This is a genomic window from Anaeromyxobacter sp. K, from assembly GCF_000020805.1.
GTDB lineage: Bacteria > Myxococcota > Myxococcia > Myxococcales > Anaeromyxobacteraceae > Anaeromyxobacter > Anaeromyxobacter dehalogenans.
In genome coordinates this window covers 223558-279555 of sequence record NC_011145.1, presented here as the reverse complement: position 1 = coordinate 279555, position 55998 = coordinate 223558, and the positions used below count along the sequence as shown (strand labels likewise).

At 76.0% G+C, this 55998-nt stretch carries 49 protein-coding genes (2 of these 49 cut by a window edge); 20 read left to right on the top strand and 29 right to left on the bottom strand.

All coding sequences use genetic code 11. From position 1 onward, the window contains the following. The 9 genes from ANAEK_RS01230 to ANAEK_RS01190 all read right to left on the bottom strand — a co-directional run. A protein-coding gene (locus ANAEK_RS01230; protein ID WP_012524327.1) for a DUF3857 domain-containing protein crosses the window boundary here: on the bottom strand, window positions 1–2030 show its 5' portion. The gene continues 1687 nt to the left of window position 1, outside the view; 2030 of the gene's 3717 nt are visible here — the first part of the coding sequence; the start codon lies at window positions 2028–2030; its stop codon lies off the left edge, out of view. Then, entirely contained in the window at window positions 2027–5797 is a 3771-nt protein-coding gene (locus ANAEK_RS01225) for a DUF3857 domain-containing protein (RefSeq protein WP_012524326.1), read from the bottom strand. Before ANAEK_RS01225 ends, ANAEK_RS01230 begins: the two co-directional genes overlap by 4 nt. Window positions 5798–5857: 60 nt before the next feature. Beyond that, complete coding sequence (locus ANAEK_RS01220; RefSeq protein ID WP_012524325.1) at window positions 5858–6544, bottom strand: ComF family protein; 687 nt, start codon at window positions 6542–6544, stop codon at window positions 5858–5860. Between the two features lie 73 nt (window positions 6545–6617). After that, the gene (gene gpmI, locus ANAEK_RS01215) at window positions 6618–8168 is read right to left on the bottom strand and encodes a 2,3-bisphosphoglycerate-independent phosphoglycerate mutase (RefSeq protein WP_012524324.1); all 1551 of its coding nucleotides are present in this window, start codon (window positions 8166–8168) and stop codon (window positions 6618–6620) included. 55 nt (window positions 8169–8223) lie between these two features. Then, window positions 8224–10872 (bottom strand): S8 family serine peptidase, encoded by a 2649-nt coding sequence (locus tag ANAEK_RS01210; RefSeq protein WP_012524323.1) that lies wholly within the window; start codon window positions 10870–10872, stop codon window positions 8224–8226. A 112-nt stretch (window positions 10873–10984) separates the two neighbouring features. Beyond that, complete coding sequence (gene rlmH, locus ANAEK_RS01205) at window positions 10985–11446, bottom strand: 23S rRNA (pseudouridine(1915)-N(3))-methyltransferase RlmH (protein WP_012524322.1); 462 nt, start codon at window positions 11444–11446, stop codon at window positions 10985–10987. After that, window positions 11443–12546: a glycosyltransferase family protein gene (locus ANAEK_RS01200; protein ID WP_012524321.1), complete on the bottom strand. Its 1104-nt coding sequence runs from the start codon at window positions 12544–12546 to the stop codon at window positions 11443–11445. Before ANAEK_RS01200 ends, rlmH begins: the two co-directional genes overlap by 4 nt. Before the next feature lie 225 nt (window positions 12547–12771). Further along, the gene (locus tag ANAEK_RS01195) at window positions 12772–14169 is read right to left on the bottom strand and encodes an anti-sigma factor (RefSeq protein ID WP_012524320.1); all 1398 of its coding nucleotides are present in this window, start codon (window positions 14167–14169) and stop codon (window positions 12772–12774) included. Next, a complete protein-coding gene (locus ANAEK_RS01190) occupies window positions 14166–14774 on the bottom strand; it encodes an RNA polymerase sigma factor (protein ID WP_012524319.1) in 609 nt (202 codons plus the stop codon). The genes ANAEK_RS01195 and ANAEK_RS01190 overlap by 4 nt, the downstream gene beginning before the upstream one ends. A gap of 167 nt (window positions 14775–14941) precedes the next feature. Between ANAEK_RS01190 and ANAEK_RS01185 the strand changes: the two genes are divergently transcribed. After that, on the top strand, window positions 14942–16366 hold the full coding sequence (locus tag ANAEK_RS01185) for an NAD(P)/FAD-dependent oxidoreductase (protein ID WP_012524318.1): 1425 nt from the start codon (window positions 14942–14944) through the stop codon (window positions 16364–16366). A gap of 204 nt (window positions 16367–16570) precedes the next feature. Here the strand turns inward: ANAEK_RS01185 and ANAEK_RS01180 are convergent, their stop codons facing one another. Then, window positions 16571–17176 carry a TetR/AcrR family transcriptional regulator gene (locus tag ANAEK_RS01180; protein ID WP_012524317.1) on the bottom strand — a complete coding sequence of 202 codons (606 nt, stop codon included), beginning with the start codon at window positions 17174–17176 and terminating at the stop codon, window positions 16571–16573. Window positions 17177–17367: 191 nt separating this feature from the next. Between ANAEK_RS01180 and ANAEK_RS01175 the strand changes: the two genes are divergently transcribed. After that, entirely contained in the window at window positions 17368–17883 is a 516-nt protein-coding gene (locus ANAEK_RS01175) for a DsrE family protein (RefSeq protein ID WP_012524316.1), read from the top strand. 24 nt (window positions 17884–17907) lie between these two features. Here ANAEK_RS01175 and ANAEK_RS01170 read toward each other — a convergent pair whose 3' ends face one another. Together ANAEK_RS01170 and ANAEK_RS01165 are read right to left on the bottom strand one after the other, a co-directional pair. Continuing rightward, entirely contained in the window at window positions 17908–21072 is a 3165-nt protein-coding gene (locus tag ANAEK_RS01170; protein WP_012524315.1) for an efflux RND transporter permease subunit, read from the bottom strand. 18 nt (window positions 21073–21090) lie between these two features. Continuing rightward, window positions 21091–22230: an efflux RND transporter periplasmic adaptor subunit gene (locus ANAEK_RS01165; protein WP_012524314.1), complete on the bottom strand. Its 1140-nt coding sequence runs from the start codon at window positions 22228–22230 to the stop codon at window positions 21091–21093. Between the two features lie 242 nt (window positions 22231–22472). Here ANAEK_RS01165 and ANAEK_RS01160 point away from each other — a divergent pair, with 242 nt between their 5' ends. Beyond that, window positions 22473–23642, top strand: coding sequence for an endonuclease/exonuclease/phosphatase family protein (locus tag ANAEK_RS01160; RefSeq protein WP_012524313.1), 1170 nt, complete (start codon window positions 22473–22475; stop codon window positions 23640–23642). On the opposite strand, the gene ANAEK_RS01155 is transcribed toward ANAEK_RS01160, so the two are convergent. The 3 genes from ANAEK_RS01155 to ANAEK_RS01145 all read right to left on the bottom strand — a co-directional run bounded on the left by ANAEK_RS01155 (window position 23643) and on the right by ANAEK_RS01145 (window position 26666). Beyond that, on the bottom strand, window positions 23643–24551 hold the full coding sequence (locus tag ANAEK_RS01155) for a hypothetical protein (RefSeq protein ID WP_041454006.1): 909 nt from the start codon (window positions 24549–24551) through the stop codon (window positions 23643–23645). It lies immediately after the preceding gene. Window positions 24552–24640: 89 nt separating this feature from the next. Next, a complete protein-coding gene (locus tag ANAEK_RS01150; RefSeq protein WP_012524311.1) occupies window positions 24641–25510 on the bottom strand; it encodes a WecB/TagA/CpsF family glycosyltransferase in 870 nt (289 codons plus the stop codon). Window positions 25511–25691: 181 nt separating this feature from the next. Continuing rightward, window positions 25692–26666, bottom strand: coding sequence for an NAD-dependent epimerase (locus tag ANAEK_RS01145; RefSeq protein WP_012524310.1), 975 nt, complete (start codon window positions 26664–26666; stop codon window positions 25692–25694). A 148-nt stretch (window positions 26667–26814) separates the two neighbouring features. Between ANAEK_RS01145 and ANAEK_RS01140 the strand changes: the two genes are divergently transcribed. Then, a complete protein-coding gene (locus ANAEK_RS01140) occupies window positions 26815–27711 on the top strand; it encodes a transposase (protein ID WP_012524309.1) in 897 nt (298 codons plus the stop codon). 369 nt (window positions 27712–28080) lie between these two features. On the opposite strand, the gene nifJ is transcribed toward ANAEK_RS01140, so the two are convergent. Then, complete coding sequence (nifJ, locus tag ANAEK_RS01135; RefSeq protein WP_012524308.1) at window positions 28081–31683, bottom strand: pyruvate:ferredoxin (flavodoxin) oxidoreductase; 3603 nt, start codon at window positions 31681–31683, stop codon at window positions 28081–28083. 268 nt (window positions 31684–31951) lie between these two features. On the opposite strand from nifJ, the gene ANAEK_RS01130 reads away from it, so the two are divergent. The 3 genes from ANAEK_RS01130 (at window position 31952) to ANAEK_RS01120 (ending at window position 34837) form a co-directional block, all read left to right on the top strand. Next, a complete protein-coding gene (locus ANAEK_RS01130) occupies window positions 31952–33013 on the top strand; it encodes a serine/threonine-protein kinase (RefSeq protein WP_012524307.1) in 1062 nt (353 codons plus the stop codon). A 68-nt stretch (window positions 33014–33081) separates the two neighbouring features. Continuing rightward, window positions 33082–33960 (top strand): DMT family transporter, encoded by an 879-nt coding sequence (locus tag ANAEK_RS01125; RefSeq protein ID WP_232288333.1) that lies wholly within the window; start codon window positions 33082–33084, stop codon window positions 33958–33960. A gap of 109 nt (window positions 33961–34069) precedes the next feature. Then, entirely contained in the window at window positions 34070–34837 is a 768-nt protein-coding gene (locus tag ANAEK_RS01120) for a bifunctional 2-polyprenyl-6-hydroxyphenol methylase/3-demethylubiquinol 3-O-methyltransferase UbiG (protein WP_012524305.1), read from the top strand. Here ANAEK_RS01120 and rsfS read toward each other — a convergent pair. From rsfS to ANAEK_RS01100, 4 genes are all read right to left on the bottom strand, one after another. After that, the gene (gene rsfS / locus ANAEK_RS22955) at window positions 34834–35430 is read right to left on the bottom strand and encodes a ribosome silencing factor (RefSeq protein WP_012524304.1); all 597 of its coding nucleotides are present in this window, start codon (window positions 35428–35430) and stop codon (window positions 34834–34836) included. The two genes, ANAEK_RS01120 and rsfS, sit on opposite strands and share 4 nt — an antisense overlap. Window positions 35431–35443: 13 nt before the next feature. After that, window positions 35444–36727, bottom strand: a complete 1284-nt coding sequence (locus ANAEK_RS01110; protein ID WP_012524303.1) for a glutamate-5-semialdehyde dehydrogenase — start codon at window positions 36725–36727, stop codon at window positions 35444–35446. A 2-nt stretch (window positions 36728–36729) separates the two neighbouring features. Next, window positions 36730–37869 carry a glutamate 5-kinase gene (proB, locus tag ANAEK_RS01105; protein WP_232288332.1) on the bottom strand — a complete coding sequence of 380 codons (1140 nt, stop codon included), beginning with the start codon at window positions 37867–37869 and terminating at the stop codon, window positions 36730–36732. A 77-nt stretch (window positions 37870–37946) separates the two neighbouring features. Then, window positions 37947–38726, bottom strand: a complete 780-nt coding sequence (locus ANAEK_RS01100; RefSeq protein WP_012524301.1) for a hypothetical protein — start codon at window positions 38724–38726, stop codon at window positions 37947–37949. 193 nt (window positions 38727–38919) lie between these two features. Here ANAEK_RS01100 and ANAEK_RS01095 point away from each other — a divergent pair, with 193 nt between their 5' ends. Beyond that, a complete protein-coding gene (locus ANAEK_RS01095) occupies window positions 38920–39789 on the top strand; it encodes a M48 family metallopeptidase (RefSeq protein WP_012524300.1) in 870 nt (289 codons plus the stop codon). Between the two features lie 6 nt (window positions 39790–39795). Here ANAEK_RS01095 and ANAEK_RS01090 read toward each other — a convergent pair whose 3' ends face one another. The 4 genes from ANAEK_RS01090 to ANAEK_RS01075 all read right to left on the bottom strand — a co-directional run bounded on the left by ANAEK_RS01090 (window position 39796) and on the right by ANAEK_RS01075 (window position 42664). Next, on the bottom strand, window positions 39796–40404 hold the full coding sequence (locus ANAEK_RS01090) for a LysE family translocator (RefSeq protein ID WP_012524299.1): 609 nt from the start codon (window positions 40402–40404) through the stop codon (window positions 39796–39798). A gap of 7 nt (window positions 40405–40411) precedes the next feature. Then, the gene (locus ANAEK_RS01085; RefSeq protein ID WP_012524298.1) at window positions 40412–40930 is read right to left on the bottom strand and encodes an exonuclease; all 519 of its coding nucleotides are present in this window, start codon (window positions 40928–40930) and stop codon (window positions 40412–40414) included. Between the two features lie 2 nt (window positions 40931–40932). Then, complete coding sequence (locus ANAEK_RS01080; RefSeq protein WP_012524297.1) at window positions 40933–42180, bottom strand: MFS transporter; 1248 nt, start codon at window positions 42178–42180, stop codon at window positions 40933–40935. Between the two features lie 193 nt (window positions 42181–42373). Then, window positions 42374–42664, bottom strand: a complete 291-nt coding sequence (locus ANAEK_RS01075; protein ID WP_012524296.1) for a hypothetical protein — start codon at window positions 42662–42664, stop codon at window positions 42374–42376. A 305-nt stretch (window positions 42665–42969) separates the two neighbouring features. Here ANAEK_RS01075 and ANAEK_RS01070 point away from each other — a divergent pair, with 305 nt between their 5' ends. From ANAEK_RS01070 to ANAEK_RS23090, 6 genes are all read left to right on the top strand, one after another. Beyond that, window positions 42970–43245: an STAS domain-containing protein gene (locus ANAEK_RS01070; RefSeq protein WP_012524295.1), complete on the top strand. Its 276-nt coding sequence runs from the start codon at window positions 42970–42972 to the stop codon at window positions 43243–43245. 122 nt (window positions 43246–43367) lie between these two features. Continuing rightward, window positions 43368–45191, top strand: coding sequence for a GTPase HflX (gene hflX, locus ANAEK_RS01065; RefSeq protein WP_012524294.1), 1824 nt, complete (start codon window positions 43368–43370; stop codon window positions 45189–45191). 43 nt (window positions 45192–45234) lie between these two features. Beyond that, window positions 45235–46212: a hypothetical protein gene (locus ANAEK_RS01060; RefSeq protein ID WP_012524293.1), complete on the top strand. Its 978-nt coding sequence runs from the start codon at window positions 45235–45237 to the stop codon at window positions 46210–46212. 58 nt (window positions 46213–46270) lie between these two features. Then, entirely contained in the window at window positions 46271–46960 is a 690-nt protein-coding gene (locus tag ANAEK_RS01055) for a hypothetical protein (protein WP_012524292.1), read from the top strand. 60 nt (window positions 46961–47020) lie between these two features. After that, window positions 47021–47977 (top strand): COX15/CtaA family protein, encoded by a 957-nt coding sequence (locus ANAEK_RS01050; RefSeq protein WP_012524291.1) that lies wholly within the window; start codon window positions 47021–47023, stop codon window positions 47975–47977. A gap of 176 nt (window positions 47978–48153) precedes the next feature. Continuing rightward, window positions 48154–48324, top strand: a complete 171-nt coding sequence (locus ANAEK_RS23090; RefSeq protein WP_012524290.1) for a hypothetical protein — start codon at window positions 48154–48156, stop codon at window positions 48322–48324. 24 nt (window positions 48325–48348) lie between these two features. Here ANAEK_RS23090 and ANAEK_RS01045 read toward each other — a convergent pair whose 3' ends face one another. Continuing rightward, window positions 48349–48801 (bottom strand): CoA-binding protein, encoded by a 453-nt coding sequence (locus ANAEK_RS01045; RefSeq protein WP_012524289.1) that lies wholly within the window; start codon window positions 48799–48801, stop codon window positions 48349–48351. A gap of 253 nt (window positions 48802–49054) precedes the next feature. Here ANAEK_RS01045 and ANAEK_RS01040 point away from each other — a divergent pair, with 253 nt between their 5' ends. Then, window positions 49055–49399 carry a hypothetical protein gene (locus ANAEK_RS01040; protein ID WP_041454005.1) on the top strand — a complete coding sequence of 115 codons (345 nt, stop codon included), beginning with the start codon at window positions 49055–49057 and terminating at the stop codon, window positions 49397–49399. On the opposite strand, the gene ANAEK_RS01035 is transcribed toward ANAEK_RS01040, so the two are convergent. Beyond that, window positions 49396–50775 (bottom strand): hypothetical protein, encoded by a 1380-nt coding sequence (locus ANAEK_RS01035; RefSeq protein ID WP_012524287.1) that lies wholly within the window; start codon window positions 50773–50775, stop codon window positions 49396–49398. The two genes, ANAEK_RS01040 and ANAEK_RS01035, sit on opposite strands and share 4 nt — an antisense overlap. 177 nt (window positions 50776–50952) lie before the next feature. Here ANAEK_RS01035 and ANAEK_RS01030 point away from each other — a divergent pair, with 177 nt between their 5' ends. Together ANAEK_RS01030 and ANAEK_RS01025 are read left to right on the top strand one after the other, a co-directional pair. Further along, window positions 50953–51228 (top strand): FmdB family zinc ribbon protein, encoded by a 276-nt coding sequence (locus ANAEK_RS01030; RefSeq protein WP_012524286.1) that lies wholly within the window; start codon window positions 50953–50955, stop codon window positions 51226–51228. A 17-nt stretch (window positions 51229–51245) separates the two neighbouring features. Then, window positions 51246–52154: an RluA family pseudouridine synthase gene (locus ANAEK_RS01025; protein ID WP_012524285.1), complete on the top strand. Its 909-nt coding sequence runs from the start codon at window positions 51246–51248 to the stop codon at window positions 52152–52154. Here ANAEK_RS01025 and ANAEK_RS01020 read toward each other — a convergent pair. Beyond that, entirely contained in the window at window positions 52151–52966 is an 816-nt protein-coding gene (locus ANAEK_RS01020) for a class I SAM-dependent methyltransferase (protein ID WP_012524284.1), read from the bottom strand. The genes ANAEK_RS01025 and ANAEK_RS01020 overlap by 4 nt on opposite strands. 34 nt (window positions 52967–53000) lie before the next feature. Then, window positions 53001–54053 (bottom strand): DUF4303 domain-containing protein, encoded by a 1053-nt coding sequence (locus ANAEK_RS01015; protein ID WP_012524283.1) that lies wholly within the window; start codon window positions 54051–54053, stop codon window positions 53001–53003. Between the two features lie 174 nt (window positions 54054–54227). On the opposite strand from ANAEK_RS01015, the gene ANAEK_RS01010 reads away from it, so the two are divergent. The 3 genes from ANAEK_RS01010 to bfr all read left to right on the top strand — a co-directional run bounded on the left by ANAEK_RS01010 (window position 54228) and on the right by bfr (window position 55276). After that, complete coding sequence (locus ANAEK_RS01010) at window positions 54228–54467, top strand: hypothetical protein (protein ID WP_012524282.1); 240 nt, start codon at window positions 54228–54230, stop codon at window positions 54465–54467. Next, window positions 54464–54676: a bacterioferritin-associated ferredoxin gene (locus ANAEK_RS01005; protein WP_041454003.1), complete on the top strand. Its 213-nt coding sequence runs from the start codon at window positions 54464–54466 to the stop codon at window positions 54674–54676. Before ANAEK_RS01010 ends, ANAEK_RS01005 begins: the two co-directional genes overlap by 4 nt. A 120-nt stretch (window positions 54677–54796) precedes the next feature. Further along, a complete protein-coding gene (bfr, locus tag ANAEK_RS01000) occupies window positions 54797–55276 on the top strand; it encodes a bacterioferritin (protein WP_012524281.1) in 480 nt (159 codons plus the stop codon). Window positions 55277–55441: 165 nt separating this feature from the next. Here bfr and ANAEK_RS00995 read toward each other — a convergent pair whose 3' ends face one another. After that, window positions 55442–55998 carry the 3' portion of a glycosyltransferase gene (locus ANAEK_RS00995; protein WP_012524280.1) on the bottom strand. 448 nt of this gene lie beyond the right edge of the window, so the window shows 557 of its 1005 coding nt (coding positions 449–1005); its start codon lies off the right edge, out of view; it ends in the stop codon at window positions 55442–55444.

Below are 55998 nucleotides of genomic sequence, written 5' to 3'. Positions count from 1 at the left end.
ACGGTGGACGCGCCGTTGCGCCGGCCGGCAGCCTCGTACGCGCGGATGGCCGCGCGCGGGTCCGCCGCCACGTCGGCGAGCACCTCGGTCCCGTCCTCCAGCGCGAGCGCCCGCCGGAGCTGCAGGTCGCCCGGATCGAGCGCCAGCGCCCGCTCGCGCGCGGCGCGGGCGCCGGGCGCGTCCCCGGACAGCTCGCGCGCGTCGGCGAGCCGCCGCTGCACGCGCGCGTCTCGCGGCCAGATCGCCGCGATCGCCTCCAGCGCCGCGACGGCGCGGCGCGTCTCCCCCGAGGCGACGAGCGCGCCGGCGCGGGTCAGCCCCGGCTCGACCGCCCAGGGCCGGGCGCGCACCACCGGGTCGAGCGCGGCCCGCTCCGCCACCGGATCGCCGCGCCGCCTGAGGTGGCCCGCCAGGCGCTCGCGGCCGCCCCGGCAGCGCGAGAGCACCGCCATGGCCTCGTCCTCGCGGGCGGCGGCGCCGCGCCGGACCGCCAGCTCGTAGGCGAGGTCGGCCGCGTCGCAGCTCCCCGCCGAGCGGAGCGCCTCGGCGGCGAGCCCCTCGGCGCGCTCCAGCAGCCCGCGGGCCTGGGCCGCGCGCGCCCGGGCGGCGATCCCAGCCGGCCGGGCGGCCGCCTCGGGGGCCAGGCCGGCCAGCACCGCCTCGGCGTCGTCGTGGCGCTCGGCGCCGCGCAGCAGGGCCGCGAGCTCCACCCGCGCCTCGGCGTCGCCCGGGTCGAGCCGCAGCGCCTCGCGCAGGTCGGCCTCGGCGCGCGCCCGCGCCACCTGCTCGTCGAGGCTCGGGTCGTCGACCGCGGCGTCCGCCCGCGCCGCGCGGAGCGCCGCCGCCTCGGGGCGCAGGGCCAGCGCCTCACCGAGCAGCACCTTGGCCGCCTCGCGGTCGTTCACCATGGCGTCCCGGGCCGCCAGCAGGCGCGCGGTGGCCGCCCCGACGTCCGGCTCGAGCGCGAGCGCCAGCGCCCGCGGGGTCAGCGCCGGCTCGGCGCGGGACCGCGCCGCGGCGGGCGCGGGCGGCGCGCCCGGCGCCGGCGCGGCGAAGCGGGCGTCGGAGGCGGCGCCGTCGGCGCGCGCGAAGGCCAGGTGGATCCCCGTGCTCGGCGCGCCGCGGGTCACCTCCAGCACCACGCGGTGCCGGCCGCGCGCGAGCTCCACCGGCAGGTGCACCAGCCCCGGGAGCCAGGCTGCGAACGCGCGCCGCTCGTGCACCAGCGCGCCGTCCACGACGAGGCGGGCCGAGAGCTGCGTCCCGAGCGTCACGAGGTAGCGGCCGCCGCGGGCCAGGTCCACGTCGGTCGCGAGCGCGAACAGGTCCCCGCCCGACGGCTCGCCGTCGAGCGCGACGGTGCCGTCGGGCGCTGGGAGCGCGCGGGTCGGCACCGCGGGCCCGCCGGCGCGGCCGGGCACCGAGACCGGCAGCTCGCCGCGGTCGGGCGGGATGGGCGCGCCGAAGTCGAGCGCGTGGTGGGCCGCGAACGGCCCGGCGATCGACCAGACCGGGACGGCGCCGTTCTCGCGCCGGGCCTGGGCGGCGGCCTCGTGATCGCCGAGCACCTCCGCCGCGGTCACCCGCGCCACCCGCGCCCGGTAGGCGGCGAGCCCGCGCAGGCGGCCGCCCGCCCCGAGCCGCAGCACGCCCGCGTCCACCTGCGCCGCCAGCGCCGGGCCGCGCTCGGCCAGCTCCGAGAGCCTGCGCAGGGCCACGAGCGCGATGGGCTCGTCCGGCCCGGCCTCCACCGCCGCGAGCAGCCGCTGCACCTCGGCCTCGCCGTCGAGCGCCCGCCGCGCGAGCAGCGACGCGCCGAACCGCGCCCACGGGTCGCGGACGCGCGAGGCCGGCCCGAGCCGCGCCTCGGCGCGGGTCACGTCGTTCTGCTCCAGCGCTGCCAGGCCCTCGCGCGTGGCGCGCCCGGGCTCGGCCTGCTCGGCGCGCGGTCCGGCGCAGGCGAGCGCGAGCGCCGCGAGCGCGGCGACCCCCGTGAACCGCGGCGCGGCCCGGCGCACGGCGCGGCTCATCGCGCCGCCTCCTCGGCCGGGACGATGCGCACCTTGCGCGCGAAGGCGCGGTCGATGCGCGAGGTCAGCTCGCGGAAGGCGGGGTAGTCGCGGGCCGGGATGCGCCCCTTCTCCAGCCGGACGCGCGCCTCCGCCACGAGCGCCGCGCCGTCGCGGCGGTAGCGGACCTCGAAGCTGGCGTAGGGGGTCCTCGCCGCGTCGCCGTCGGGCAGCTCGGCGATCCGCCAGCCGGCGGGCAGGGTGTGACGGTACGTGAACACCGTCTCGGTGGGGCTGCCCAGGTCGAGGTCGTGCCGCCGCGAGGAGAGCGCGGCCCAGCTCTCGCCCCAGCCGCGCGCCGCGCCGAACGGCGAGAAGCGCAGGCCGGCGCCGTCGGGCCGGGCGAAGCGGGGGACCTCCAGCGCGAACTGCATGGTGACGTCGTCCTCCAGGCGGGTGAGGTCGGAGGCGGTCACGGAGGCGACGCGCACGCCGGGGAAGCTGCGGTTGAAGCTCTGCTCGAGCTGGGCGCGCCGCTGCTCCTCCACCAGGTAGGCGCGGCGGTAGGTGGGCGCCTCCGCGCCGGTGACGCGCCAGGCCCCGCGGACCGCCGCGGAGCCGTCGGCGGCGAGCGCCACGTCGAAGCGGGTCTCGCCGCGGTTCTGCTCGGGGAGCGCCTCCGGCACGGTGGCGAAGCGCGGCTTGCCGTCCGGGTTCACCACCAGCACGGTGGCGCCGCGGTCCTCGCCGGGCAGGTCGCCGGAGCCGGAGTAGGCGGCGGTGCCGTCCAGCCACAGGTCGAGCGCCGGCACGTACACGATGGCGTGGTTGAACACCGCCAGCGACGCGGGCGCCTCGGGAAGCCGGCCGAGCCGGCGCATGCGCAGCAGCACCAGGCGCGCGTCGATCCCGATCGACTCCAGCATGGCGCGCAGCAGGCTCGCCTTGTCCTTGCAGTCGCCGAAGCGGCGCTGCAGCACCTGGTCCACCCGGTACGGCTTGTAGCCGTGGATGCCGAACTCCAGGCCCACGTAGCGGGTCTGCGAGACCACGAAGTCGTAGACGGCGCGGGTGAGCGCGCGCTGCGTCTCGAGGTCCCAGCCGCCGGGCGGCGGCAGCGCGCTCGCCGCGGCCTGCGCGCGCGCCACGCGCGTGCCCTCGCCGCGCCGCGCCCGCAGCACCTCGGCCGCGATCCGCTCCGCCTCGGCCCGCACCTCCGGGGTGGGGCGCACCGCGTCCTTCACCAGCCCCCAGTAGAAGCGGGCCACCTGGTCCCAGCTCGCGTACGTGGAGACGTGGACGTGGCGCGACACCTCGCTCCAGCCCGGCATGCCCGGCTCGGGCACGACGCGGGGCAGGTCCCGGGCGGACCAGCGGTGCTCGACCACCTCGCCGGGCAGCGTGCGCTGCGCGTGCGCGATCCCGGCGGGCGCGTTCGCGTGGATGGCGCGCGCGGCCGGCACGAGCAGCACGTACTCGAAGCGCGCCTTGCGGGTGGTGTCGTCCACGAAGGTGAGATCGCCGAAGTAGTCGGAGAGCAGGTTCTCCCCGGCCACGTCCTCGAGCCGCCAGGCCACCTCCAGCACGTCGCCGGGCGCGAGCGCCGGGAACGAGAGCGTGCGCGCGGTCAGGTCGTAGTAGAGCCGGTACCAGGGCTCGCTCGCGCTCCGCTCGGACTCGTCGTGCGCCTCGATCACGGTCCCGTCCGGCTTCAGGATGCGCGCGCGCTCCACCCGCACCTCCTGCCGGTCCGGCGACCAGGACACGGTCTGCCGGCGCGCCTGATCGGCCCCGCGGGGCGTCAGCACCTTCACCACGGTCTGGGTGTAGGTGGAGGAGAGGCCCGAGGGCAGCACCCGCGTGACCTTCAGCTCGCCCAGCACCAGCGCGTCCTCGTCCGGCTCGGGCGCCGGGGCGGCCGCGGCGAGCGCGCGCGCGTCGAGCAGGTAGGGGCGCTCGAACGGCTCGCGCGCCGGCTCGAGGCTCCGCACCAGGAGCTTCAGCTCCGGGCTCTGCGGCCGGAGCTCCAGCGCGCGCTGCAGGTCGGCCTGCGCGTCCTTCACCCGGCCCTGCGAGAGCCGCGCGCGGCCGCGCCGCTCCCACGCGTCCGGCTCGTCCGGCGCGAGGGCGAGCGCCGCGGCGTAGGCGCGCTCCGCCTCCTCCCCGCGCCCGCTCGCCGCGAGCAGGTCGCCGAGCCGCAGCCGCTGGTACACGTCGGAGGGATCGAGGCGCAGCGCCTCCTCGAGCAGCGCCCGCGCGCCGGCCACGTCGCCGCGATCTGCCAGGATCTGCGCCAGCGCGGCGCGCGTCTGCGCGTCGTCGAACCGGAGCGCGACGAGCGTGCGGCTGCGCGCCGACGCCTCCTCGGTGCGGCCCAGGCGCCGCGCCGACCGCGCCGCGGCCCGCACCGCGGAGGGCACCGTGGCGAACGCGGACGCGGTCGCCTCCGCGAGCAGCGCGCCGCGCGCCTCCAGGCCGGCCCGGGAGAGCGCCTCGGCGAGCTCCACGCGCGGCGCCGCCCAGCCCGGCGCGGCCCGCACCGCGCGTTCGAGCAGCCGGGCCGCCGCCTGCGGGCGGCCCTGATCCAGCTCCTCCTGCCCGAGCGCCCGCAGCGCCCGCGGATCCTCCGGCGCCACCGCGAGCGCCGCCTCGATGCGCTGCCGCCGGCGTCCGTGGTCCTCTTCCAGCGCCGCCGCCTCGAGCTGCGCCTCCACCCAGCCCGGCGCGAGCAGCGCCGCGCGGCGCGCCTCGGCCGCCGCCCGCCGCTCCTGCACGTCCCCGCCCTGCCGCGCCGCCAGCACCCGCGCCAGCTCGAGCCGGGCCTCCGCCTCGGCGCGCGGGCCGCGGGCGGCCTTCACCCGCTGCTCCAGCGCCGCCACCGCGGGCGGCACCGGCGCCGCCGGCCCGGGCGCGGGGACCTCCTGGAGCGCGGCGCCCCGCGGATCCGCGGCCGCCAGCTCCAGCCCCTCGCCGCGCGCGTCGGCGAGCCGGAGGTAGAAGCCCATGCGGCCGTCCTGGTGGCAGAGCTTCACCAGGATCCGGTTCGCGCCGCGCCGGAGCGTCACCACGACCCCGCGCTGGTCGAGCCGGGCCGGGTGGTAGTCCGCGTCGGTGAGCACCACCGCGCCGTTCACCCAGATCCGCGCCGCCCCGCTCGCGCCCAGCCAGAGCCTGGCGTCGAGGTCGCGCGGCGCCTCGACCTCGGCGAGCGCGTACGCCACCACCTCGCGGGCCGGGCGCAGCGCCGCGCCCAGGTGGACGAACCCGTCCACCACCGCGTCCTCCGGCAGCGCACGCCAGGCCACCTCGCGCACCTTGCCCGGGTACCGGGCGGCGAGGTCCACGGCCTTCTCGGGCGGGAACGCCTCGGCCAGCCCGCGCTTGCCCTCGTCGTCGAACGGCCCGAGCACCCGCCAGCGCCCGACGAAGCCGAGCCGCTGCAGGCTGGCCGCCTCCTTCTGCAGGTTGCCGCGGGCGCGCTCCACCTCGGCGAGCCGGAAGCGCGCCAGCGCGCGGACCTCCGGGTGCGCCTCGCGATCGTCGGCGGCCCGGGCGTAGGCGGCGGCGAGGTGGGCGAGCTCGGGCAGGTCGTCGGCGAGCGCGTCCAGCTCGGCCAGGGCGGCGAGGCCGCGGGGCCCGCGCCGCTCGCGGTCGAGCGCCGCCACCGCCGCGGCGGCGCGCTCCGCCTCGGGGTCGAGGCCGGTGGGCGGCGGGAGCGGCGACAGCGCGCGGGCGGACCCCGTCGAGGCGAGGCAGAGCGCGAGCAGGGCGGCGAGGCGTGCGAGCATTCGGGCAGCGAGTGTAACCCCGGTTCCGCCGCCGGTCCGCAGCTTCGGGGGCCGGGGCGCTCACTCCGCCCGGGCGAGCGCCACCACCGTCACCGAGCGGGCGCCCGCCGCCCGCAGCGCGCGCGCCGCCGCGTCCGCGGTCGCGCCCGTGGTGACGACGTCGTCCACCAGCACCAGGTCGCGGCCGGCCACCGCCGGGCCGGCCAGGAACGCGCCCTCCACGTTGCGGGCGCGCTCGGCGCGCCCCAGGCCCACCTGCGGCGCCGTCTCGCGGGCGCGGCGGAGCGCCCCGCGCAGGCGGCGGCCCCGGGCGCCGGCGGCGCGCGCCAGCGCGTCGGCGAGCAGCGCCGCCTGGTCGTAGCCGCGCTCGATGCGGCGGGCGCGGCCGAGCGGGACCGACACCACCGCGGCGCCGGGCGGGAGCGAGATGCGCGCCGCGAGCCAGGCGCCGAGCGGCCGCGCGAGGTCGGGCCGGCCGCCGTACTTCAGCGCGTGCACCGCGTCGGCGAGCGGCCCGCCGAACAGCCCGCCGGCCCGGACCGCGTCGAACGCGGGCGGGGCGGCCAGGCACGCGCCGCAGGCCGGCCCCGGCCCGGGCGCGCCGCAGCGGTCGCAGCCCGGCGGGACCGGCTCCAGCGCGCCGGCGCACACGTCGCAGAACGGCTCCTCGGTCACCGGCTCGCCGCAGGCGGCGCAGCGGGGCGGGTAGACGAGGTCGAGCAGGGCGCGGACGGCGGCGCGGAGCATCCTGGGTTCTCTCCGGGTGAAGGCAACGGGCGCGCCGCGGCGCCGCCCGGGCTCACCGGACGGCGCGTGGGCGCTAGCGGATCACGAGGCCGAGGCCCTTCATCTCCTTCGGCTGCGGGAGCCCCATCACCTGCAGCGCGGTGGGGGCCACGTCGGCGAGCACGCCCTTCTCGCGGAGCTTCGCACCGCGGAGATCCGGATCGGCGAGGATGAACGGCACCGGGTTGAGCGTGTGCGCGGTGTGCGGCTGGCCGGTCACCGGGTCGGTCATCAGCTCGCAGTTGCCGTGGTCGGCGGTGACGAGCATGGCCATGCCCTGCTTGCGGGCCGCCTGCCAGAGCCGGCCCACGCACTCGTCCACCACCCGCACCGCCTTCACCGCCGCGTCGAGCAGGCCGGTGTGGCCGACCATGTCCGGGTTGGCGTAGTTCACGAGCGTGAAGCCGTACTGGCCGGTGCCGAGCGCCTGGACCAGCTTGTCGGTGACCTCGCGCGCGCTCATCTCCGGCTTCTCGTCGTACGTCTTCACGTCGCGCGGGCTCGGCACGAGGATGCGATCCTCGTTCTGGTACACGGTCTCGCGGCCGCCGTTGAAGAAGAACGTCACGTGCGCGTACTTCTCGGTCTCGGCGGTGCGGAGCTGCCGCAGCCCGGCGCGCGCGACGATCTCCGGGAAGATCTCGGTGAGGTCCTGGGGGGCGTACGCGACCGGCAGCGTGAACGTCTCGTCGTACTGGGTCATGCACACGTACGCCGAGAGCCGGGGCACGGCCTTGCGCTCGAAGTCGTGGAAGCCCTCCTGCGTGAACGCGCGGGTGATCTCGCGGGCGCGGTCGGCGCGGAAGTTGAAGAACAGGATGGCGTCGCCGTCCCGGATCGCGCCCACCGGCTTCCCGTCGCCGTTCACGACCACGGTGGGCTTCACGAACTCGTCGGTCTCGCCGCGCGCGTACGCCGCCTCCATCGCGGCGGTGCCGGACGCGGCCTTGAAGCCCTCGCCCGAGACGAGGGCCGCGTAGGCCTGCGCCACGCGGTCCCAGCGCTTGTCGCGGTCCATGGCCCAGTAGCGGCCGGTGACGGTGGCCACCTTGCCGTAGCCGGTGGCCGCGAGCCGCCGCTCCACCGCGGCGAGGTAGTCGAGCCCGGACTTCGGCGGCGTGTCGCGGCCGTCCATGAACGCGTGGACGTACGCGCGGGCCACGCCCTCCCGCCGGGCCAGCTCCAGGCAGGCGTGGAGGTGCTCCACGTGGCTGTGGACGCCGCCGTCGGACACCAGGCCGAGCAGGTGCAGCGCGCCGCCGGCCTCGCGCGCGCGGCGGCAGGCGAGCAGCAGCGCGTCGTTCTTGTAGAAGCTGCCGTCCTCGACGGCGCGGTTGATGCGGACCAGGTCCTGGTAGACGATCCGCCCGGCGCCGAGGTTGGTGTGGCCCACCTCGGAGTTGCCCATCTGCCCCTCGGGCAGGCCGACCGACAGGCCGCTCGTCTCCAGGGCGGCGTGCGGGAACTCGCGCTGGAGCGCGTCCATGTTCGGGGTTCCGGCGATCGCGATCGCGTTCGCCTCGCGCGCTGCGCGGATCCCCCAGCCGTCGAGAACGACGAGGAGGACGGGCTTCGTCTTCGGCACGGGCACCTCTCCGGCTGGTAGGGACCGGAGATGTTAGGTGCCCGGCCGCTCCGCCTCAAGGAACATCGCCCCGGGCGGCGCCGGAGGCAACGCCGCCCGGCCCGGGGAACGCGCCCGCCTGCCGCTCGCGCAGCCCGGCCACGCCCTTCGTCGCCGGTTGCCGCGCCAGGCCCCGCACGCCCACCGGCGCGCCCGCGGCCGCGCCCACCGGGGCGACGGCCGGGTCGAACGCGACGCTGAAGTCGAGGTCCGAGCGCGGACCGCTCGCGCCGAGCGGCGTGAGGACGCCCAGCGTCGGCCACGCGCCGCAGGACTCGCCCGCGTCGCAGATGTAGCCGTCGTTGTTCATGTCGCTGCCGGCCACGAGGTAGTAGGTGCCCGCCGAGACGCCGTCGAAGCGGAACGCGTAGCTGCCGCCCGACGCCGCGCCGCTCCACTGCTTCACGAGCTCCGGGCCGCTCACGCCCTCGCGGACGAGCAGCGCGTAGAGGTAGCCCGCGTCGCCGGCCGCCGCGGCGGCGCCGACCTGGAGCGTCACCGGGATGACCACCGGGTCGCCCACCGACGGCGTGAAGGTGATCTTGGCGGCGTAGCGGCCGTCGGCGAGGCCGGTCCGGTCCACGGCGGCGGCGTACGCGCCGAGGCCGCTCGCGTCCACGCCGGGCGCCGTGACGGTGAGCCAGGTGGCGTCGTCGGACACCGCGGTCACGGTGAGCGCGCCCTCGCCGACCTTCGCCGCCTGGAGCTGCAGCGTGGCGTCGGCCGGTCCGAAGTCGAGCCGCCCCGGGGTCACCGACAGCGAGGGCGGCAGCGGCGCGCCGCAGCTCGTGGCTGCCGCCTGCACCGCCTTCAGCGCGTCGACGAGACCCCAGCCGAACGTGTCGTCGCGGCCCGCCGGCCCGAGGTCGCGCGTGAGCTGGCCGGCCTGCAGCAGCTGATCGATCGCCGCGGGCGCGAGGCTCGGGCAGACCGACTTCATGAGCGCCATGACGCCGGCCACGTGCGGCGCGGCCATCGAGGTGCCCTGGTAGAACGCGTAGATGGGCTCGCGGGTGCCGGTGGTGTCCTTCACGAGCGTGGAGAGCACGCCGTCGGCGTAGCCGTTCCCGTCGAGGTCCACCGCGGTGTTGCCGCCCGGCGCGGCGAGGTCCACGGTGCTGCCGGTGTTCGAGTACGGCGCCTTCGCGCCCTTCATGTCCACCGCGCTCACCGAGAGCACGCCCGCGTACGCCGCCGGGTAGCCCGGGGCGGAGGACGCCTCGTTGCCCGCCGCGGCGACCACGATGACGCCCGCGTTCCGCGCGGCGGTGTAGACGGCCTGCTCGGTGGACGAGAAGCAGCCCTGGCAGCCGAGGCTCAGGTTGACCACCGCGGCCCGCGTGGCCGGCACCGTGCCGGAGTCGTTGGCGAGGCCGGCCGCGTAGCTGACCGCCTGCACGATGTCGTAGGAGGTCCCGCCGCCGACGCCGAGCGCGCGGAGCGGCATCACCCGCGCGTCCCAGGCCACGCCCACCACGCCCGAGCCGTCCGCTTTCGCGGCCACCGTGCCCGCGACGTGGGTGCCGTGCCAGGAGCTGCCGCCCGGCGTGGCCGCGTCGCCCGGGTCGTCCGGGTTCGGGTCGATGCCGTTGCCGTCGTTCGCCATGGTGGGATCGCGGATGAAGTCGTAGCCGGTCACGAGCTGGCCGGAGAGGTCGGGGTGGGCGAGGAACACGCCGGTGTCCACCACCGCGACGATGGCCGCGGTACCGGCCTCCGTGGCGCCCCTGGTGACGTCCCAGGCCTGCGGCAGCGAGATGAGCGGGTAGTGCCACTGGTACTTGTAGTACGTGTCGGTCGGGACCCGCGCCGGCTGGAACACGAAGTTGGGATCGGCGCTCTCCACGTCGGCCCGGCGGCGCAGCGCCGCGATGGCGCGGAGCGTGTCCCACTTCTCGGCCAGCACCGGATCGGCGCCGGCGCCGAGCGCATCCGGCGCGAGCGGCTCGACCCCGAGCGCGGCGAGGGCGCGCGCGCGCGCCTCGGGGCCGGACATGGAGAGCAGCGCGGCGCGGCCGCGGGCGCCCGCCAGCGCGGTGAGCCCGAGCGCGGCGGCGCGCTGCGGCAGGTCGCCGGCCGAGGCCACCCCGAGCGCGTCGTCGCGGAAGCGGACCACGATCTCCCCGGGCACGAACGGCAGGGCCAGGTGCGGCGCCGCGCCGGCGCTCGCCGCGGCGCCGTTCACGCCCAGGGTGAGCGCGTAGTTGGAGACCCCGGCCGCGGCGGTGACGCGCAGGTAGTACTGGCCCGCCGCGGCGACCGGGATCACCTGGTTCGCGCCCGCGGTGGCGCAGTTCACGGTGGCGCCGTCGGACGCGAGCAGGCAGAGCTCGAACGACGCCGCGGTGTCGGCCACGTCCATCACCACCGTCTGGCCTGCCTCGAGCGTGGCCCTGTACCAGTCCTGCGGATCCGTGCCCGCGTCGGCGAACCCGCCCAGCGTGGTCACCGGCGCGAGCTGCTGCGCCTCGTCCCGGGTGTCGTTGGGCGTCTTCGGCGCGACCGGATCGGCGACGTCCCCGTCCACGTCCTGCCCGGCGGTGGCCGCGATGTGGCCGGACAGCGTGAAGGTGGTGGGCAGCGGCGGCGAGTCGCTCCCGCCGCCGCCGCAGGCGAGGGCGGCGAGGGACAGGGCGAGCGCGGCGGGCGTGCGGAGGCGCGTCATGTGGGCTCCCGAGGTGGTCGGCTGGTTGTCGCAGCGCGGGCGGCGGCGCGCAAGCCCACCGCCGTGACCCATGGGTGCCCGGGGCCCACGGGCGCGGGGCAGCGCGGCGGATTCACTTGTGGTAGGGCTCGCCGCGGAGGATGGTCATGGCGCGGTAGAGCTGCTCGACGAGCACCAGCCGCGCGAGCCGGTGCGCCAGCGTGAAGCGCGACACCGCCAGTCGCTCGTCGGCCCGCGCCAGCACCTCCGGCGCGAGCCCGTCCGACCCGCCGATGAGGAGCGCCACGTCCTGGCCGCGCTCCATCCAGCGGCGCACGCGCTCGGCGAAGGCCACGCTGGTGAGCTCGTCGCCGCGCTCGTCGAGCACCACCACCCGCTCGCGCGGCCCGATCTTGGCGAGGAGCGTCGCGCCCTCCTCGCCCTTCGCGCCCGCGGTGCCGGCGAGCTTGCGCGCCTCCGGCACCTCCACCAGCTCGAAGCGCAGGTAGCGGCCGAGCCGCTTCGCGTACTCCTCCACCGCCGGCGCGTACAGGCCCGAGCGGTCCCGGCCCACCGCCACCACCCGGACCTTCACGCCCGCGGCTCCCCCGGCGCGCCGCCGTCGAGCGCGCGCGCCAGGACGTCGTCGAGCTTCGCGAGCAGCTCGCGGTTCCCGTCCTGGCGGTAGCGCGCGAGGCCGCGCTCGAGCTCGGGCAGCCGCGCCAGGAAGTCCTCGAGCACGCGCGCGTCGAGGTCGTCGGCGGTGGCGCCGTAGCCGAGCGCCTGGAGGTACCGCGCGTTCAGCACCTGCTCGAACTGCCGCTTCACCGGGATGGCCAGCATGGGCTTGTGGAGATACACCGCCTCGGTCATCAGGGTGAAGGAGCCGCCCGAGATCACGGCGCGCGCGGTGCGCAGGTCCTCCACGAAGCGCGCCTCGGAGAACGGGCGGTGGACGAGGTTGCCCTCGCGCAGGTCCGCGGTGAGCTCGCGCCGCAGCCCGTACACGCGGCACTCCACGCCGGCGCCGCGCAGGATCTCCGGCAGCGCCTCGTTCGAGGTCGAGGTCTGGTAGACGAGCAGGTGCGCGCCGGGCTCGGCGCGCGCCGCCAGGATCTCCGGGCGCAGCACCGGCGGGTGCAGGCTGGTGCGCGGCTTCGCGACGGGCGCCTGGAAGAACGTGGCGATGAGGTAGTGGAAGCAGCCGGGGAGCTTGGCCTTCACCACGCCCTTCGCCACGAGGTACTCGGCCTCGTGGCCGGCCAGGATCTCCGGCGGGTGGTCGCAGCGGTTCACCGCCTGGTTGTTGTCCACCGAGATGCAGGGCAGGCCGTGGGTGCGCGCGTACAGGTAGCTCCAGGTCTCGAAGTCGGAGACGACCACCTCCGGCCGGAAGGACTCGGTGAGGTCGAAGTAGGCCTTCACGTTCCGCGGCCACCCGCCCGCCACCGCGCCGCCCACGTTCTTCAGCACGGTGCGGAAGTTCCGGACCTCGTTGTCCTCGTAGACGATGGAGAGGCCCCAGATCCGGTTCACCCCCAGGCGATCCCGCTCGCGCGCCTTCAGGTAGTCGTGCGCGCGGCCAGAGACCACCACCTGCACGTCGTGCGTGCGCGCGAGGTGGTCGATGACCACCCGCGAGCGGACCGCGTGCCCCATCCCCTCCCCCGCCACGCCGTAGAGGATGCGCGCCATGCGAGCAGTGTAGCCCCTCCCCGCGGCCGCCGCCCTCCGGCGTGGCGGCGCCGCGCGGCGCCGGGGTGGGGCCCACGCGAAGGGCGCGGCCGGGGCGCGCAGGGCGGGCGCGCAGGGCGATGCGGCGCCGGGGCGAGGGATCACGGGCCGCAACACGGCGGCGCGTCCGCGCGCGCGTCCGCGGCGCGGGCGGGCGGGAGCGCGACCTCGGCGCCGGGCCGTCGATCAGGGGCCGCAGCGGGGCGGCGCGTCCGCGCGCGCATCCGCGGCGCGGGCAGGCCGGAGCGCGGCCTCGGGGATCGCGCCGTCGGTCCCGGGCGGCCGCGCCTCGCGCCAGGGGCCACCCTCCTCGCGGTAGCGCACCAGCGCCAGCGCGCCGTCCTCGCCGTAGTAGAGGTCGGCCTCGAAGGCGCGCCCCGCGAGCCGGCCGTGGCGGACGTACCGCACCACCCGGCCCTGCGCGTCGCGCTCCACCTTGCGCCACGCCTCGCCGTCACAGTCGGTGAACGTCACCACCTCGCCGCGCAGCGCACCCGCCTGCCGCAGCGCGCGCCACCGCGCCAGCGCGTCGGATCCGGCCGGCGCGGCGGCGGCGTCCTGGTCCTGCCCGCGGGCCGCGGTCGCGGCCCGGCGAGCGCCCGGCGCGTGCTCGGGCGCGGGCACGGCCTCGAGCGCCGCGGCCGGCGCCGAGCCGGCGGCCGCCGGTGCGGCCTCGGTGGCCTCCGCACGCAGGGCGCGCGGCGCCGGCGCGGGCGTGGGCTTCGGCGCGGGCGTGGACTTCGGCGCGGGCGCGGTCTCCGGCGCGGGCGGGGCGAAGGTCCGCTCCGCGGTGGACGGAGACGGCGCAGGCGGGGGCGGGGCGACGGTGCGCTCGGTGGTCGGCGCGGGCGTGGGCGGGGCGAAGGTCCGCTCCGCGGTGGACGGAGACGGCGCGGGCGCTTGCGCGGGGGCAGGCGCGAGGAAGGTGCGCGGCGCCACGGGCGCGTCCGCCTCCGGCTCGCCGGCGCGCACGGCCGATGGCGCAGCGGCCGGCGCCGACTTCGCCGCGCCGAGCCGAGGTGGGGGCTCGCGCCGGCGCTCCGGCGCGGGCGGGGCGGCGGGGCGGGTCCGCTCGGCGCGGACGTCGTCCGGTCCGGCCGCGGGCGCCGCGGCGGCGGCCGGGGCCTCCGGCGCGGCGGGCGTGGCCGCCTCGGTCGCGGCCTGCGGCGCGGGCGCGGCGGCGCGGCCGAGCAGCGCCTCCGGATCGTCGCGGAGTGCGGGGCCGGGGTGGAGCGCGAGCAGCCGGTAGGAGACCGCGCCCACCGCGACGAGCGCCGCCGCGGAGAGCGCGGCGCCCCACGTCCACGCCGGCAGGCGCCGCCGCCGCCCGCGCGCACCGGCGGCCTCGCGCGCCGCGGCGAGGAGCACCGCCTCGCCGCGCTCCGGCGCCGGCGCCTCCTCCAGGCCGGACATGAGCGCACGGGTCCCGCGGATCCGCCCGAGCTCGGCGCGGCAGGCGTCGCAGGCCTCGAGATGGCGCTCCAGCGCCCGCGCCTCGCCCGCCGGCAGCTCGCCGTACGCGTGCTCCAGGATGGCGTCGTGCAGCCGCGCCCCGAGGCGCTCGTGGAAGCGTTCGTCGCTCATGGTGCCGCGCTCCGGGCCGAGGCGGGGCCGCCCGCGGCCGCCTCCGGCTCCACGCCCATCGCTGCGAGCCGCTCGCGCAGCGCCTCGAGCGCGTAGCGCATCCGGCTCTTCACGGTCGGCTCCGGCGCGCCGGTGACCTCGGCGATCTCCGGGAACCTGAGCCCCGCGTGCTCGCGCAGCAGGAACACCTCGCGCTGCGCCTCGGGCAGCGACGCGAGCGCCGCCTCGAGGAGCGGGCGGACGAGTGCCGCGTCGGCCGCGCGATCCGGCGCCGGGTCGTCCGCGGCCAGGGCGCAGGCGGCGGGGTCCGCCTCGAGCGAGCTGGCGCGGCGGAACGCCATGCGCCGCGACTCGTCCACCGCCAGGTTGCGGGCCATCGCGTAGAGCCAGGTGCGGAAGCGGGCGCGCGGCTCCCAGGCGCCGGAAGCCTTCACCACCCGCAGGAACGTCTCCTGGCAGAGGTCCTCCGCCCGGGCGCGATCGCGGGTCAGGCGGAGCAGGAAGGAGAAGACCGGCGTCCGGTGGCGGCGCACGAGGGCCTCGAACGCCCGGGCGTCGCCGTCCCGGAACCGGAGCATCAGCCGCTCGTCGCTCTCGTCCGGCACGCGCGTGTCGCCTGGGCCTCGCCGGGGGAACGCGCGAGGCGGGAAAAGGATCTCGGGCGTCGGAGTGTAGTCGAAACGGGCCGCTCCGGGCGGGTGACCGCGGCGGCGCTGCCCGCGTGCCCGGCCGGCCGGCTGCGCCGGCGGGGCGGGGCCGCTAGGAGGGGGCGGTGCGCACGCCGGACGCGGTGGTGGTCGGCTCGGGGCCGAACGGCCTCGCGGCCGCGGTGGCGCTTGCGGGCGCGGGGCTGCGGGTGCGGGTTCGCGAGGCCGCGGCGACCGCCGGCGGGGGCGCGCGCACCCTGCCGCTCACCCTCCCCGGCTTCCTGCACGATCACTGCTCGGCGGTCCACCCGCTCGCGGTCGCCTCGCCGTTCCTCCGCACGCTGCCGCTCGCGGCGCACGGCCTGCGCTGGATCTCGCCGCCCGCCGCGGTCGCGCACCCCCTCGACGACGGCACCGCCGCGCTGCTCGGGCCCGGGTTCGAGGCCACCGACGCGACGCTCGGCGAGGACGCCCGCGCCTGGCGGGCGCTGTTCGCGCCGCTCGCGCGGGAGCTCCCCGCGCTGCTCGAGGAGGTGCTCGGTCCGGTGCTGCACCGGCCGCGACGGCCGCTGCTGCTGGCGCGCTTCGGCCTGCCCGCGCTGCTGCCCGCCGCGCGCCTCGCCCGCGCCCGGTTCCGCGGCCCGCGCGCGCAGGCGCTGTTCGCCGGCCTCGCCGCGCACGCGAACCGGCCCCTGGAGGCCGCCGCCAGCGCCGCCTTCGCGCTGGTGCTCGGCGCGGCCGGGCACGCCGTGGGCTGGCCGTTCCCGGAGGGCGGCGCCGGCGCCATCGCGGCGGCGCTCGCCGGGGAGCTCCGCTCGCGCGGGGGCGAGCTCGAGACCTCGGCCGAGGTGCACCGCCTCGAGGACCTGCCGCCGGCGCGCGCGGTGCTGCTCGACCTCGCGCCGCGGCAGGTGCTGCGGGTGGCCGGGGCGCGGCTCCCGGCGCGCTACGCCCGGCGCCTCGCTGCGTTCCGCTACGGGCCCGGCGCGTTCAAGCTCGACTGGGCGCTCGCCGGCCCCATCCCGTGGCGGGCCGCGGCCTGCGCCGTCGCCGGCACGGTGCACCTCGGCGGCACGCTGGAGGAGATCGCCGCCGCCGAGGCAGCCGTCGAGCGCGGCGAGGTGCCGGCGCGACCGTACGTGCTGCTGGCGCAGCCCACGCGCTTCGACCCGTCGCGCGCGCCGCCCGGGGGCCACGTGGCGTGGGCGTACTGCCACGTGCCGCGCGGGTTCGACGGGGACGTCACGGCCGCGGTCGAGGCGCAGGTGGAGCGCTTCGCGCCCGGGTTCCGCGAGCTCGTGCTGGCCCGCGCCGTGCGCGGGCCGGCGGCGCTCGAGCAGGACGACGCGAACCTGGTCGGCGGGGACGTCGGGGGCGGGGAGGCGTCGCTCGCCCAGCTCGTCGCCCGTCCGGTGCTGTCCCCCGACCCGTGGTCCACCCCCGTGCCCGGGCTCTACCTCTGCTCCGCCTCCACCCCGCCCGGCGGGGGCGTCCACGGCATGTGCGGCTGGCACGCCGCCCGCGCCGCCCTGCGCGACCTCGGCCTCTGATCCCGACCCAGAGTCATTTCGCGCGGCGACTGCGTACGGTCGGCGGACCCGGGGTCGCCGTTCGGCCCCGTGAGATCGCCGACTTGCGCGAAAGGGTCCGCGGCGCGGACGATCTCGCATCCCGCGCGAGCAATGACTCTGGGTCGGGAAACGACGGGGTCGGGAAACGAACGACGGCGAACGCGCGAAGGAGCGGGGAGGAGCTCACGTCCGCGCGCGACGCGGTCGGCGTGGCGCGCGCGGGGGCACGGCGCCCCGGAGCCCCTCCTGGAGCACCAGCCGGGCGGCCTGCTGCGCGTCGTCCACGAACCCGGGTTGACCGGTGACCTGCGCGAGCACCGTGCAGCCCTCCAGGAGCACCTTCAGCGCCCGGGCCAGCCCGCGCGCGTCGGCGGCGCCCGCCTCGGCGGCGAGCCGCTCGATGTACTCGAGCGCGAGCCGCTTGTGCTCGGCCGCCGCGACGTGGACCGGGTCGTCGTGCGCGGCGAACTCGGCCGTGACGTTGATGAACGGGCAGCCGTAGAAGTCCTTCCCGCGAACCCAGTCGCGCACCACGTCGAAGAGCGCGTCGAGCCGCCCGGCCGGCGTGTCCGACGCCCGCTCCACCGCCGCCATGAACGCGTTGCGGAACCGCTCGTCCATCCGGCGCAGCGCTGCGAGCACCAGCTCGTCCTTCGAGCGGAAGTGCCGGTACAGGGTCATCTTGGCCACGCCCGCCTCGGCGAGGACCGTGTCGATCCCCACGGCGTGGCAGCCGTGCCGGTAGAACAGCGCTGCGGCGGTCTCGACCAGCTTCTCGCGCGGGGACATGGCTCGCTCCGGGCCGGGGCGCGCGCAGTATACCCACCCGTCGCGCCGTTTCACCCGTCTCGGCGGGCCAGGCGGACGAATCCGGGCTGGACTCGGTAGACAGATCTGTCTATACCGCGACCCGTCCGGTCCGCCCTCCCCCGCCACGGTGGCGCGCGGGACCGCGGGCCCACTCCCGAGGATCCACACCGATGACCCCGCACCGTCCGCTCCCTCTGCTCGCCCTCGCCGCCCTGCTCGCGCTCACCGCCGGGACGCCGCTCGCCGCGCGCGCCTCCGCCGCGCCCGGGAACCCCGACGCGCTCCGCGGCGTCACCAGCGGCAAGGGCCTGTTCCTCGTGGATCTCGCCGACGGGCCCAAGATCGCCATGTACCTGAAGCTCATCGCGGGCTCGCACGACGGGCTGCGGGCGCAGGGCGTGGCGCCGGACTTCAAGGTCGTCTTCATCGGCCCGACGGTCCGGTTCCTCACCGGCGCGGCGCCGGCGCCGAACCGCGCCGCGGATCGCGCCGCAGCCGCCGAGATCGCCGCCGCGGTGCGGGAGCTGAAGCGCCGCGGCGCGGCGCTGGAGGTCTGCGCGATCGCGACGAAGGTGTTCCAGGTGGAGGACGCGCGCCTCCTCCCCGAGCTCACCGTGGTGGCGGACGGCTTCGTCTCGCTCATCGGCTACCAGGCGCAGGGCTACCACCTGGTGCCGATCTACTGATCGTGACCCCGCGGGCGGCCGCGGCTACGGCTCCTCCCGCCGCTGCGCCGCCTCGCGGGCGTGCCGCTCGCCGCCGCGCGCGAACGCCCGGCGGAACAGCCGGCCCAGGCGGGTCCGCCAGCCGTCCATGATCTCGTACACGGTCGGGATCACGAGCAGCGTGAGCAGCGTGGAGGTGATGACGCCGCCGATCACCGCGCGGCCGAGCGGCGCGCGGAAGTCGCCGCCCTCGCCCAGCCCGGACGCCACCGGGACCATGCCGGCGATCACGGCGACGCTCGTCATCATGATCGGCCGGAGCCGGATCCCGCCGGCCTCCACGAGCGCGTCGCGGATCGACAGGCCTCGCTCCTCCCGCGCCCACTTCGCGAAGTCGATGAGCAGGATCGCGTTCTTCGCGACGATCCCGAACAGCAGGATCACGCCGATGAGGCTCATCAGGTTGATGGTGTCGCCGGTGACGAGCAGCGCCAGCACCACGCCGATGAGCGACAGCGGCAGCGAGAGCAGGATGGCGAACGGATCGAGGAACGATCCGAACTGCAGCACGAGCACGAGGTACATGAGCATCACGGCGAGCAGCAGCGCCACGCCGATGCGCGTGAACACCTCGGCCTGGTCCGCCGACTCGCCGCCCTGCCGCAGCGTGTAGCCGGGCGGCAGCTTCACCTCGCCGGCGAGCCGCCGCTCGATCTCGTTCACCACCTCGGAGAGCGAGCGGCCGGCCACGTTCCCCTGCACGCTCACCACGCGCTGCCGGTCGAGGTGCGAGATCTGCGCGGGGCCGAGCCCCTCGGTGATGCGCGCCACCTGGCCGACGGGCAGGATCCGCGGCGCGCCCTCCCGGCTCGGCAGGATGAGCGGGAGCTGCCGCAGGTCGGAGGCGCGCTCGCGCGCCTCGGGCGCGAGCCGCACCATCACCTTGCGCGTCTCGCCGGTCGGGTCCACCCAGTCGCCCGAGTCGAGCCCGGCGAACGCGATGCGGAGCGACTGCGCCACCTGGCCCACCGTGACGCCGAGGCGGCCGGCGAGGCCGCGGTCCACCTCCACCGCCAGCTCCGGCTTCTGCCCGCGGGTGGACAGGCCCACGTCCACGGCCCCGGGCACGCCGGCGGCGACGGCCTTCACCTTCTCGGCGAGCTCGGTGAGCACCCGCGAATCGGGGCCGCGCAACTCGAGCTGGATCGACTTGAACGCGCCGCCGAAGCCGCTCGTGAACACCGAGATCTCCGCGCCGGCCACCCGCGACAGCTCGCGGCGCAGCACCGCGCCGAGCGCGTCCTGCGAGAGGTCGCGCTCGCGCTTGGGCGTGAGCCGCGCGTAGATGAGCGCCTGGTCCACACCGGGCGCCTGGAGCGGGATGGGCGTGCCGATGGACGCGTAGGTGTACGCGACCTCGGGGTGGCTGCGGAGGATGCGATCGGTCTCCTCCACCTTGCGCCGCGTGTACTCGATGGACGAGCCGGGCGGCGTCTGGACGATGAGGCTCACCTCGCTGCGGTCCGACACCGGCACGAACCCCGCCCCGCCGAACGCGCCCTGCAGCGCGAACGAGCCGACGAGGGACAGCGTGGCGAACGCCACCACCAGCCAGCGGTGGTCGAGCGCCCAGGCCACCACGCGCCGGTAGTTCGAGGCCTGCCGGTCGAACCAGCGGTTGAAGGCGCCCAGCGCGCGCCCCACCGGCCCGCGCCGCTCGCCCTTCTCCACCTGCGGATCCGGCCAGTACGCCGACATCATCGGGTCGAGCGAGAAGGAGACGAACAGCGAGACCAGCACCGCCGCCGCGATGGTGAGCGCGAACGGCTTGAACCACTGGCCGGCCACCCCGTACATGAACGCGACCGGCACGAACACCGCCACGATGGAGAAGGTGGTGGCGGTCACGGCGAGGCCGATCTCGTCGGTCCCCTTGTGCGAGGCGGTGGTGTGGTCCTCGCCCAGCTCGATGTGCCGGACGATGTTCTCGCGCACCACGATGGCGTCGTCGATGAGGATGCCGATGGCGAGCGAGAGGCCCAGCAGCGACATGGTGTTGAGCGTGAAGCCGAACGCCCAGACGCTCACGAACGCCGCCAGCACCGAGACCGGCAGCGCGAGCCCGGTGATGACGGTGGATCGCCAGGAGTTGAGGAACAGGAACACCACCAGGACGGTGAGGAGCGCGCCCTCGACGAGCGTCCGCTGCACGTCGTCCACCGACTGGCGAACGCGCGTGCCGGAGTCCTGGACGATGGCGAGCTTCGCCCCCTCCATGCGCGGCTCGAGCGCCCGTGCCCGCTCCTTCACCGCGTCCGCGACCGCGGTGGTGGAGTAGCCCTTCGTCTTCAGGACCTCCAGGCCCACCGCCTCGCCCGAGTTGAACAGCGCCAGCGTGCGCGCCTCCTCGGCGCCGTCGAGCACCTTCGCCACCTGGCCCAGGCGGACCACCTGGCCGCCGCGGCTCGCGACCGCCACCTGCTCGAACTCCTCCGGCGTGCCGAGGCGGCCGGAGAGGCGGATGCTCTGCTCGCCGAGCGGCGTGTTGACCCGTCCCACCGGCGCGGCCAGGTTCTGCGCCTGCAGCGCCCCCACCACCTCCGCGGCCGAGACGCTGGCCGCGGCCATCGCCTCCGGGTCGAGCTGGACGGTCAGCTCGCGCTTCTGCCCACCCACCAGCCGCACGTCGGCGACGCCCTGCACCGAGCGCAGGTCGCGCGAGACCACCTCGTCGGCGAGCCGCGTCAGCGCCGGCACCGGCAGCGTCTTCGAGGTGAGCGTCAGGGTGACGATCGGCTCCTGCGACGGATCGAACCGGACCAGCACCGGCTCCTCCATCTCGGTGGGCAGGTCCTGGCGCTTCGAGCTGATCGCGTCGCGGATGTCCTGCGTCGCCTCCATCAGGTTCTTCTCGAAGTCGAAGAACACGATGAACTGGGCGAGGCCGTCGGTGGCGGAGGCGGTGGTCTGCTTCCCGTCGATGCCGCTGATGGAGAAGATCGCGTCCTCGATGGGATCGATCACCTCGCGCTCGACGGTCTCGGGCGAGGCGCCGGGGTAGACGATGGTGACCGCCACCACCGGCGGCTGGACGTCCGGGAACTCGTCGGTCTTGAGCGTGACGAGCGCCAGGAGCCCGAAGATCACGAGCGCCAGCATCACCGTGATGGTGACGATGGGCCGCTTGATGGCGAAGTCGGAGATGAACATGCGGAGCGCCCGGGGCGGCTAGTTCGACTTCTGCGCGCGCGGGTCCTCGACCACGCGCACCGGGGTGCCGTCGGCGAGCGCGCCGCGGGCCGAGCCGAGCACGAGCACGTCGCCCTGCTTCACGCCGGAGCGGAAGCCCACCGCGCCGGCCACGTCGTCGCGGAGCGCGATCTCGACCGCCACCTTCTGCACCTTCCCGTCCTGCACCTTCATGACCGTGGGCGGGGTGGAGGTCGCGTCCACCGCGGCCGCCGGCGCCGCCAGCGCCTCGCTCGCCTGGCTCGCCACCCGCCCCTGCGCGTAGAGGCCGGCGAGGAGCCGGCCGTCGGCGTTGGGCACGTCCACGTAGACGCGCACCTGGCCGGTGCTGGGATCCACCGCGGGGTTCACGCGCTCGATGTGGCCGTCGAAGCGGCGGCCGCCGAAGCCGGTCACCGAGAAGTCCACCGGCGCGCCCGGCGCGAGCGCGCCCACGCTCGCCGCGGGCACCGAGCCCTCGAACTGGAGGCGCGAGGGATCGATCACCGTGTAGAGCGCCGCGCCCGACGACACCACGTCGCCGGACGAGACGCTCCGCTCCGAGACCACGCCGGCGAACGGCGCCCGCACGGCGGTCTTGCCGGCCTGCTGCTCGGCCGCGGCGAGCCGGGCCTTCGCGTCCTCCACCTGCGCGCGCGCCGCCTCGAGCTGCGCGTCAGCGCGCTCCGCGTCCTGCTCGGCCATGGCGCCCTCGCGCGCCAGCGTGTGTGCGCGCCGGGCGCCGGACTCCGCCACGCGCAGCGCGTTCTGCGCCGAGGTCACCGCGGAGCGGGCGGCGCGCACCGCGTCCTGCAGCGCCGAGGCGTCGATGCGGGCGAGGAGCTGGCCCGCCTTCACCCGCTCGCCCGCCTCCACGCGGACCTCGGCGACCGCGCCGCCCACCTCGGCGCGGAGCGTCGCCGCGCGGCGGGCGTGCAGGGTGCCGGCCACCTCCGGGCCGGACTGCAGACGGCGGGACGACACCACCGCGACGTTCTCCGGCGCGAGCGCGACCGGAGGCTGCTCCTGCGCGGCCTCGGCCGCCCTGCCGCCGTCTCGCTTGCAGCCGGCCGCCAGGGCGACCGCCGCGGCGAGCGCGAGCAGCCTGCATCCGTGTCGAGGTCCGGTGGCTCTCGGCATCGCGTTTCCCTTCGACGACCTGCCGGGCGATCTCGGCCCGGAACGAGTTACGCTGCGGTCTTCACAGGCGCTGGACCCAGCTTGGGCTGCCACGCGCGGGCGACCCGTGGCGTGGCGCTACACCCGCGACAGCACTCCGTCCGGGGCGGCCCGCCCGGCGCCTCGGGGCAGCGCACCGGCGGTGCTACGTTCGCACCCACATCCACACGCCCGGCCCCTGACTCCACCGCCGGAGGTGACCCATGTCCCGCACGCGCCTGGCCGTCCTCGCGCTCGCCCTGTCCCCGCTCGCCCTCGCCGCCTGCAGCAGCGGCGACGGCACCTCCGCCACGGCCTCCGACGCGGTGCGGGCCCCGCCCGCCGCCGGTTCACCGGGCGCGCGTGCCGCCGGCATGGATCCCCATTCCATGGCAGGAGGCAAGAAGATCCTGGGCGTGACCACCCGGAACCTGTACCTCGGCGCCGATCTCGGGCCGGTCATGGCCGCCGCCACCCCGGCCGCGTTCGTCGCGGCGACGACCGCGGTGTGGGCCACCGTGCAGGCGAACGACTTCCACGTGCGCGCGGAGGCGATCGCCGACGAGCTGGCCGCCACGCGGCCCGGTCTGGTCGGGCTCCAGGAGGCGTACCTCTGGCGCGTGCAGGACCCGGGCGACTTCCTCGCCGGCGGGACCACCCCCGCCACCACGGTCGCGTTCGACTACGTCCAGGACCTGCTCGACGCGCTCGCCGCGCGCGACCTCCACTACGTGGTCGCCGCCGAGGTGACGCTGTTCGACTTCGAGGCGCCGGTCGCGACCGGGCAGGACGTGCGCATGACCGACCGCGGCGTGATCCTGGCGCGGAGCGATCTCACCACCGCGCTGCCCGCGGGCGGCGTGTACGCGACGCTCCTGCCCGTGAGCGTGCTCGGGAACCCGGTGCAGGTGAAGCGCGGCTGGGTGTCGGTGGACGCGAAGTACCGCGGCGAGTGGCTGCGCTTCGTCTCGACGCACCTCGAGGCCTATCACGCGGGCGTGCGCACCGCCCAGGCGGCGGAGCTCGCCGGCGCGCTCGCCGCCGAGGCGCGCCCGGTGGTGCTGGTCGGCGATCTCAACTCCCAGCCCGGCACCGAGGGCGAGGCGGTGCTGGCCGCCGCCGGGTTCCGCGACGTCTGGGCCGCCGTCGAGGGCGACGCGCCCGGGCTCACCTGCTGCTTCCCCGAGGACCTGCGCATCGGCCCGGGCGACCCCGGGTTCGCCGACCTGTCCACGCGCATCGACTACGTGCTCGTGCGCGGCCCGGTGGAGCCGTGGAGCGCCGAGGTGGTGGGCGAGACCGCCGACGAGCGGGTGGGCGGGCTGTGGCCGAGCGATCACGCGGGGGTGGCGGCGGAGGTCCGCGTGACCGACGGGCGGCACGCGGGCGAGTGATCACCGCGGCCCGGGCTGCCGCCGCGGGCGCGCGCCCGAGGCCAGGCGCGGGTCGGCCTGGCCGGCGGCGCGGTCGCGGGCCATGGGGGCGTCCAGGAACAGGACCACGCCGAGCCGCACGTCGAGCGGCGGCGCGTCGGCGGTGAGGCCGCGGTCGGCGGACGCGCGCAGCAGCACCCGCGAGCCGGCCGGCACGTCGGCGGTGAGGCCGAGCACCATCGGGCGATCGTCGCCGCGCCACCCGGCGTAGCCGCGCCACTCGCCCGAGAGCGCGACGCCGCTCGCGAACGCGGCGCGCAGGGTCGCCCCGTAGTCGAGCGCGTCGTCCTGCCGGCCGTCCGCCACCTGCCAGGCGAGGAAGCCGAGCTTCGCGAGCGCGCGCAGCCGGACCGGACCCGCCGCCGCGACGTCCTTCCCGGCGAGCACGTCGAACACGTAGCCCGGCGCGTTGGTGAAGCGGCGCGCGCCGCGGTCCTTGCCCGAGGTGGACTTCACCACCAGGCGCAGGCCCAGCGCCGGCCGCTTCCCCCGCTCCTCGAGCACCAGGAACCGCGCGCCGGCGCGGAGGTCGCCCGGCGACGCGCCCGAGCGCACGCGCGCGCCGATCCGCTGCCCCGTCGCGGCCGAGGTGCGGAACAGCTCGAAGGGCGTCCCGTCCAGCTCCAGCGCGGCCACCTCCCGGAACGGCACGGTGAGGCGGACGTAGGGCGTCCCCGCCGCGTCCTGCGCGCCGAGGCCCGCGAGCTGGGCGGTGGCGGACAGCTCCAGCTCGGTCCGGTTCCCGACGACGGGGTCCACGTTCCGGAGCGCGGGGAGCGCGTTGTAGCCCATCCGCCCCGGGACGAGGAGCGGCTCGGCCGCGTCCGCGGCGGACGCGCACCCGAGCGTCACCAGGAGCGCTGCGGACACACGCACGGTCAACGGCCGGATCACGTCTGAAGTTGCGGCGGCGCGCGACCGGCGCGAAGGCCCCGCGGCTGCTGGCCCGGCGGTCGGGGTCAGCCCGCCGACCCCACCCTCACCCCCGACCCGGAGTCCTTCGCGTCGGTCCCCGTCCTCGCCAGCACCGCGCCGAACCCGGAGTCGTTGCGTGGCCCGATCCGGGGCTTCCCGGCGCTCAAATGACTCTGGGTCGGGTGGGAGGGTACCGGCTCGGGGCGGTAGGTGAGGGTTCGCCAGAGGAAGAGCGGCACCCCGACCACGTACCGGCGGAAGAGCCGGCGGGGCTCCAGGGCGAGGCGGAACAGCCACTCGAGGCGCATCGCGCGCACCGCGCGGGGGGCGCGCACGACGCTCCCGCTCATGAAGTCGAACAGCGCCCCGACCCCGATCGCGATGCGCGCCCGGAGCCCCGGCGCGTTCGCCGCAAGCCACTCCTCCTGCCGCGGGTTCCCGAGCCCGACGAGCAGCAGGTCGGGGTGGGCTGCGTCGATGGCCCGGCGTGCCTCGTCGCCGGTCGTCTCGTGGCCGTCCAGGGCCCCGACCACCTTCACCGGTGCGTACGCGCGCTCGATGCGTCGCGCCGCCTCCGCCGCGCGGCCGGGGCGTGCCCCGTACAGGAAGACGCGCAGCGGCAGGCCGCGCCGGGCGCACTCCCCCAGCAGGCGCGGCACGAGATCGGTGCCGGCGAAGTTGTACGGAAACGGCGCGCCGGTGCGGAGCCGCGCGTACACGTCGAGCCCGACGCCGTCGTTCAGCACCAGGGTCGCCGCGCGGATCGCCTCGCGCGCCGCGGGGTTCGCGGACGCGACGTTGAGCGTGTGCGCGTTCGCCAGCACGAGCGTGCCGCACCGGACGGGCGCCGGCGCGTCGAGGCGGCGGAGGAACCACTCGAGGAGGTCCGGCCACTCCAGGCGCGCGACCTTCACGCCGAGGCAATCGACGGCTGGATAGGAAGGGTCTCGACCGGAGGAAGGGCGGACGGCAGGGACGGGCGGCGGCACCCCCGGCACGGTGGGCCGCCTGCTTGCGCGGCGCGACCCTGCGTTCGGGTCCGGCGTCCGCGAGGGTGCGGAGCGCGCCCGGCCGGGACCGGGCCGCGCCGGCAGCTCACGCGCGGTGGTACGCCCGGTACCAGGCCACGAAGCGTCGCACGCCCTCCTCGATGGAGGTCGCTGGCCGGAAGCCGACGTCCCGCTCCAGCTCCGACACGTCGGCGAACGTGGCCGGGACGTCGCCGGGCTGCATGGGGAGGAGCTCGCGGACCGCCTTCTTCCCGAGCGCCTCCTCCATCACCTCGATGAAGCGGAGCAGCTCGACGGGCTGGCTGTTGCCGATGTTGTAGAGCCGGTGCGGCGGCACCACGCCCGCCGCGGGCGGGCGGTCGAGGACGCGGATGACGCCCTCGACGATGTCGTCCACGTAGGTGAAGTCGCGCCGCATCTGGCCGTGGTTGAAGACCTTGATCGGGTGGCCCTCGAGGATGGCGCGGGCGAACAGCATGGGCGCCATGTCCGGGCGGCCCCACGGACCGTACACGGTGAAGAAGCGGAGTCCCGTGGCGGGGATCGCGAACAGGTGGCTGTACGTGTACGCCATCAGCTCGTTCGCCTTCTTGGTGGCGGCGTACAGGCTGACCGGGTGATCGACGTTGTCGGCGACCGCGAAGGGCACCTTGGTGTTGCCGCCGTAGACGGAGCTCGAGGACGCGTAGACCAGGTGGCGGACCGGGTGCCGGCGGCAGCCCTCGAGCACGTCGAGGAACCCGGTGACGTTCGCGTCCACGTAGGCGTGCGGGTTCTCGAGCGAGTAGCGCACGCCGGGCTGGGCCGCGAGGTGCACGACCGCGCCGAAGCCGCCCCGCTCGAACAGGCGGGAGGTCGCCTCGCGATCGGCGAGATCGAGCCGCTCGAAGGTGAACCCGGGCCGCCCGGAGAGCTGGGCCAGGCGCGCCTCCTTCAGGCGGACGTCGTAGTACGGCACCATCGAGTCGACGCCGAGCACCTCGTCGCCGCGGTCGAGCAGCGCCTTCGCGAGGTGGAATCCGATGAAGCCGGCGGCGCCGGTGACCAGGGTCGGGGGCATGGACGTTCCTGTCGCAGTTCCTGACCCAGAGTAGTGCATTTCGGACCAGGGGTCCGATCCGCGGACCACCGCACCGCCCGCCCGTATGGCTTCGCCCAAGGATCACGGGGCCGGGCGCGCGGCACGCCGCCTGCCTTGCGCACGCGCCATGACCGCTCCGCGTCAGGTCCTCCCGGGCGTCACGTACCTCGTGACGCGCCGCTGCTTTCAGCGCATGTTCCTGCTCCGCCCGTCGCCCGCGACGAACGCGATCTTCCTGTACGTGCTCGCCGTCGCTGCGCGACGGTACGGGATCCTGGTGCACGCGTTCTGCGTGATGTCGAACCACTTCCACCTGGTCGTCACCGACGTGAACGCGCGCCTGCCGGAGTTCGAGCAGTACCTGAACGCCCTCGTCGCCCGCGCGGTGAACGCCTCGCTCGGCCGCTGGGAGTCGTTCTGGGCGCCGGGCAGCTACAGCGCCGTGGCGCTCTCGTCGCCGCAGGACGTGCTCGAGAAGGTCGCGTACGTCCTCACGAACCCGGTGAAGGCCGGGCTGGTCGCCTCCGCCGAGGAGTGGCCAGGGCTCTGGTCGGCGCCGGAGTCGATCGGCGCGGGCGCGCTACGCGTGACGCGACCGGATCGGTTCTTCCGCCGGAGCGGTCCGATGCCGGAAGTCGCCGAGCTCGCGCTCGTGCCGCCGCCTGGGTTCGAGTCTGCGGATGCGTTCCGCACGTTCCTCGTCGACGCGATCGCCGCCCGCGAGCGCGAGGTCGCCCAGGCGCACGCGCTGGCCGGGACCGGGTTCCTGGGCGCGCGGCGGGTGCTCGCGCAGCGGCCCACGGCCCGCCCGCCGACCCCGCCGCCGATGCGCGGCCTCCGCCCGCGGGTGGCGGCGCGGGACCGCTGGAAGCGGATCGAGGCGATCGGACGCCTGGTCGGGTTCCTGCGCGCGTACCGGGAGGCTTGGCGCGCGCGACGCGCCGGGCGCTCCGGCGTGATCTTCCCGGCCGGCACGTACCTGCTGCGCGTCCTGCACAGCGTTCCCTGCGCCAGCTTCGGCTGAGCGCCCGCCCTCGTCCCCGTCCGCGCGCTCAGGCGCGGACCGCGGGCTTGGCGAGCGGCGACCGCCAGGGGAGATCGGAGCCGCTGATGTGCTGACGGCGCCAGCTTCCCCGCGACGTTCACGCGCTGGCGAGGAGCGCCGTTCACTCGGTCGCGCTCGAGCCGTCGCGTCTCGCGATGCGGCCACGAGGTGAAGCGCGCGCTCCGCCCGTCTCGCGCCCCGCCCCGGCGTGCGGTTCGCCCGCATCGGCACCTCCTCGGCACCGACGAAGGCGTCCGGGCGGCCCCCGAAACGATACGGCCCGGTCCGCGCATGGCGGACCGGGCCGTCTTCATCTCCGTTCCCGGCGCAATGACTCCGGGTCAGGGGTCAGGCGCGCGGCTTGCCGTTCCCCCCGGCGGCGCCGGGGACGAGGTTGACCGGGTTCATCGCCTTCGCGAGCTGCTCGTACAGTGCGTACTTCTCCCGGACGTCCTTCTGCGCCTGCTCCAGCATCCTCGCGAACGCCTGCGGGTTCGCCTGCTCCACCTGCCGGAACCGCGTCTCGCCCTCGGTGAACCGCGCCAGCTCGATCTTCGGCGCGGCGCTGTCCAGCTTCAGCGGGCTGTCGCCGGCGGCGACGCGGCGCGGGTCGTACCGGAACAGCGGCCAGTACCCGGAGTCCACCGCCTTCTCCTGCTGCCCGAGCGCCTCGCTCATCTCGTAGCCGTGCGCGATGCAGTGCGCGTACGCCACGATCACCGAGGTCCCGGTGTAGCTGTCCGCCTCCTTGAACGCGGCGATGGTCTGCGCGTCCTTCGCGCCCATCGCCACCCGCGCGACGTACGGGTGCCCGTAGCTCATCGCGAGCATGGCGAGATCCTTCTTGGGAAGGTTCTTGCCGGCCACCGCGAACTTCGCCGCGGCGCCCATCGGCGTCGCCTTCGACGCCTGGCCGCCGGTGTTCGAGTACACCTCGGTGTCGAGCACCAGGATGTTCACGTCGCGTCCCTGCGCGATGACGTGGTCCAGGCCGCCGTACCCGATGTCGTACGCCCACCCGTCGCCGCCGACGATCCAGACGCTCTTGCGCACCAGGTAGTCCGCGATGCGGAGCAGCCAGCGCGCCTCGAGCCCGTCCATCATCTGCAGCTTCGCCTTCAGCTCCGCCACCCGGGCCCGCTGCTTCTCGATCCCGGTCTCGTCGGACTGGTCGGCCTTCAGCAGCTCGTCCACCAGCGCGTCGCCGAGCTTCGGCCCGAGCACGGCGAGCAGCTCGCGGGCCTGCTCGGCCTGCTTGTCGATCGCGAGCCGCATGCCGAAGCCGAACTCGGCGTTGTCCTCGAACAGCGAGTTCGCCCAGGCCGGCCCGCGCCCCTCGCAGTTCTGCGTGTACGGGGTGGTCGGGAGGTTGCCGCCGAAGATCGACGAGCAGCCGGTGGCGTTCGCGATGACGGCGCGGTCGCCGTACAGCTGGGTGAGGAGCTTCAGGTACGGGGTCTCGCCGCAGCCGGTGCAGGCGCCGGAGAACTCGAACAGCGGCTCGAGGAACTGCGTCCCCTTCACGTCGAGCTTCACCTTCTTGCGGTCGGCGTCGGGGATGGAGAGGAAGAACTCGAAGTTCGCCCGCTCCTTCTCCTTCAGCGGCATGGCCTCGGCCATGTTGATGGCCTTCTTGCCCTTCTCGGTCTTCGACTCCGCCGGGCAGATCTCGACGCACAGCGTGCAGCCGGTGCAGTCGTCGGGCGCCACCTGGAGCGAGTACTTCGCCCCCTTCACGTCGGCGCTCTTGTAGTCCATCGCCAGGAAGCCCTTCGGCGCGCTCCCGAGCGCCTCGGCGCCGTAGAACTTCGGCCGGATGGCCGCGTGCGGGCAGATGAGCGCGCACTTGTTGCACTGGATGCAGAGGCTCGGCTCCCACACCGGGATCTCGAGCGCGATCGACCGCTTCTCCCACTTCGACGTGCCGGTGGGCCAGGTGCCGTCCACCGGGAACGCCGACACCGGGAGCTGGTCGCCCTTGCCCGCGAGCATGAGCGCGGTGACGCGCTTCACGAAGTCGGGCGCGGCCTCCGAGACCGTGGGCGGGCGCGGCGCGCCGGTGGCGGCGCGGCCCTCCACCTTCACCTGGTACAGGTGCGCGAGGGTGTGGTCCACCGCGGCGAAGTTCTTCTGCACCACCTCGGCGCCCTTGCGCGCGTACGTCTTCTCGATGGTCTTCTTGATGTGGCCGATGGCCTCGTCGCGCGGCAGGACGCCGGAGATCGCGAAGAAGCACGTCTGCATGATGGTGTTGATGCGCACCCCCATGCCCGTGTCGCGCGCGACCTTGTACGCGTCGATGACGTACAGCCTCAGCCCCTTCGTCAGGATCTGCTCCTGGACCTCGCGCGGGAGGTGGCCCCACACCTCGTCCGGCCCGTAGGGCGAGTTGAGGAGCAGCGTCGCGCCGGGCACCGTCATCTCGGCCATCTCGTACTTCTCGAGGAAGCCGAACTGGTGGCAGGCGACGAAGTTCGCCTTCTCGATGAGGTAGGCGGAGTGGATGGGGCGCGGCCCGAAGCGCAGGTGGCTGATGGTCACCGACCCGGACTTCTTCGAGTCGTAGACGAAGTAGCCCTGCGCGAAGTTGGGCGTGTCCTCGCCGATGATCTTGATGGAGTTCTTGTTCGCGCCGACGGTGCCGTCCGCGCCCAGGCCGAAGAACAGCGCCCGGACCACGTCCTTGCCCTCGGTGTCGAAGGTCGGGTCGGGCCGGAGCGACAGGTGGGTGACGTCGTCGTTGATGCCCACCGTGAAGTGCCGCTTCGGGCGCGCGTTCAGGAGCTCGTCCAGCGCCGCCTTGACCTGGCCGGGCGTGAACTCCTTCGAGGAGAGGCCGTAGCGCCCGCCGATGACCGTGATCTGGTGGTGGAACCGGTCGATGTGCGCCTGCTCCGCCTCCCGGAGCGCCGTGACCACGTCCTGGTAGAGCGGCTCGCCGAGCGCGCCCGGCTCCTTGGTGCGGTCGAGCACCGCCAGCGCCTGCACGGTGCGGGGCAGCGCGGTCATGAACGCGCCCAGGTCGAACGGCCGGTAGAGCCGGACCTTCAGCAGGCCGACCTTCTCGCCGCGCGCGATCAGGTGCTCGACGGTCTCCTGCGCGGTGTCGCAGGCCGAGCCCATCGCCACCACCACGCGCTCCGCCTCGGGGTGCCCGAAGTACTCGAACAGCTTGTACTTGCGGCCGGTGAGCTTCCCGAAGTGGTCCATCGCCGCCTGCACGTGCCCGGCGGCGTCGAGGTAGTACGGGTTGCAGGCCTCGCGCGCCTGGAAGAACGCGTCGGGGTTCTGCGCGCTGCCGCGGAGCGTGGGCCGGTCCGGGGTGAGGGCGCGGGCGCGGTGCGCCGCCACCAGCTCCTCCGGGATCATGGCGCGCAGGTCGTCGTCGGTGAGCTCCTCGATCTTCGCCACCTCGTGCGAGGTGCGGAAGCCGTCGAAGAAGTGCAGGAACGGCACGCGCGACAGCAGCGTGGCGCGGTGCGCGATGGCCGCCATGTCGTGGGCCTCCTGCACCGAGGCCGAGGAGAGCAGCCCGAAGCCGGTCTGGCGCACCGCCATGACGTCGGAGTGATCGCCGAAGATCGACAGCGCGTGGGTCGCGACCGCGCGCGCGCTCACGTGCATGCAGAACGCGGTCAGCTCGCCCGCGATCTTGTACATGTTCGGGATCATGAGCAGCAGGCCCTGCGACGCCGTGAAGGTCGTCGTGAGCGAGCCCGCCTGCAGCGCGCCGTGGACCGCGCCGGCGGCGCCGCCCTCCGACTGCATCTCCGCCACGCTGGGCACCGTGCCCCACACGTTCTTGCGGCCCTTCGCCGACCACTCGTCCGCCCACTCCCCCATGTTCGAGGACGGGGTGATCGGGTAGATGGCGATGACCTCGCTGACCCGGTGGGCCACGGAGGCGACGGCCTCGTTGCCGTCCATCGTCACCATTCGCCTGCTCGCCATTTTGCGTCCTCCGGTGAGGGCGCCACGGCCGCCACGGGCCGCGGCGCAAAGCTTGCGGAATTGACGAGAATCAAGGGGGAACGTGCAACTCCCGATCCTTCCTGCGAGGCCGCGGCGAAACCGGATCGGAGCCGCGAAGTGTAGCAGATCGACCCTCCGCCCTGACAACCCGCCGCAGCACGACGCGCTTCCCCGGCGCGATTTCTGCGCGCAAGGCGCGGGCTGCGCATTGAGTGGGATAGGCGGAACGGGTCATCCTCCGCGACCTATGGTGAGGAAGGTCGGGACGAGCCGGATCGTCCGCGAGATCGGCCGCGGCGGGATGGGCGTGGTGTACGAGGCGTTCCAGGAAGGCCTGGAGCGGCCCGTCGCCGTGAAGGCGCTCGACCAGAAGCTCGTCCGCTCCAGCGAGGTCGTCGAGCGCTTCCGCCGCGAGGGCCGCGCCTACGCGCAGCTCCGCCACGAGGCCATCGTGGCGGTGCACGATCTGGTGGAGAAGGACGATCAGCTCTACCTCGTCACCGATCTCGTGGACGGCGCCGACCTGGCGCGCGTCCTCGCGCAGGGCGGCGCGCTGCCCGCCGACTGCGTGGCGGTGATCGGCGCGCGGCTCGCCGAGGCGCTCGACTACGTGCACTGGAGCGGGCTGCTGCACCGCGACGTGAAGCCGGCGAACGTCATGATCTCCCGGCTGGGCGAGGTGAAGCTGATGGACTTCGGCATCGCCAAGGGCGCCGAGGATCCCTCGCTCACGCGGGTGGGGATGCTGGTGGGCAGCCCGTCGTACATGGCGCCGGAGGTGCTGGCCGGCGACGAGGGCGGGCCCGCGGCGGACGTGTGGGCGCTCGGCGTGACGCTCTACGAGCTGGTCTGCGGGGAGAAGCCGTTCCGCGGCGCGAACGCGGACGAGCTGTTCCGGCTGGTGCGGCGCGGCCGCTTCCGCCGGGTCCGCTCGCTCGCCCCCGGCTGCCCGGCGCGGGTGGCCGCCGCCATCGAGCGCTGCCTGGCGCGCACGCCGGAGCGGCGCTGGAAGAGCGCCGGCGCGCTGGCGCGCCACCTCGACGCGTTCGCGGCGAAGAAGCTCGCCAGGCTCCACCCGCGCGCGCGCCTGGTGGCGCTGCTCGCGAACCGCGGCTTCGCCACCGAGGAGGTGGCGCTCTCGCGCATGGACGTGGCCACGCTGAACGCGACCCGCCTCGCCGACGAGAAGGGCACCGCCACGGTGGCCGAGTTCCCGGTGCGCCGCCGCCGCCGCGCCACCGCGCTGCAGGCCGCGCTCGCGCTCGCCGCCGCCGCCGCGGTGTGGCTCGCGCCGCTCACCCTCCCCTGACGAGCGCCCCGCCCGGCCGCGCGGACGGCTCCCCGTCCGCCCCGGCTTCGCCTACCATGCGCCCCGCCGTGCGCACCCGCATCGTCGCCACCTACCTCGCCGTCGCCGCGCTGTGGGGCTCGACCTGGATGGCCATCCGGATCGGCCTCGAGGACCTGCCGCCGCTCCGCTTCGCGGGCGTGCGGATGGCCATCGCGGCGCTGGTGCTCGCGCCGTTCGCGCTGCGCGGGGGCGCCTGGCGCGAGGTGGTGGGGCCGGCGCGGGCACAGCTCGCGCTCGTCGCCGTGCTGCAGATCGCGCTCCCCTACGGCCTCATGTTCGTGGCGCAGCAGTGGGTCCCGTCCGGCCTGGCCGCGGTGCTGTTCGCGTCCTTCCCGGTCTGGATCGCGCTGCTGGCGCGCGCGCTCGCGCCGGACGAGTCGCTCACGCCGGCGCGCGTCGCCTCGGCGCTGCTCGGGATCGCGGGCGTGGCCGTGCTGCAGCTCCCGCACCTCGGCGACCTGGAGGGCTCGGGGCGGCTCCTGCTGGGCGGCGCGCTGGTGGTGCTGTCCTCGATGATCGTCGCGCTCGCGAACGTGCTGGTGCGCCGCCACCTGGCCGCGGTCTCGCCGCTCGCCATGACCGCCGGCCAGACCGCGTTCGGCGCGGCGCTCCTGCTGGCGGCGGCGGGGCTGCTGGAGCACGGGCGCCCGGCGGCGTTCACCCCGAGCGCCATCGCGGCGCTCGCGTGGCTGGCGGTGTTCGGCACCGCGCTCACCTACGTGGGCCTCTACTGGCTGGTGCCGCGCGTCCCCATGGCGGCGATCGGCGCGCTGCCGCTGCTCGACACCACGGTGGCGGTGACGCTGGGCGCGCTCGTGCTCCACGAGCCGGTGGGCTGGAACCTGGCGCTCGGGGGCGGGATGGTGCTCGCCGCCGCCGCGCTCACCATCCCGCGCCGCCGCTGACGGCCACGTCGGAGGCGGACCTGCGCGGAGGTTGCGCCCGTCCCGGCGCGCGCCAACGTTGCTGGCCCGGGCGGCCGTCTCCACGGGTCGCCCCCGGAGGTGCCGATCGGTGCTCCGCCAGGCCTTCTCGTTCTGCGCCGAGCTGATCGGCGGCCGCCCTCCCGAGCCCGGCGACGGGTTCCGCGACGAGCTCGCGTTCTGGGATCGCGAGCTCTCCGGCCGCGGCGAGTACGCGGAGGACATCCGGCGCCGCTCCACCCCGGCGCTCATGACGCTCGTCTACCCGCACTACCTCGAGCCCCTCCTCGAGGAGCTCCGCGCCCGGACCGGCGCGCCGCCGCGCGTCCTAGACGCCGGCTCCGGGCCGCTCTCGATGTGGGCCGACGGGGCCGAGCAGGGCCGGATCGCGCTCACCTGCTCGGACGCGCTGGCGGACGGCTACCGGGAGCTGCTCGCCCGGCACGGGCTCCACCCCCGCTACCCGCTGGTGCAGTGCGGCGGCGAGGCGCTCTCGGGGCGCTTCGGCGAGGCCGCGTTCGACCTCGCCTGGATGCACAACGCGCTCGACCACACGCAGGATCCCGGCGCGGTGATGCGCGAGCTCGTCCGCGTGCTCGCGCCCGGCGGATACCTGGTCGTGCAGGGGTGGTGCCGCGAGGGCACCGCCGAGCGGTTCATCGGGCTCCACCGGCACGACCTGTGGGTCGAGCCGCCGGGCCGGCTGATGCTGCGCACCCGCTCCCCGGGCCGGCGGCGGCTCTCCGCGCCGGTGGCGCTGTGCGACGGGCTCGGCCTCGAGCTCCTCGAGGCCTCGGCGCCCTCGCGGACGCCGCGGACCTGGATGAAGCTCGTGTGGCGGAAGCCCGCCGCGGCCTAGGCCTCGACCGCCACCCGCGGCGCGTCGGCCCAGAGCCCCTCGAGATCGTAGAAGCCGCGGGCCTCGCGGCCCATCACGTGGGCCACCACGTCGCCGTAGTCCACCAGGATCCAGCGCCCGCCCTGGTAGCCCTCCACGCCGACCTTCGTGACGCCCTGCGCCTTCATGGTCTGCTCGACGTGATCGGCGATGGCGCTCGCCTGCCGGTCGGAGTCGGCGGTCATGAGCACGAAGTAGTCGGCGTAGCTGGTGAGCCCGCGCACGTCGAGGACGGTGACGTCCTCGGCCTTCTTGTCGAGCGCGGCCGCCGCGATCGCCATGGCGGTGGGGCGCGCCGGGTCGGGGCGGTCGGCCGCCGGGCGGGCCGGCGCGGGCGCCTCGATGGCGGCGGCGGCCGGCGCGGCGGCGCGGGGCGGCCGGCGGGCGCGGAGGACGCGCTCCTTGGGCGCGCCCTTCTTGCCCGGCGCCTTCGCCGGGCCGCCCTTCTTCTTCCCGGGCGCCTTCATGGGCGGCCCGCGGCGCGCGGGCGCGCGCTTCGAGGGGGTCTTCTTCGCGAACGGCTTCTTGCCGGCTGCCTTCTTCTTCGTCGCCATCAGGTTCCTCTCGCTACCGCACGTGCCCTTCGCCCTCGACCAGGAACTTCTGGGTGGTGAGCTCGGCGAGCCCCATGGGCCCGAACGCGTGGAGCTTGGTGGTGGAGATGCCGATCTCGGCGCCGAGCCCCAGCTCGCCGCCGTCGTTGAAGCGGGTGGACGCGTTGACCATCACCGCGCTCGCGTCCACCTCGCGCTGGAAGCGCCGCGCGCTGGCGAGATCGCGGGTGACGATCGCCTCCGTGTGGAGCGAGCCGTAGCGCGCGATGTGGTCGAGCGCGCCGTCGAGATCCGCGACCACCCGCACGGCCAGGATCCTGTCCAGGAACTCCTTGCCGAAGTCGTCCGGGCGGGCGGGCACCGCCGCCACCCCGGCGCGCTTCAGGATGGTGAGCGCGGTGGGATCGCAGCGCAGCTCCACCCCGGCGTCGGCGAGCGCGCGCCCCACCGGCGGCAGGAGCTTGCCGGCGGCGCCGCGGTGCACGAGCAGGCACTCGGTCGCGTTGCACACGCCGGGGCGCTGCACCTTGCCGTTCAGCGCGAGGTCCACCGCCTGCTGCGGCGGGGCGGACGCGTCGAGGTACAGGTGGCACACGCCCTGGTAGTGCTTCAGCACCGGCACCCGGGACCGCTCCGCGACGGCGCGGATGAGCGACGGCCCGCCGCGCGGGATGGCGAGGTCGATGAGGTCGTCGAGCGCGAGCAGCTCGTAGGTGGCCTCGCGATCCGGGGTGGGCACCACCTGCGCGCTGGCGGCGGGCAGCCCGGCCTTCTCGAGCCCTTCCGCGAACGCCGCGGCGAGCGCGAGCGACGAGCGGAGCGCGTCGGAGCCGGGGCGGAGGATGGCCGCGTTGCCGCTCTTCAGGCACAGCGCGGCCGCGTCCACGGTCACGTTGGGCCGGGCCTCGTACACCATCAGCACCACGCCGAGCGGGATGCGGACCTTGCGGATCTCGAGGCCGTTCGGCCGGCGCCAGCTCGCGGTCACCTCACCCACCGGATCGCGCAGCCCGGCGATCTCGTGCAGCGCCGCGGCGATGCCGGCGAGCCGCTTCGGGTCGAGCTTCAGGCGGTCGAGGTAGGCGGCGTTCTGCCCGGCCGCGCGGGCCGCGGCGACGTCGCGCGCGTTCTCGGAGAGGATCCGCTTCTCGCGGCGGCCGATGGCCTCGGCGGCGGCGCGCAGCGCGGCGTCCTTGCGGCGGGGGTCGGCGTGCGAGAGGGCCCGGGCGGCCTCGCGCGAGGCCTCCGCCAGCGTCCGCATCTCGGCGGCGAGGCCCAGCGACTTCTCCTTGCGCATGCTCACTCCCGGCCGGTCTCGAGGACCACCAGGTCGTTCCGGTGGACGATCTCGTCGAGGTACTTATACCCGAGCGCGCGCTCGATCTCGCCGGTCTTCAGCCCGGCGATGCGGCGGACCTCGTCGGCGCCGTAGCCCGCCAGGCCCCGCGCGAAGGGGCGGGCCGGGTCCACCGCGACGTCCACCGGGTCCCCGACCCCGAACTGGCCCTGCACCCCCCGGACGCCGCTCGGCAAGAGGCTCCGCCCCTGCTCCACCAGCGCGCGCCGCGCCCCCGCGTCCACCAGGATGACGCCCTTGCCGCGCGCGGCCGCGGCGAGCCAGCCCTGGCGCGAGCTGAGCCGGTGAACCCCGGGCGCGAACACGGTGCCGACCGGCTCGCCGGCGAGCAGCGCCGGGAGCGCGCGCGCGCGCCGCCCGGACAGGAGCGCGGTGACGACGCCCTGCGCGCCGAGCCGCCGCGCCGCCTTCACCTTGGTGATCATCCCGCCCACGCTGCGCTCGCTCCCCGCCCCGCCCGCGCTCCGCTCGATCTCGGCGGTGACCCGCGGCACGTCGCGCAGCAGCCGCGCCCCGGGCTCGGCGGGGTTCCGGTCGTAGAGCCCGTCCACGTCGGTGAGCATCGCGACCGCGTCGGCCTCCACGCAGCCCGCCACCAGCGCGGCGAGCGTGTCGTTGTCGCCGACCTTGATCTCGTCCACCGCCACGGTGTCGTTCTCGTTCACCACCGGCACCGCGCCCGCGTCGAGCAGCCGCTCGAACGTGCGGCGCGCGTTGAGGAAGCGCTTGCGGCTGGCGAGGTCGTCGGCGGTGAGCAGCACCTGGGCGGTGACGAGCCCGTGGCGGCCCAGCGCCTCGCCCCAGGCGGCCATGAGGTGCGGCTGGCCGGCGGCGGCGCAGGCCTGCTTGGTGGGGATGTCCCAGGGCTTGCCGCGGCTGCGCGCGAGGCCGAGCCGCTCGGCGCCGAGCGCCACCGCGCCGGAGGAGACGAGCACCACCTTCCGGCCGCGCGCCACCTCGGCCAGCTCGGAGGCGAGCCGCGCGCAGTTGTCGCGATCGAACCGGCCGGCGCGGTCGGTGAGCGTGCCGGTGCCGACCTTGACCACGAGCCGCTTCACGCGGCGGAGGGCGCTTCGGGACATGGGGAGCGGCATTGTAGACGCAAACCGCGCGTCGATCGCGGCGGGGATCGCGCGGGGGCGCGATCCGGCGCGCCGCCTCACGGCAGCTTGTAGGCCACCGACGCGGCGATGGGCACGAGCCGCGGCCCGGCCGCGGCCGAGAGCTGCATGTAGACGAAGTACGCGAAGGCGGCGTTGTCCACCTTCTGCGCGGCGACGTCCTGGGTGGACACCACCCGCACCTCGTCGGCGGCCTCCTTCGTCACGAGCGCCGCCATGGCGGTGTCGTCGGAGCGGTACAGGTACGCGGCGCCGTCGATCCTGGCGTCGCTGTCCCAGAACACGAACGAGAAGCCGGTCACCACCGCGCCGTCGGGCAGGTCCACCGGGACCACCAGGAAGTCGTCCTCGCCGGCGGACTGGTAGCGCCCCACGCCGCCCGGCACGCTGAGCTGGGTGGTGGCGGTGGTGGAGACGCGCGGGAGGCCGGCGAGCGACGACACCGAGACCACGCCGCGGGGGAAGCGCTGGCACACCACGGTGCCGTCCTGGCCGACCACGCGGATGGCGGAGCCGGGCGCGCAGGTGCCGGTGATGCGGGCCTGCTTGGTGGCGAGCACCTCGGCCTGCTTCACGATCTCCGCGGAGTGGAGCTCGAGCGCGCCCGAGACCTCGGCCGGCATCCGGTCGAAGGTGAGCCGGCCGGTCTGGATGCGCGCCGCGTCGATGGGCGCGCCGCCCGGGTACTCGCTGGAGAGCGGCGGCGGCGCGGGCGCGGCGGACGCCTCGGCGGCGCCGCGCAGGAACCCGAGCCCGAACACCCCCGCGGCCACCACCGCGAAGGCGGTCGAGAGGACCGCGACCCGCGTGCGCGACATGGTGACGCCCCCCTGCGTGAAGGATCGACCGTCCGCTTGTACCGCGAGGGAGCGGCGGGCTTCAAATCCGGGGACCGCGGGACGCGGCCGGGCCCGCCCGGCGCCCCGGGCCGATCAGGCTTCGCGCCGCACCCCCGTGCGGACGATGACCCCGCCCCGGACCGGCGCTAGAAGCGCGGCGGAGGGAACCGGCATGCACCGACCGTCTCGCACCCCGCTCGCCGCGCTCGCGGTCCTGGCGCTCGCCGCCGCCTGCACCGGCAAGCAGCGCGTCGCCACCGAGACCCGGCTCGCCTCGGTGCTCATCCCCACCGAGCAGGAGAAGCAGCTCGGACTGCAGGTGAAGGAGCAGCTCGAGACGAAGGAGCACGTCCAGTACCTCGAGGACCCGGCGGTGAACGCCTACGTCCAGGGCGTCACCGGCAAGATCCTGGCGAGCGCGAAGAAGGACCGGCCGGACGTGGACTGGTCGGTGAAGGTCATCAACGACCCGAAGACCGTGAACGCGTTCGCGACCCCGGGCGGCTTCCTCTACGTCTACTCCGGCCTGCTGCTCGCCGCCGACGACACCGCCGAGGTGGCCGGCGTGCTCGGGCACGAGGCGGGGCACGTGGTGGCGCGCCACTCGGCCCGCCAGATGGTGAACGCCATGGGGCTCGAGACGGTGATGGGCATCGCGCTCGGGAAGAACCCCAACGGCGCGGCGCAGCTCGCGGCGGGGCTGGCCGGCAAGGGCGCGCTGCTCGCGTACGGCCGCGCCGACGAGAGCGAGGCGGACGAGTACGGGGCCCGCTACGCGGCCGCGGCCGGCTACGATCCCCACGGCATCGCCACGTTCTTCCAGAAGCTGGAGAAGGGCGAGGGCAAGCAGCCGGGCTGGACCACCTACCTCTCGACCCACCCGGCCACGCCGGACCGGATCGAGAAGGTCGATCGCTACATCGCGGAGCACCACCTGACCGGCACGGGCGGGCGGGGCGGCGCGGAGCTGGCGAAGGTGAAGGAGCGGCTGAAGGCGATCCCGCCGCCGCCCGCGCCGCCGGCGCAGGGCGCGGGCAGGTAGCGTGGCCTACGCGCGCGGGCCGGACAGCCCCTTCGCCACCTGCCACAGGCCGAACGCGAGCAGCGCCAGCCCGGAGATCGCGGTGAGCGCGCGCTGGGTGCGCGGGCCGAGCCGGCCCAGGCCGCCCGCCGCGGCCACCAGCCCGGCGTTGCCGCCGACGAGGAACGCGTAGAAGCCGGCCAGGAACCCGCCTGCGTCCGCCGGGCCGTCCCGCCAGGCGGCCGCGAGCACCGGGCCGCCCACCGCGCTCCAGAAGATCCAGGCGTTCGGGTTGGTGAAGTTGAGCAGCACCGCGCGCCAGAAGCCCCGCGGCGGCGCCTTCGCCTCGGGCGCGGCGAGCGGGGCCCGGAGCCCGCGCAGCGCCGAGAGCGCCAGCCACAGCACCACCGCGCCGCCGGCGAGCTGCAGCGCCCGGAGCAGGCCCGCCGGCACCTGCGCGAGCGCCACCAGCACCGCCGCGATCACCGGCGGATCCGAGGTGAGCGGCACGAGCACCACCGGCAGCGTGCGGACCGCGCCGTTCCGGAGCGACTGCGCGAGCAGGTAGGCCTGGTACGGCCCGGGCTGGGCGGCGGCGGAGAGGCCGAGCAGGGCGCCCTGGGCGAACAGCGTCACCGGGCGCTCACTTCAGGTTCAGCTTCAGGCCCATGTCCACGAGCTGGAGCAGCACCCCGGCGTTCGCCTTCGCGTCGTTCACCGGGTCGTGGTCGTGCGCGGTGGGGCGGAGGTGCTTCCACTGAGCGTGACCGTCCTTCACCATCCCGCAGTAGAGGTCGCCGATGCGCCGGCCGCTCCAGCCGAACGGGTTCCGGCCCAGGTACGTGTGGAAGTACCAGTTCATCCACTGCCAGTCGAAGGAGAGGTTGTCCGAGAACAGCACCGGCTTCCCCTTCGTCGTCTCCTGGATCCAGCGCTCGAACGCCGCCATCACCTCGCCCGGCTCGCCGAAGCGCAGGTGCTGCTCGCGGGTGACGGCCGAGATCGCGAGCGCCTCCGGGAGCCACAGGTCGGAGATGGGCCGGACCTCGCCGCGGAAGGTGCGCGACAGCCCCGGCTCCACCCGCACCGCGCCGAACGACACCATGGAGTACTTGCCCGGGATGGGCCCGTCCGCCTCCACGTCCACCACGTAGGCCGACATGGCTAGTCCGCCTCGACGTAGTCGAGGTCCACCCCGAACGTCTCGCGCAGGCCGAACGCGGACACGAGCGCGAGCCCGAACCAGAGCGCGCTCACCGCCGCCGCCGCGCCCACCAGGCCGAGGTGCGGGCGGGCCCACTGGAAGGAGAGCGTGCACACCGGGACCAGGCCCCGCACGAAGTTGGGCACGGTGGTCGCCACCGTCGCCCGCAGGTTGGTGCCGAACTGCTCGGCCGCCACGGTGACGAAGATGGCCCAGTAGCCGCCGGCGATGCCGAGCAGGCCGCAGGCGCCGAGGAACAGGGCCGGCGAGGCGCCGCGGCCGGCCACGAAGTAGAAGACGTTGGCGGCGGCGAGCAGCGCCACGAACAGGAGCACCACCTTCCGCCGGCTCCGCCACGCCTGCGAGAGGAACCCGCTCGACAGGTCGCCCAGCACCAGGCCGCCGTAGAAGAACATCACCGCGTCGCCGGCGGTCACCGGGCCGGTCACGCCGAGCGTGCGCCCGAACTCCGGCGCGAGCGCGACCAGGATCGCGTTCGAGCACCAGATCGGCACGCCGATCAGGATCGAGGACAGGTAGCGGCGGAAGCGCTCGCCCCCGCGGAAGACCGCCAGGAAGTCGCCCCGCCTCACGGCGGTGTGGCGCAGCGCCTGGAACATCCCCGACTCGCTCACCTTGATGCGCAGGACCAGCAGCAGCAGCCCCAGCCCGCCGCCCACCCAGTAGGCCACGCGCCAGTCGAGCGTCTTCGCCACCACGTTCCCGACGATCGCGCCGGACACGCCCACCGAGGCGACCAGCATGGTGCCGTAGCCGCGCAGGCGGGCCGGCAGGATCTCCGCCACCAGCGTCACCCCCGCCCCGAGCTCGCCGGCGAGGCCCAGCCCGGCCACGAAGCGGAGCGCCTTGTAGGTGGCGAGGTCGTGCACGAACCCGTTCGCGATGGTGGCGATCGAGTAGAGCGTGATGGAGCCGAACAGGATGTGGAGCCGGCCCAGCTTGTCGCCCACGATCCCGAAGACGATGCCGCCGAGCAGCATCCCCACCATCTGCCAGTTCAGGACGGACAGCCCCTCCGACACGAGCGCGTCGCCGGAGACGCCGATCGCGGTGAGGCTGGGGATCCGGACGATGTTGAAGAGGATGAGGTCGTAGATGTCGACGAAGTAGCCGAGGGCGGCCACGACCACGGCCGCGTTCAAGACGGTGCCGGCGCCCGCGCGGGCGCTCTGTGCGGGGGAGTCCATCGGTGCGGCGATATGACCACGCCGGAGCCCTCCCGTCGAGGCGTGCGCCGCCGGCGCGGGCCGCGCAATCGGCGCGCGCCTGCCCGCTCCGCGCGCAGGGATCGCGCGCGAGGGAGGCGCGCCGGCGGGACATCCGCGTCAGGCCACCGGCCCGCCGGTGTCGGATTTCCGGCGCCGGGCTGCCGCGGCCGGATCAGGCGACGCGGCGCGGCGGGCGCGGATCGACCGGCGCGGGCGCGGGCTGCAGCCCGTCGCCGCGGGCGAGGCGGCCGGCCCAGATCCCCAGCCCGACCACGGGCGCGAGCAGGATCACGACGAGCGGGAACTCCACCAGCGCCGCCACGAGCGCGGTCATGCCGGCGGCGGTGGCGACGAACAGGAGGGCCATCGTCCAGGCGATGCGATCGACGAGGAGGTGGCGGAAGGAGCGGCGCCGGAGGTGCACGACGCCGTCGGCGCGACGGCGGACGATGAACCGGTTCATGGCGGTCTCCAGGCTTTGCAGATCCCGGACCACGGTGAGGCCCGGTGAGCATGGCCCCGCCCCGGCCGCCCCCGCATCCTCCTGGCAGGGGATGGGGCGCCGCCCGGTCCGGCGGCGCGGGAGGCTCCGCTGTGGGCGGCGCGCCCCTGCACCGATCGCGTGAGATCCCGTCCGCGCCCGCCGCGGCCTCGCCTCCGGTGCGTCATCATGCCGTCACCGCGAGTTTGCGGATCGTGCGGGCGGGCGCGGATAATCCTGGGGCAGCGACGGTGGCGCCGTCCGTGCGCCGCCCGGGGGACACAGCCATGGAACTGGCCATCGCGCTCGATGCGAACGCCATCCGCATGGACGGGGTGCTCGACGTGCCGACGGCCCGGCGGCTCGCGGCCCAGCTCGCCATCGCCCCGGCCGGCTCGCTCGTCCGGATCGACCTCACCCACGTGCGCGAGCTGCACGACTTCGGCCTGGCGGTGCTGGCGCAGGCGCTCTCCGCCCGCGGGATCCGCGTCTCCTTCCGCGGCCTCGGCCAGCACCAGCTCCGGCTGCTGCGCTACCTCGGCCTGGACGCGGTCGCCGCGTAGCGGGCCGGGCACCCCGGCGGCGGCGCTCCCGCCCCGGGTGGCCGACCCCGCGCGGTCGGCCCCTCGCCCGCCGCAGATCGCGTCGATCCGGCGGCGGCGCCGCGATAGACTCCCCGCAACGAATGCAAGAAGTCCACGGCAACACCCTCGGCCTCAAGCCCTCGCAGCTCCACGCCCTCCGCCGCACCTACCGCCGCCGCGTCGACGCGCAGTCGATCGTGACGCCCGAGCTGGCGCGCCACCTCGCCGAGGTCTCCCGCGAGACCAACCGGCAGGTCGGCGTGCTCCTCGACCGCAAGGGTGACGTGCAGGCGGTGGTGGTCGGCGACGCCCGCAAGCTCGACCTCCCGGACGTCGGCCGCGGCCGCGCCGGCGAGAGCCGACTCCGCGGCCTGCGGCTCGTGCACACGCACCTGAACGGCGAGCCGCTCACCCGCGACGACCACACCGACCTGGCGCTGCTCCGGCTCGACCTCGTGGCGGCCATCGAGGTGCGCGAGGACGGCCTGCCGGGGCGGGTGCACTACGCCCACCTGCTGCCGGAGAACCCGCAGGGCGCCATGTGGAAGGACGAGGAGGCGCCCACCGTCCACGACCTCGCCTACGACGCGCTCTCCGGCGCGCTCGCGCTCGAGGACGAGTTCGCCCGGGCGCGCGCGGCGCGCCGCACCGGCGGCCGGGAGCGCGCCATCCTGGTGGGGTTCGGCGGCAAGGGGCGCGGGCGCGCCGAGGCGGAGGCCTCGCTCGAGGAGCTGAAGGAGCTGGCCCGCACCGCAGGCGTGGAGGTGCTGGAGGCGACGCTGCAGCTCCGGCGTGACCCGGACCCGCGCTACCTCATCGGCAAGGGGAAGCTCGAGGACATCGTCCTGCGCTCCATGCAGCGCATGGCCACGGTGATCGTGTTCGACGCCGAGCTGTCGCCGTCGCAGGCGCGCCACATCGCCGAGGCCACCAGCCTCAAGATCCTCGACCGCACCCAGCTCATCCTCGACATCTTCGCGCAGCGGGCCCAGTCGGCCGACGGCAAGCTGCAGGTCGAGCTCGCGCAGCTGAAGTACCTGTACCCGCGGCTGGTGGGGCGCGACGACTCTCTCTCGCGCCTCGCCGGCGGCATCGGCGGGCGCGGGCCCGGCGAGACGAAGCTCGAGATCGACCGCCGCCGGGTGCGCGACCGGATCACCGCGCTGGAGCGGCGCATCGAGGCGCTCGGCGCCGACCGCCACCTGCGCCGCAAGCAGCGGAACGCCCGCGGCCTGCCGGTGCTCTCCATCGTCGGCTACACCAACGCCGGCAAGTCCACCCTGCTCAACGCGCTCACCGACTCGGCGGTGCTCGCCGAGGACAAGCTGTTCGCGACGCTCGACCCCACCAGCCGCCGGCTGCGCTTCCCGCGCGACCGCGAGGTGATCATCACCGACACGGTGGGCTTCATCCGCGACCTGCCGCCCGACCTCGTGAACGCGTTCCGGGCCACGCTGGAGGAGCTCGGCGACGCCGACCTGCTGCTGCACGTGGTGGACGCATCGGACCCGCGGCAGGACGAGCAGATCGCGGCGGTGGAGGAGATCCTGCGCGGCCTCGGCCTCGACGGGAAGCGCCGCCTCCTCGTGCTCAACAAGGTCGATCGCCTCCCGCCGGAGACGCGGGCCGCCCTCGCGCAGCGGCGCGACGCGGCGGCGGTGTCCGCGGTCACCCGGGCAGGCCTGGCCGGGCTGCTCTCGCGCTGCGAGCAGCTGCTCTGGACCGACGGCCGGGTGGCGCTCGGCGACGTGATCGCGGCCCCCGCCGGCGAGGAGGGCGCGGGCGCCGCCGAGCCCCTCGCGGACGTGGCCGCGCCCGAGCCGCTCGCCCCCGAGCCGCCCGCGCCCGCCGCCGCCTCCGTGCCGGGCCCCGGCGAGCCGGGCCCGCCGCGGCTGCTCCCGTCCTCGCTGCGCCGCGTCTCGTGAGGCGCCCCCCGGGCCGCCGGATCTCGTGAGAGGATGCCCCGCCATGCGCCGCGCCCCGCTCGCCCTGTGCCTCGTCGCCCTCGCCTGCTCCCGCAGCGACCCGGAGGCGCGCGCGCGCGTGCTCGGGCGCGAGGACCGGCCGCACGAGCCCGCCCCCGCCGCGTTCGACCCGGAGCACCCGGAGGCCGCGCTGGCGCTCGACGCCGACGAGGCGGCGCGCCGGCTGGGCGCGTTCGACTGGACCGCGGCGGCCGAGTGGACCGTCGCCGCGCCCGGCGACGAGGCGCGGCAGGTGCACGTGACCGAGCACCACCAGCTCCGCCAGTCCGCCACCGGCGAGTTCGAGGTGCGCGCCGAGATCGACCCCGGCCTCGGCCCCGGCTCGTCCGGCGGAAAGCAGGTGATCTGGACGGGCGGGACGACCTACGCCCGCGCGCTGCCCGCGCCGTTCCGGGAGCGCCCCACCGACCGCGGCCGCGACGCCCGCCGCTTCCGCGACGACAGCTTCCGGCTGGCCGGCACCGTGGCCGCGCTGGTCGGCCCGGCGCTCCGGCTCGAGCCCGCCGGCGAGGCGCGCCTGCTCGGCCGCGCCGCGCGCCGCTACCGCCTCTCGCTCGCGCCCCCCGCGCCCGGCGTCAAGCCGCCGGCCCCGCAGCCGCCGCCGCCGGGGACGCCCGCGCCCGACCCCGACACCGCCCGGCGCCTCGGGTTCCTGCAGGGTCGCGTGCCGGTCGCCGCGGACGGCGAGCTGCTCGCCGACGCCGAGACCGGGGTGCCGCTGCGCGTCCGGCTCTCCGGCGCCTTCGAGGTGCCGAACGCACCCGGCGTGAAGGCGCGGATCGAGCTGCTCGCGGAGGTGAAGGCGCTCGGCGCGGCGGTCGGGGCGGTGACCGCGCCCGCGGGCGCGCTGCCCGACGAGCGCAAGCCGGCCGGCCCGTCCACCGCGCTCGAGGCCGCCGGCCTGAAGAAGCGCGGCGAGGAGCCGGCGCGGCCCGGCGAGCCCGCCGACGAGGGCGAGTAGCGTCGGCGCGTGCCGCGCCCCACGCGCGGCCGCAGATTTCCCGCCGGGGGGAGTTGCCATGCGCACCGCCTTTGCAGCGGGGATGGCGCTGGCGGTCCTGGCGAGCTGCCGGACCGTCCAGACGCGACAGGAGTTCACGCCGGTGTCCGACGCCGACTTCGGCCGGCTCGGGCCGGACCAGCTCGGGCCGGTGCAGCCTGCCCGCGCCGACGCGGCGGCCGCGCACGACGCGGTGGCCCGCGCCAAGCTGCGCCTGCAGGAGGCGAAGCGCGAGCAGGGCTACGCGGAGGCGGATCGCACCGCCGCCGAGGCCGACCTTCAGCGCGCCGCCACCGAGGCGAAGGGCGCGAACTCGGCCGGCGACACCGCCTGGAAGGCGCGCGCCCAGGCGCTCGCCGACACCGCCGGGCTGCGCCGCCAGGCTGCCGACGCGCACCTCGCGTTCGCGAAGAAGCTGGCCGAGGCGCGCCAGGCGGACGTCGACGCGGCCGAGGCGCACGCCGACGCCGCGCAGGCGCGCCTGGAGCAGGCGAAGCTGCAGGCGCTCGCGCGGGCGGGCATCCCGGCCGCCGGCAAGTACGACGCGCGGCGCTTCGACGCGCACCTCGCGAAGGCGGTCGCCGCCGAGCGCGAGGCGCAGGCGCGCGCCGGGGAGGCGGGGCGCGCCGCGGTGGCCGCCGAGGACGGCTGGCGGGCGCTGCAGCGGCAGTGGGAGGCGCGGAGCCAGGGGCGGGGCGGCACCGGGTAGCGGCGACGGTCCCCGGCGGAGCCGTTGCGTTCGGGCGACGGGCGTGGTCTTCCGTGCGGCATGAAGGCCTTCGCCCGCTTCGCCTGGTCGGTGCTCGCCTACAACCTCGCGGTGGTGGTGTGGGGCGCGTTCGTGCGCGCCACCGGGTCCGGCGCCGGCTGCGGCAAGCACTGGCCCATGTGCAACGGCGAGGTGGTGCCGCGCTCGCCGGCGCTCGAGACGGTCATCGAATTCACCCACCGTGCCACGAGCGGCGTGGCGCTGCTCCTCGTGGTCGCGCTGGTGGTGGCGGCGCGGCGCACGTTCCCGGCCGGCCACCCGGCGCGCCGCTGGGCCTGGGCCTCGCTCGGGCTCGTGCTGGTCGAGGCGCTGGTGGGCGCCGGGCTGGTGCTGTTCGGCTGGGTGGCGAAGGACGACTCGGCCGCGCGTGGCTGGGTGGTCGCGGTCCACCTCACCAACACGTTCCTGCTGGTCGGCGCCATCGCGCTCACCGCGGCGCTCGCCGGACGCGCGCGCGGGCTCGCGCTGCGCGGGCACCCGGGCCTCACCGGCGCGCTGGGCCTCGCCGCCGGGGCGCTCGTCCTGACCGGCGCCAGCGGCGCCATCGCCGCGCTCGGCGACACGCTGTTCCCCGCGACCTCGTTCGCGGAGGGGCTCCGGCAGGAGCTGTCGGAGGAGGCGCACGTGCTGCTCCGGCTCCGCGTGCTCCACCCGTTCGTGGCGGTCTTCTCCACGCTGGCGCTCGGCTGGGCGGCGCGGTCCGCCCTGCGCGCCCGGCCGGACGCGGACACGCGCGCGGCGTCGTTCGCGGTGCTGCTGCTCGCCGGCCTGCAGCTCTTCGCGGGCGTGCTGAACGTGGCGCTGCTCGCGCCGGTCTGGATGCAGCTCGTCCACCTGCTCGTCGCCGACCTGCTGTGGGTCGCGCTGGTGGTGCTCGCCGCCACCGCGCTCTCCCCGCCGGCGGGCGCGGCCAGCCCTGCCGGCGCGCGATCGGGCGACGCGCCGGCGCTCGGGTAGGCCGCCTGCCGACCCGCGCCTGCGCGCTCCTGTCCGCCTCCAGGGAGCACCTCGCCGGCGGCCGGCCTCCGTTCACGCACAGCGTCCCCCGCCTTGGCTGGGCCTGCGACGGAGCGGCCTGAAATGAACTTGCGGCCCGGCCGTACAATCGATGTCGAGGTCGATCGGGGGTCGCCATGGCGAAGCTGGAGTCGGTCGAGGGCTACGGCGTGCTGGTGCTGGCGGTCGCGCTGCTCGCCGCGTTCACGCTGCGGATGTCGAACCCGCCGGCGGACGTCGTCCGGGCAGCGAGCGCGCCGCGCGCGGTGACGGTGCTGGAGGAGATCTCGATCCCGCTCGCGCCGTAGTCCCGGGGCCGGGCCGGTCCGCGCTCAATGCTCGGCCGGCCCGAGCCTGCGCCACTCCACCATCAGGCAGCGATCCTGGACCACCCGGATCCCGGCCCTCGCGAGCGCCTCGGCCGCGACGTCGTTGCGGATCCCGAGCTGGAGCCAGACCACCGCCGGCCGCTTCGCGACCAGGTCGTCCACGTGGGCCGGGACGTCGGCCGGGCGCCGGAAGACGTTCACCAGGTCCACCGTGCCCGGGATGGCGGCGACGGTCCGGTAGACCGGCGCGCCGAGGATGGTCTTCACCTCCGGGTAGTACACCGGGACCGGCACCACCTCGACGCCCGCGTCCTTCAGGTAGCGCGGCACGTAGAAGGCGGCCTGATCGGACTGGGCCTCGGTCTTGATGCCGAGCACCGCCACGCGCCGCACCGGCGCGAGCAGCCTCCGGATGTCCTCGTCGCGCTCGATCAGGTTCTCCCGCCAGTCCGCCATCGCAGCCTCCTTGGGGGGTGACCAGCGTCCGCCGGCCCCACGGCTCCCCGCCCGCTTCAACTACTCTGGGTCCGGAGGCGGCGCGCCCGCAACGACTCTGGGTCCGGAGGCGGGCCGCGGGCAACCCGTCCGGAACGTAGGGGGTCCAGCGCGAAATCGACCGGAATCGCGAGGGCTTGGCTGGACGGGCGGAGGGGAGGCCGGCGTCCTTCGAAAAATGGACACGCCCTGGGCGGCGCCTACGATGGCCCGCATGGAGACGAAGAAGAAGGGCACCACGGCGGTCGTGACGGAGGGCTCTGCCCAGGCGGCGCTTCGGCGCGGCCCGGCGCGCGAGCTGACGCCGGAGGAGGAGCGCGTCATGCGGATGCGCCTCGGTGCGGCCCCGCCCCGGGCGGCGCCCCTCGAGCGCAGCGCCGAGGGGCTGAGCGACCTCGAGATCGAGGTCCTCTCCTACGAGATCGAGGCGTACATGAAGTGGCGGGCGCGCGAGCAGGCCGCCGCGCCGGCGACGGCGCCGGTCCGGGCGCCGGCCGCCGCCGCCCCGTCGCGCGCCAAGGAGAAGATCATCCGCGCGCTCCGCAAGAAGGGCTTCTAGGGCGCCTTCCCTTCCAGCCGCGCCGCCAGCGCCCGCGCCGCGTCCCCCGGCGCGGGCGTCGCGTCTCCGGGCTCCGGGGGCAGCGCCCCCGCCGCGAGCAGGCCAGCGAGCAGCGCGGCCGCCCGCGGATTGCGCCACCAGTCCTCGTCGAGCCGCTCGCGCAGGTCGCGCCGGAGCCGCTCGCCGGCGTCCGCCCCTCGCAGCGCGGCCGCGTGCGCCGCGGCGTCCGCGTCGCGCGCGGCGCGCACGCCCTCCCAGCGGGCGCCGGTCGCCCCCTCCATCGCCTCGACGTACGCCTCGCGCCAGCGCGCGCCGGAGAGCCCGCGCTCCACCTCGGTCGCGACGCGCAGCGCCCCTGCGCGTGCGCGGAGCGCGAGCAGGCGCCGCAGCGCGAGGTCCCGCACCACGTCCGCCGCCTGCCGCCTTTCCACGCCGGCGCGGTCGGCGAGCCAGCGCGGCTCGAAGAGCAACGAGCCGAGCAGCCACCCCAGCGCCGCGCCGAGCACCGGATCGCGCCGGTGCGGCGGCGCCGCCGCTGCCCCGAGCGCGCGCCCCACCCCTTCGGCGAGATCCTGCCAGTCGCCGGCCCCGCCGCGGGGGCGGAAGGAGATGCGCGCCCCGTGCACGTGCACGCCCGGCCACTGCGCCGGGCGCTCCGCCGCGTCCACCCGCGCCCGGCCGTCGAGGCCGAGCGGCTCGAGCGTGAGCTTCAGCGCGACCGGGAGCATCCCGGCGCGGAACAGGCCGTCCCAGCGCGCCAGCGCGGCGAGGTGCAGGAGGTCGGCGCGGGCGAGGTCGCCGGAGGGGAGCGGCGCGAGCGCGAGCTCGGCGCGGGCCCGGTACGCGAGCACGTCGCGCCAGGCGTCGTCGGAGGCGGCGAGGAGCTGGTCGCCCTCCACCACCACCCGCCAGTCGGGCGCGTGGCCCACCTCGGCGCGCGCCCGCGCTGCCGCCTCGCAGGCCGCCTCGCGGTGCGCCGCCGCCGGCTCGAGCGCCGCCGCCGCGGCCCGCGCCAGCGCCAGCCGGCGCTCGCGGTCCCGCTCGCGCAGCGCCGCCAGCTCCAGGGTCGCGAGCGGCGCCTCGCCGTCCGGCCCCCGCCCGCGCGCCGCGGCCTCCGCCGCGCGCCAGGCCTCCTCGCCCGCCGCGGCCGCCCGCCCGGCGCGGAGCGCCGCCACCCGTGCGGCGAGCGCCTCCTCGCCGGCCTCCCGGAGCGCGTCCACCGTGCGCCGGTGCGCCGCCTCCGAGTGCGCCGCGAACAGCGGCGCGAGCGACGGCTCGGCGTCCAGGCCGGCGGCGTGGCGCCCGCGCGCCTCCTCGAGCGCCGTGGCCAGCGCATCCAGCTCGCCCGCCAGCCGATCCCTCTCCTGCGCGTCCATGATAGAAAGGCACCTCCGCCGCGGCCGCCGTCGCGGATCGGTCCGGCGCCCGGGTACTTAGCACGGCGCGCGGATCGCCACCGGCCCGCCGCGCGCGCCCCGCGCCGTCCCGCTGGACGGCCGATCGCTTGACAGAAGGACCCCGGACTTTACGTTCCGGGCTGGAGATTCTTCGCGATGCCCATCTACGAGTACGAGTGCCCCAAGTGCGGGAGGTTCGACGCCCTGCAGAAGATGTCGGATCCGGCGCTGCAGGTGCACGAGGTGTGCGGCTCGAAGGTGCGGAAGCTGATGTCCGCGAGCGCGTTCGCGTTCAAGGGCTCGGGCTTCTACATCACCGACTACGGCGGGAAGAGCGCCGCCGCGATCACCCCGGACCGGAAGCCGGAGAAGAAGGCCGAGCCGAAGTCCGAGGCCTGCGCGAGCTGCCCGGCCAACAAGTCGGCCGCCTAGCCGCGCCCCCAACCACCGTGCGCCGCCTGACCCTGCTCGTGCCGGACGCCGATCGGTACGAGCGGATCGACCGGTTCATCGCCGCGCGCGGCGGGATCTCGCGCGGCCTGGCGCGGCGCGCCATCGAGGCGGGCGGCGTGTTCGTGGACGGGCGCCGCTGCAAGGTGGCGGGCCGCACGCTCACCCCCGGCCAGCAGGTGGTGGTGAACCTCGAGGAGGGCGGCCGCGCCGCGCCGGCGCTGGCCGCGCTGGGCCGGGAGCGGCTGCTCTACGCCGACGCGGACCTGTGCGCGGTGGACAAGCCCGCCGGCGTCCCGGCGCAGCCGACGCTCACGACCGATCGCGGCGCCCTGCCCGAGCTGGTCTCGGCGCTGCTCGGCGCGCCGGTGACGCTGGTGCACCGGCTCGACCGGGAGACCTCCGGCGTGACGGTGTTCGCGCGCACCCGCGACGCCGCCGCGGCGCTCGCCGAGGCGTTCCGCACCGGCACGCCGGAGAAGACCTACCTCGCGCTCTGCGCCCGCGCGCCCTCGCCCGCGGAGGGCCGCGTCGCGCTCGCGCTCGGCAAGGACCCGGCGCGCCCGGGCCTGCGCCGCGTCGATCCGGCCGGCGACCCGGCCGCCACCCGCTATCGCACCCTGCGTGAAGCGCCGGGCGGCGCGCGGGTGGAGGCCCGCCCGGAGACCGGCCGCACCCACCAGATCCGCGTGCACCTCGCCGCGCTCGGCGCGCCGCTGCTCGGCGACGCGCGCTACGGCGGGCCGCGCCGGGTCGGGGAGGTGGCGGTGCCGCGGGTGATGCTGCACGCGACGCGACTCGAGCTGCCGCACCCGGCCACCGGCGCGCGCATGGTGTTCGAGGCGGAGCCGCCCGAGGACTTCCGCGCGATCGAGGCTGCGCTGGTCGGGCCGCCGCCGGAGCGCTAGGGCCGCCGCCGCCCCACCACGTACGCGATCCACCCGCCCTGGTTCGAGGCGGAGCGGCGCGGCACGTACCGGGTCGCGCCCCTCGGCGCCACGTCCCACAGCACCTCCGGCTCGAGCCCCGCCTCGCGCACCAGCTCGGTGAGCTCCGGGACGGTCCAGAGCCGCCAGTCGTAGGTGAACGCGCGGCGCAGGCGCCGGCCGCCGGGCAGCTCGAAGTGGATGGCGCAGCGGACCCGTCGGGTGATGGGATCGAACGACTCCTGCTCCCACACGTAGCTCACGCCGCCGCCGATGCGCCGCCGCTCCACCAGCTCCTTCTCGGCGTCCCAGCCGCCGTACGCGTCGAGGAGGAGCGCGCCGCGGGGCGCCAGCGCGCCGGCCGCCGCCGCCAGGTAGGCGCCGAGCGCCTCGCGCGTCTGGAGCACGCCGTAGCTGAAGTTGAACGCGATCACCGCGTCGAACGGCCCCGGCGGCCCCTCCCGCACGTCGGCCTCCACCAGCCGCAGCCGCGCCGCGGCCGCGCCCAGGCCGGGCACCCGGTGGGCGCGCGCCCAGTCGTGCACCGCGGCGTCGAGGTCCACCGCCACCGCGCTGCGACCCCGGCCGCGGCGGACCCAGGCCGCGGAGAGCAGCGCCGTGCCGCTGAAGTCCTCGCGCAGCCGGCGCGGCGTCCCCCCGCCGCGTCGCACCGCCCGGTCCACCAGGTCGAGCTCGCTGTCCGCGTGCTGGACGGCGCGCTCGTACAGGACGTGGCGGTCGTGCGGCGGCGGGCGTGGGGCGGCGGGGCGGGCTCGGCGGCGTCGGTCGGTCATGCGCGGAGGCGCACTATGCCACGGCGCGGGCAGGTCAAGGCCGCCGCAGCAGGAACGGCTCGGGGTTCGTCAGCTTGCAGGTGAGTGGGTCCATCTCGGAGGGCGGGAACCGGCGCGGGCGGAGCTCGTGGAGCACGCGGGCGGTGTTCTCGGCGAGGGTGGACGCGACCCGCAGGCGGCGATCGCGCTCGGCGAAGTCGCCCACCAGCCGCTGCAGCCGCGCGATCTCCGCCTCCGCCACCATCCCGATGCGGCGCACCAGGAACAGCGCCGAGCCGGCCAGCCACACCTCGCGCGTCTCGAAGCCGCGGTTGTGGTCGATGGGCGCCGCGAAGCCGTAGTGCGCGAGGAGGTCGATGAGCGCCGGCACCACCTTCGGCCCGAAGCGCGCCAGCTCCTCCTCCACCTCCCACGGGCTCAGCCCCCGCGCCCGCGCCTCCTCGGCGATGGGGGTGCGCCACTCCATGTAGAGGTCCTCGTACAGCGCCAGCCAGATGCGCATCCGCTCGCGGCGCGGGGCGCGGTTCACGCACCGGACGAACGGCGCGGCGGCGGTCTCGTGCAGGTGGCGCTCCGCCGTGGGCACCGGGTTGAGCACGCGGAGCCCGCGCCGGAAGAACGCCGGGGAGGCGTGGTCGCAGAGGATGTTCACGGTGAGGAAGGCGCGATCCGCGCCGCGGCCGAACAGCCCGGCCCGGTCCACCGCCTTCAGCGCGCCCACGAACGCGTCGTACAGCGCCGGGTCGAGCGTGGGGCGCCGGCCCTCGGGCGGCGGCACCGCCAGCCCGCGGACCTCCGGCGCGAAGTCGTGGTACTCCCAGTCCGGGGCCGACCAGCGCAGCAGGCGCCGCCCGGCCTCGCCCCGGAAGCGCGGGTCCAGCGCGGCGGCGGCGGCCGCGCGCCGGGTGAGCGCGTCCTCGGTGTTGGCCGAGGCGCGCACCCAGGCGAAGTCCCGCTCCCCGCTCGTGAACAGCGCGAAGCCGTACAGGGTCTCGGACCCGATGCGGGAGCGCAGCGCGTGCACCGCGTCGGCCGTCCGGCGGGTGAGATCGCGGCGGAAGGCGCCCAGGTCGAAGGAATCCGGCACGTTTCCGGGACCCTAGACCGTCCGGCCCCCGGCCCGCAACGCGCCGCCGGCGCGCCGGGCCGGGCGCCTCCCTGCCCGGCCGACACGATTCCGGCCCCCGCTTGATGGGCGTCATGACGCCGGGCCGAGCCCATGATAGTGAGAGTCATTCTCAACATCATCTCCGGAGCCCCGGTGCACCCTCCCCGCGATCCCGTCCCCTCCTCCGCCACCCCCGAGCCCTCCTGCGCGCTCGTCTGCACGCGCTGCGGCGCGGTGGTGGCCATCGACCCCGATCTCCGCGCGCTGGCGGCCTCCGCCGCCTCCCGGAACGGCTTCGAGGTGCGCGCGCCGCGCCTGCGCCTGTTCGGCTGCTGCGCCGCCTGCCGCGCCGGCGCGGCCGGCCCGCTGCCGCGCGGGTGGGGCCGGGCATGATCGTCTGCCTGTGCTTCAACGTCTCCGACACGCTGGTCCGGCGGCGCGCGGCCGAGGGCGCCTCGCTCCGCCAGGTGATCGCCGAGACCGGCGCGGGCACCGCCTGCCGCTGCTGCGTGGCCGCCCTCGCCAAGGTGCACGCCGGCGGCGCCGCAGCCGCCCCCGCTTGCGCCCGCGCCCAGCCGGCCCCGCGGCGCGACGCCGCCTGATCGTCGCGGCGCCGCCGCCTCCGGTGACGCTCAGTTGGGGCTCGCCCGAGCCACGCGCGCTCCCCGCCGCTAGGCTTCGTGCGCCGGCCGGCGCCGGACCCGGACACGAACGGAGGAGCGATGAAGGGCGACGCCAAGGTCCTCGACGTGCTGAGCGAGGTCCTCATGAACGAGCTCACCGCCATCAACCAGTACTTCCTGCACGCCCGCATCTGCGAGAACTGGGGCTACGACCGCCTGTACGCGAAGTTCCGGGCCGAGTCGATCGACGAGATGAAGGACGCCGACCACCTGATCGAGCGCATCCTCTACCTCGAGGGCATGCCGAACGTGCAGAAGCTCTCGAAGGTCAACATCGGCGAGAACGTGCCCGAGATCCTGGCGGCGGACCTCGACCTCGAGAAGCACGCCATCGGCGCGCTCAACCGCGGCATCGAGACCTGCCGGAACGCCGGCGACAACGGCTCCGCCGACCTGCTCGAGGACATCCTGGAGGGCGAGGAGGAGCACGCGAACTGGCTCGAGACGCAGCTCACCGCCATCGACCAGATCGGCGTGCAGAACTACCTCGCCGAGCAGCTCAAGAAGGACGGCGGGTAGCTCAGAGCGCGTGAATCCATCCCCGGACCGAGCCAGGCGGTCGAGACGTGAGCAGCGCGAGGCGCGACGACCGAGCATGCCCCGAGGCATGTGAGGGAGGAGCAACGACGCGATGCGACGCGGATCGGCCGCCGCGGCGACGGGAGGGGATGGGTTCACGTGCTCTCAGGCGACGCAGCGGAAGTCGGCCAGCTCCTCGAAGCCGGCGCGGGCCAGCTCGGCGCGGATGAGCTCGCGCGCGCCGGGCGCGCCCACCGCCACGAGCAGCGGCAGCCCGCGGAGCCGGCCCACCTCCTCGTACGAGACGACCCGCGCCCCGCGCACGGTGCGGCCGATCTTCCTGCGATCGACCTCGACGAACGCGGCGGTCGCGATCCCCTCGGCACGGAGCGCGTCGGAGAAGGCACGGCCGGTCTCGCCGGCCCCCCACAGCGCCACCTCCCGCGCGCCGCCGAGCACGTGGCGGGCGAGGTGCGCGCACTTCAGCGCCACGTGGCGGGCGAGCGCGTAGCGGGGGTCGGTGCGGGTGAGCCGCCCGGCCGACTCGCGCCAGGCGAGCACCGGCGCGGAGAGGTTGCCGAGCCGCCCGCCGGCGGCCGAGAGGCGCAGCCACAGGTCGTAGTCCTCCGGGAACGGGCCGTCGCGCCAGCCCCCGGCGCGCTCCAGTGCGTCGCGCCGGATCGCGGCCGCGGGGTGGACGAGCGGCGCCTCCACCAGCAGGT

Coding starts and splice junctions, on each gene's coding strand:
- ANAEK_RS01195 (WP_012524320.1), bottom strand. CDS start 14,169: ATGAGCGACGAACGCTTCCACGAGCGCCTCGGGGCGCGGCTGCACGAC.
- ANAEK_RS01225 (WP_012524326.1), bottom strand. CDS start 5,797: ATGCTCGCACGCCTCGCCGCCCTGCTCGCGCTCTGCCTCGCCTCGACG.
- ANAEK_RS01075 (WP_012524296.1), bottom strand. CDS start 42,664: ATGAACCGGTTCATCGTCCGCCGTCGCGCCGACGGCGTCGTGCACCTC.
- ANAEK_RS01175 (WP_012524316.1), top strand. CDS start 17,368: ATGACCCCGCACCGTCCGCTCCCTCTGCTCGCCCTCGCCGCCCTGCTC.
- hflX (WP_012524294.1), top strand. CDS start 43,368: ATGCAAGAAGTCCACGGCAACACCCTCGGCCTCAAGCCCTCGCAGCTC.
- ANAEK_RS01140 (WP_012524309.1), top strand. CDS start 26,815: ATGACCGCTCCGCGTCAGGTCCTCCCGGGCGTCACGTACCTCGTGACG.
- ANAEK_RS01200 (WP_012524321.1), bottom strand. CDS start 12,546: ATGGCGCGCATCCTCTACGGCGTGGCGGGGGAGGGGATGGGGCACGCG.
- ANAEK_RS01130 (WP_012524307.1), top strand. CDS start 31,952: ATGGTGAGGAAGGTCGGGACGAGCCGGATCGTCCGCGAGATCGGCCGC.
- ANAEK_RS01110 (WP_012524303.1), bottom strand. CDS start 36,727: ATGCGCAAGGAGAAGTCGCTGGGCCTCGCCGCCGAGATGCGGACGCTG.
- rsfS (WP_012524304.1), bottom strand. CDS start 35,430: ATGGCGACGAAGAAGAAGGCAGCCGGCAAGAAGCCGTTCGCGAAGAAG.
- ANAEK_RS01005 (WP_041454003.1), top strand. CDS start 54,464: ATGATCGTCTGCCTGTGCTTCAACGTCTCCGACACGCTGGTCCGGCGG.
- ANAEK_RS01160 (WP_012524313.1), top strand. CDS start 22,473: ATGTCCCGCACGCGCCTGGCCGTCCTCGCGCTCGCCCTGTCCCCGCTC.
- bfr (WP_012524281.1), top strand. CDS start 54,797: ATGAAGGGCGACGCCAAGGTCCTCGACGTGCTGAGCGAGGTCCTCATG.
- ANAEK_RS01080 (WP_012524297.1), bottom strand. CDS start 42,180: ATGGACTCCCCCGCACAGAGCGCCCGCGCGGGCGCCGGCACCGTCTTG.
- ANAEK_RS01055 (WP_012524292.1), top strand. CDS start 46,271: ATGCGCACCGCCTTTGCAGCGGGGATGGCGCTGGCGGTCCTGGCGAGC.
- ANAEK_RS01050 (WP_012524291.1), top strand. CDS start 47,021: ATGAAGGCCTTCGCCCGCTTCGCCTGGTCGGTGCTCGCCTACAACCTC.
- ANAEK_RS01220 (WP_012524325.1), bottom strand. CDS start 6,544: ATGCTCCGCGCCGCCGTCCGCGCCCTGCTCGACCTCGTCTACCCGCCC.
- ANAEK_RS01085 (WP_012524298.1), bottom strand. CDS start 40,930: ATGTCGGCCTACGTGGTGGACGTGGAGGCGGACGGGCCCATCCCGGGC.
- proB (WP_232288332.1), bottom strand. CDS start 37,869: ATGTCCCGAAGCGCCCTCCGCCGCGTGAAGCGGCTCGTGGTCAAGGTC.
- ANAEK_RS01165 (WP_012524314.1), bottom strand. CDS start 22,230: ATGCCGAGAGCCACCGGACCTCGACACGGATGCAGGCTGCTCGCGCTC.
- ANAEK_RS01030 (WP_012524286.1), top strand. CDS start 50,953: ATGCCCATCTACGAGTACGAGTGCCCCAAGTGCGGGAGGTTCGACGCC.
- ANAEK_RS01180 (WP_012524317.1), bottom strand. CDS start 17,176: ATGTCCCCGCGCGAGAAGCTGGTCGAGACCGCCGCAGCGCTGTTCTAC.
- ANAEK_RS01145 (WP_012524310.1), bottom strand. CDS start 26,666: ATGCCCCCGACCCTGGTCACCGGCGCCGCCGGCTTCATCGGATTCCAC.
- ANAEK_RS01100 (WP_012524301.1), bottom strand. CDS start 38,726: ATGTCGCGCACGCGGGTCGCGGTCCTCTCGACCGCCTTCGCGGTGGTG.
- ANAEK_RS01040 (WP_041454005.1), top strand. CDS start 49,055: ATGGAGACGAAGAAGAAGGGCACCACGGCGGTCGTGACGGAGGGCTCT.
- ANAEK_RS01170 (WP_012524315.1), bottom strand. CDS start 21,072: ATGTTCATCTCCGACTTCGCCATCAAGCGGCCCATCGTCACCATCACG.
- ANAEK_RS01060 (WP_012524293.1), top strand. CDS start 45,235: ATGCGCCGCGCCCCGCTCGCCCTGTGCCTCGTCGCCCTCGCCTGCTCC.
- ANAEK_RS01070 (WP_012524295.1), top strand. CDS start 42,970: ATGGAACTGGCCATCGCGCTCGATGCGAACGCCATCCGCATGGACGGG.
- ANAEK_RS01045 (WP_012524289.1), bottom strand. CDS start 48,801: ATGGCGGACTGGCGGGAGAACCTGATCGAGCGCGACGAGGACATCCGG.
- ANAEK_RS01035 (WP_012524287.1), bottom strand. CDS start 50,775: ATGGACGCGCAGGAGAGGGATCGGCTGGCGGGCGAGCTGGATGCGCTG.
- ANAEK_RS01095 (WP_012524300.1), top strand. CDS start 38,920: ATGCACCGACCGTCTCGCACCCCGCTCGCCGCGCTCGCGGTCCTGGCG.
- ANAEK_RS01020 (WP_012524284.1), bottom strand. CDS start 52,966: ATGACCGACCGACGCCGCCGAGCCCGCCCCGCCGCCCCACGCCCGCCG.
- ANAEK_RS01210 (WP_012524323.1), bottom strand. CDS start 10,872: ATGACGCGCCTCCGCACGCCCGCCGCGCTCGCCCTGTCCCTCGCCGCC.
- ANAEK_RS23090 (WP_012524290.1), top strand. CDS start 48,154: ATGGCGAAGCTGGAGTCGGTCGAGGGCTACGGCGTGCTGGTGCTGGCG.
- nifJ (WP_012524308.1), bottom strand. CDS start 31,683: ATGGCGAGCAGGCGAATGGTGACGATGGACGGCAACGAGGCCGTCGCC.